Origin of the sequence: Pseudomonas sp. MEJ086 (assembly GCF_030209025.1) — a bacterium.
GTDB lineage: Bacteria > Pseudomonadota > Gammaproteobacteria > Pseudomonadales > Pseudomonadaceae > Aquipseudomonas > Aquipseudomonas fulva_A.
This window is the reverse complement of sequence record NZ_JARVSV010000041.1, coordinates 1-57,671: the sequence shown is the minus strand read 5'-3', so window position 1 is coordinate 57,671 and position 57,671 is coordinate 1. Positions and strand designations below refer to the sequence as shown.

The window sequence follows — 57,671 nt, the reverse complement described above, 5'->3', positions numbered from 1 at the left end:
ATTGATCGCAATACTGGCTGCCGGTCTGTTGCTGACCCAGGCCACGACCGCCCTGGCGGACCAATTGCAGGACATCGAGAAACGCGGCGTGATCCGTATCGCCGTGCCGCAGGATTTTCCACCCTTCGGCTCCGTGGGCACCGATCTGCAGCCCCAGGGCTATGACATCGACATGGCCAAGTACCTGGCCAAGGAGATGAAACTTAAGTTGCAACTGGTTCCCGTCACCAGCGCCAACCGTGTTCCGTATCTGCAGACCGACAAGGTCGATCTGGTCATCTCCAGCCTCGGCAAGAACGCCGAGCGCGAACAGGTGATCGATTTCAGTGCTGCTTATGCGCCGTTCTTTCTCGGTGTATTCGGCGCCAAGGACAAGGCCCTGCAGAACGCCGAGGAGCTCGCAGGCAAATCGATCGGCGTCACCCGTGGCGCCGTCGAAGACATGGTGCTGACCGAGGTGGCGCCGAGCGGTGCACAGGTCAAACGCTACGAGGACAACAACACGACCTTGTCCGCGTATCTGTCCGGGCAGGTCGAGTTCGTTGCCACCGGCAACCTGGTGGTCGCGGCCATCGAGCGGCAGAACGCCGATCGGGCACCCGTCGCCAAGTTCATGCTCAAGGATTCGCCTTGCTACATCGGCCTGCGCAAAGGCGAAGCCGCGCTGAAGGCCAAGGTCGATGCGCTGATCGATCAGGCCAAGGCCGATGGCACGCTCAACGGTCTGTCGGAACAGTGGCTGAAGGCGCCGCTGCCGGCGAACCTGGGCGCATAAGGATTTCGCGATGATGGCGCAGCTGAATTTTTCCGCCCTGTGGCCCTACTGGCCGGAGTTGCTTTCCGGCCTCTGGGTAACCATCCAGCTCACGGTGATGGCGACCGTGGGCGGCGTGGCCCTGGGCATTCTGGGTGCTGCACTGCGCAGCGGCCGCCCGACCATTCTCAGCCGCCTGTGGGGCGTCTATGTCGAACTGATCCGCAACACGCCCTTCGTGGTGCAACTGTTCTTCATCGTTTTCGGCTTGCCGAATCTTGGCTTGAAACTGACGGCGGGAGAGGCTGCGCTGCTGGCCATGCTGATCAATCTGGGGGCCTACAGCACCGAGATCATCCGTGCCGGCATTCAGGTCACGCCGCGGGGGCAATGGGAGGCGGGGCGCGTGCTGGGCCTGAGTCGCACGCAAACCTTCATTCAGGTGGTCTTGCCGCCGTCCCTGAAGCGCATTTATCCGGCGCTGGTCAGCCAGTGCATCATCGTCATGCTCGGCTCGTCGGTGGTTTCCCAGGTGTCCCATGAGGAGCTGACCTTCGCCGCCAACCTGATCCAGTCACGTACCTTTCTGAGCTTCGAGGTCTATCTGGTGACCACGCTGATGTACCTGGCACTGTCCATCGCCATGCGTCAGCTGTTGCTGGCTGCCGGCCGCAAATGGTTTGGAGATCAGCCATGATGACCACCTTCACCGACTGGGACATCCTGCGCAATCTGCTCCTGGCTGCGCGCTGGACCGTTCTGCTGTCTCTCACGGCATTCATCGGCGGCACCCTGGTGGCCATTCCGCTGGTCATGGCGCGCTTGTCCAAGCGGGTCTGGCCACACTGGCTGATTCGCGGCTACACCGAGCTGTTCCAGGGGACGCCACTGCTGATGCAGCTGTTCCTGGCGTTCTTCGGCGTGGCGCTGTTGGGGATAGATGTATCGCCCTGGACGGCTGCCTCGCTGGCGCTGACGTTCTATACCAGTGCGTTCCTGGTGGACATCTGGCACGGCAGCATCCGTGCGCTGCCCAAGGGCCAGTGGGAAGCATGCCGCTGTTTGGGGCTGGATTTCGGTCAGACGCTGTTTCGCGTCATCCTGCCCCAGGCGCTGCGCATCGGTATTGCACCGACCGTTGGCTTCGCCGTGCAGGTCGTGAAGGGCACGGCTCTGGCGTCGATCATCGGTTTCGTCGAGCTGACCAAGGCCGGCACCATTCTCAACAACGTCACCTACGAGCCTTTCAAGGTGTTCGGTCTGGTGGCGCTGGGCTACTTCCTCATGTGTTATCCGCTGTCGCGTTACAGCCAGTATCTGGAGAAGAAATTCAATGCCGCTCATCACCATTGATCAGGTACAGAAGTACTACGGCGACAACCACGTACTCAAAGGGGTCGACCTCGATATCGAGGTCGGTGAGGTGGTGTCGATCATTGGCCGCAGCGGCTCGGGGAAAAGCACCTTGCTGCGCTGCATCAACGGCCTCGAAGGTTATCAGGATGGCAGCATCAAGCTCGGCGGCATGACCGTCACCGACCGTGACTCCCAGGCGCGGGAGATCAGCCGCTCGGTCGGCATGGTGTTCCAGAACTTCAACCTGTTTCCGCACATGACCGCCCGTGAGAACGTCATGCTGGCACCACGTCGGGTGCTGAAGAAGAGCGATGCCGAGTGCCGCGAGCTGGCCGCGCAGATGCTGGAAAAGGTCGGCCTGGGCGATCGCATGGACTATTACCCGGCCAACCTCTCCGGCGGCCAGCAGCAGCGGGTCGCCATCGCCCGTGCGCTGGCCATGTCGCCCAAGGTGCTGCTGTGCGACGAGATCACTTCGGCCCTCGATCCCGAGCTGGTCGGCGAAGTGCTCAAGGTGCTGGAGCAACTGGCGAAGGAAGGCATGACGCTGATTCTGGTCACCCACGAAATGAACTTCGCCCAGGAAGTTGGCGACCGCGTGGTGTTCATGCACCAGGGGCGCGTGTGGGAGCAGGGCCCCAGCCGCGAGCTGTTCGCCAATCCGCAGAGCGCCGAACTCAAGCAATTCATTTCGTCCGTGCGTGGACTGAACTGAGCGTCTTTAGAACGAGAAATCCCAGATGAACACGACTTTCCTGCCAGTGAATCCGCCCCAGCGTCTGTTGATGGGGCCGGGCCCGATCAATGCCGATCCCCGTGTGCTGCGCGCCATGTCCAGCCAACTGATCGGCCAGTACGACCCGGCCATGACCCACTACATGAACGAGGTGATGGCGCTGTACCGCGGCGTCTTTCGTACTGCCAACGCTGCAACCCTGGTGATCGACGGCACCTCGCGGGCCGGCATCGAGGCCATTCTGGTCTCGGCGATTCGCCCTGGCGACAAGGTGCTGGTGCCGGTGTTCGGCCGTTTCGGCCATCTGCTCTGCGAAATCGCCCGGCGTTGCCGTGCCGACGTTCACACCATCGAGGTGCCCTGGGGTGAAGTGTTCACCCCGCAGCAGATCGAGGATGCCATCAGGCAGGTGAAGCCACGGCTGCTGCTGACCGTGCAGGGCGATACGTCGACCACCATGTTGCAGCCACTGGCCGAGCTGGGCGACATCTGCCGGCGCCATGGCGTGCTGTTCTATACCGATGCCACCGCGTCGTTGGGCGGCAACCTGCTGGAAACCGATGCCTGGGGGCTGGATGCGGTGTCCGCCGGTCTGCAGAAGTGCCTGGGTGGGCCATCCGGCACCGCGCCGATCACCCTCAGTGCGAGCATGGTGGCGGTGATTCGTCGCCGCGCCTGCGTGGAGGCCGGCATCCGTACCGCTGCCCATCAGGACGGCGACGACGAGATGATCTACTCCAACTATTTCGACCTTGGCATGATCCTCGATTACTGGGGCCCCGAGCGCCTCAATCATCACACCGAAGCCACGTCGGCGCTGTTCGCTGCCCGCGAGTGCGCACGGGTGATTGGCGAGGAAGGCCTGGACGAGGGGATCGCCCGTCACAAGCTGCATGGCGATGCTCTGCTCAAGGGCATCCAGGGCATGGGTCTGGAAACCTTCGGCAACCTCGAATACAAGATGAACAACGTCCTTGGCGTGGTGATTCCCGAGGCGGTCAATGGCGACCAGGTGCGCAAGCTGATGCTCGAGGACTTCGGTATCGAGATCGGCACGTCGTTCGGGCCGCTGGCTGGCAAGGTCTGGCGTATCGGCACCATGGGCTACAACGCCCGCAAGGACTGCGTGATGCAGACCCTCAGCGCTCTGGAGGCGGTACTCAATCGTCTCGGCCTGCGTACCACTCAGGGCGCCGCGATGCAGGCGGCCTGGGATCACTACAGCGAGCGTTGCTGATGAGCGCCATGGACAAGCTGGCGGCAGGCCGTGCGGGCGCGCGGATCATGGCGCGTTGCGACGAGCTGGCGGCGATCAGCGAGTCTGCCGATGGCCTGACCCGTGTGTACCTGTCGGCAGAACACCTGCGTGCCAATGCGCTGGTGGGCGAGTGGATGCAGGCGGCCGGCATGCGCGTCTGGCAGGACGCCGTTGGCAACATCTGCGGGCGTTACGAAGGCCAGCGTGCTGGCGCGCAGGCGCTGTTGCTCGGCTCGCACCTGGATACCGTGCGCAACGCCGGTCGTTATGACGGCATGCTCGGCGTGGTCGCCGCCATCGAGACCGTGCAGCACTTTCATGACCGCGGCATACGTTTGCCGCTGGCCATCGAGATCGTCGGTTTCGCCGACGAGGAGGGGACCCGCTTCGGCATCACCCTGCTGGGTAGTCGCGGTCTGACCGGTACCTGGCCGCAAGGCTGGGTCGAACAGGCCGATGCCAATGGCGTCAGTGTCGCCCAGGCGATGACCGCTGTCGGCCTGGATGCGGCGCAGGTCCCCAGTGCGGCTCGGAACGCGGATGACTTCGCCGCCTATCTGGAACTGCATATCGAGCAGGGCCCGTGCCTGGAGCGCGAAGAGCTGGCGCTTGGCGTGGTGACGGCCATCAATGGTGCGCGCCGGCTGAATTGCCGCTTCGTCGGTATGGCCGGGCATGCCGGTACCGTGCCGATGAGTCATCGCAAGGACGCCCTGGCTGCTGCGGCGCAGTGGATGGTCTACATCGAAGCGCAGACCGCGCAGCGCGATCCGCAGTTGGTGGCCACGGTGGGCAGCCTGCAGTGCCACCCTGGCGCGGTCAACGTGATTCCCGGTGAGGTCGCCCTGACCCTGGACGTGCGTGGTCCGGAGGATCAGGCATTGGCAGATTTGCTCGACGACCTGCTGAGCCAGGGGCAGGCGATTGCGCGGCAGCGCGGGCTGCAGTTCCATGCCAGCCAGTACTACGGCATACCGGCGACCCGTTGCGATGACGCCATGCAGGCTTCCCTGGCACAGGTGCTGACCCAGGTGCAGGGGCGCAGCCTGTCGCTGCCCAGTGGTGCAGGCCATGACGCGATCGCCATGGCCGAACGCTGGCCGGTCGGCATGCTGTTCGTGCGCTGTGCAGGAGGGGTCAGTCATCACCCGGCCGAGGCCGTCGAGGTGGACGACGTGGCGCTGGCGATTCAGGCCTGCGTGGACTGGGTTCAGGCGTTGGCGATAGAGCCGCCGTTGGCCCAGTCGGTGGAGTGAGCGCGGGGCGTTGAGATAGCCAGCGTACGGCCCGAGTGGGCGTGCGCTGGCTGACCCGGCAGGATCAATCTGCCTTGCTGGTGTGCACCATGTAGTTGACGTCCACGTCGTTGACCAGCTTGTAGTGCTTGGTCAGCGGGTTGTAGGTCAGGCCGATGATGTCCTTGACCTGCAGGCCGGCGTCGCGGCTCCAGGCGCCCAGTTCCGATGGGCGGATGAATTTCTTGAAGTCATGGGTGCCGCGCGGCAGCAGGCGCAAGATGTATTCGGCGCCAATCACCGCGAACAGGTAGGCCTTGGGATTGCGGTTGATGGTGGAGAAGAACACCTGGCCGCCGGGCTTGACCAGCTTGTGGCAGGCGCGAATCACCGACGACGGGTCGGGCACGTGCTCGAGCATTTCCAGGCAGGTGACCACGTCGAACTGGCCGGGCATCTCTTCTGCCATGGCTTCGGCGGTGATCTGCCGGTAATCGACTTCAACGCCCGATTCCAGCTGATGCAAGCGGGCCACAGCCAGCGGCGCTTCGCCCATGTCGATGCCGGTCACCGTGGCACCACGTTGAGCCATGGCTTCACTGAGAATGCCGCCACCGCAGCCAACGTCGAGTACCTTCTTGCCCGCCATCCCGGCGCGTTCGTCAATCCAGTTGACCCGCAGCGGGTTGATCTCGTGCAAGGGCTTGAACTCGCTTTCCTTGTCCCACCAGCGATGGGCGAGGGCTTCGAATTTGGCGATTTCGGCTTGGTCGACGTTGCTCATGGTTTTCCCTGAATAAAGCGAATGCGTATGACATGACGCGCAGTGCGTGCATGTTGCCAGCTTTGCTCGGCGCGCGGCTGGCCTCTGATGTGTGACAGTTTGCCGTAGTTTGCGCTCAATGGGTCGGACGCCCGGCTATCGGACACCCTAAAAATTACCGGCGTTGTCATCACTGCGTTAAAAACGGGCTCGAGCTGACTGCCTCGGCAAGGTTCTTAGCGGTGTCCGATTTTTGCGCCCCACTGTCGCGTGGTCGCGATGATGCGTTCCTCGTCGAGGCGCGTCAGTCTGCGGTCTTCGAGCAGTGGCTTGCCAGCGACCCAGAGGTGCTCGACGCAGTCTCGGGAGGTGGCGTAGATCAACTGCGAAACGGGGTCGTAGACCGGTTGCTGGGCCAGGCCGCGCAAGTCGAAGGCGACGATGTCGGCGGCCTTGCCGAGCTCCAGTGAGCCAATCTCGCCGTCGAGGCCCAGGGCGCGGGCGCCATTGAGGGTCGCCATGCGCAGCGCGCGGTGTGCGTCCAGGGCGCTGGCCGAGCCGGCTACGGCCTTGGCCAGCAGCGCGGCGGTGCGGGTCTCGCCGAGCAGGTCGAGGTCATTGTTGCTGGCGGCACCGTCGGTACCGATGGCGACATTGACGCCGGCCTGCCAGAGTTTCTCGACCGGGCAGAAGCCGCTGGCCAGCTTGAGGTTGGACTCCGGGCAGTGGATCACGCTGCTGTTGGTGGTGACCAGCAGGGCTATATCGTCATCATCGATCTGGGTCATGTGCACGGCCTGGAAGCGCGGGCCGAGCAGGCCGAGGCGGTGCAGGCGGGCCAGCGGGCGTTCGCCATGCTGTTCGAGGCTCTGCTGCACTTCGAAGGCGGTTTCGTGCACGTGCATATGAATGCCGGCGTCCAGCTCTTCGGCGAGGATGCGCAGTTTTTCGAGGTTCGCGTCACCGACGGTGTAGGGCGCGTGAGGGCCGAAGGCGACGCTCAGGCGCGAGTGGTGTCGCATTTCGTCGAACAGCGTCACGCCCTTGCGCAGCGCCTCGTCCGCGTCACGGGCGCCGGGGATGGCGAAATCCAGCACCGGAATGCTGATCTGCGCGCGCATGCCGCTGGCGTGCACCCGCTCGCAGGCCATTTCGGGGAAGAAGTACATGTCGGCGAAACAGCTGATACCGCTCTTTATCTGCTCGGCAATGGCCAGTTCGGTGCCGTCCTGAACGAACCGCTCATCGACCCACTTGGCTTCTGCCGGCCAGATGTGCTTTTCCAGCCAGGTCATCAGTGGCAGGTCGTCGGCCAGACCGCGGAACAGCGTCATTGCCGCGTGACCGTGGGCGTTGATCAGGCCCGGTGTCAGCAGGCGCCCAGGCAGCTCGCGGATCTGCGTGGCGCCGCGCCGCAAGGCATCAGCGCGTGGTGCGATAAGGGCGATCTTGCCATCGCGGATGCCCAGGCCGTGATCGTGCAGCACCACGCCTGCGGGCTCGACCGGCACCAGCCAGGTGGGCAGCAGTAAAAGGTCGAGCGGAGCGTCTGCCATGGGTGGGTTCCGTCGTTGAAAACGCCGAGTCTATAGAGGAATGCCGTGATCTTGAAAGTGCGTAGCGTCGCGCAGCGCCGTGCGCGAGGTGCGGCTGCCGGTTCGCGCGGCGTATACTGGCCGGCTTTCGAGGATGGAGTGGGTAATGCGCGAGCGTTTGCTGGCTGCCGAGCAGGTCGTGGGCTTTGTCTGGCGCGAGGGTGCCCTGCATGTGCTCGATCAACGCCGCCTGCCCGGTGAGCAGGTCTGGCATGCCTGTCATTCGGTGTCTGCCGTTGTGGAAATGCTTGCTGGCGGTGCGCTGCAGGGGGCTGCCGCCAGGGTCATCTGCGGTGCTTACGCCCTGGTGCTCGGGGCGCGCCAGCGTGCCGACGAGGGTGGCGACTGGTATGCCGGGTTGCAGGTGGATGCCAGTCGGCTCGCCGAGGCAGGCCTCCATGCCCTCGAATGCGAGCGTTTGCTGCTGCGGATGCACGAGCGGCTGGCGCGCTCGCGGCCTGGCGCGCAGCCGCTGGAGGTGATGGAGGACGAAGCCCACGGCATTCATCAGCGTGATCGCGAGGCCAGCCTGGTCATGGCACAGCTGGGGGTGGAACTGATTCGCGGTTTTCAGGGCAACTCGCAGAATCTGCTCAGCATCGGCTGCGCCGGAGCGCTGACCAGTGGTGGTTTTGGCACGGCGCTGGCGGTGATCCGCGCTGCTCGGCTCGAGGGGCTGCTGGAGCGCTGCTATCTGGGCGAAAGCCGCCCGTTGCTGCAGGGTGCTCGGCTGGCGGCCTGGGAGCTGCGTGAAGAGGGCATCGCCGTGGCGCTCAGCGCGGATGCTGCGCTGGCTCACCTGATGAAGGACCGTGGCATCACCTGGGCCATCGTCGGCGCCGAGCGAATCGCTGCCAACGGAGACGTGCTTGGCCTGATCGGCACCTATCAGCTGGCGGTCGCCGCCATGCACCATGGCGTACGGCTGATGGTGGTGGCGCCGAGCGCCGTCATCGACCTGCAGGCCGAGAGCGGCGAGGAATGTTTTCACGAGCTCGGTCATGCGCCGTTGGCCTATCCGCAGAGCGAGCGGGTGGCCGGTGTGGACGAGATCGAGCCGCAGTTCGACGTGACACCCGCCGATCTGGTGGATTTTGTGGTCACCGAGAAGGGCGTGATCGAACGCCCGGACGCTGCCAAGATCGCCCAGTTGATGTCGCGCAAGCGGCTGCACTGAGCCCCTGGCTTCATGAGCCTTCAGGGATAGGTGCGGGGCACGCTTTGTGGTAAGCTCCGGCAGTTTTCAGGGGCGCCGTCAGCGGTCGCCATTACTGCTCGAATGCATGGCATAACGTATTGATTTGTCGTGAGTCGTCGCTGGCCTGATGCCATTGCGACGCGCTTCGCCAGGTTCCCAATGAACGCGGCGGAGTTTCACCAGAAAAAAGGAATCAGGCTACTCATGGGCGAACTGGCCAAAGAAATCCTCCCGGTCAACATCGAAGACGAACTGAAACAGTCCTACCTCGACTACGCCATGAGCGTGATCGTCGGGCGTGCCTTGCCGGATGCGCGCGATGGTCTCAAGCCCGTGCACCGTCGGGTGCTGTTCGCCATGAGCGAGCTGGGCAACGACTGGAACAAGGCGTACAAGAAATCCGCCCGTGTGGTCGGTGACGTGATCGGTAAATATCACCCGCACGGTGATACCGCCGTTTACGACACCATCGTGCGTATGGCTCAGCCGTTCTCGCTGCGTTACCTGCTGGTCGATGGCCAGGGCAACTTCGGTTCGGTGGACGGCGACAACGCCGCAGCCATGCGATACACCGAAGTGCGCATGACCAAGCTGGCCCACGAGTTGCTGGCAGACCTGCACAAGGAAACCGTCGACTGGGTACCCAACTACGACGGTACCGAGCAGATCCCGGCGGTCATGCCGACCAAGATCCCCAACCTGCTGGTCAACGGTTCCAGCGGTATCGCCGTGGGCATGGCGACCAACATTCCGCCGCACAATCTGAGCGAAGTCATCGACGGCTGTCTGGCCCTGATCGACAACCCGGAGCTGACGGTCGATGACCTGATGCAGTACATCCCGGGGCCGGATTTCCCGACCGCAGGCATCATCAATGGCCGCGCCGGTATCGTTGAAGCATATCGCACCGGTCGTGGACGGATTTACATCCGTGCCCGCGCCGAGGTCGAAGACATCGACAAGGTTGGCGGTCGCCAGCAGATCGTCGTTACCGAGCTGCCTTACCAACTGAACAAGGCGCGCCTGATCGAGAAGATCGCCGAGCTGGTCAAGGAGAAGAAGCTCGAAGGCATCACCGAGCTGCGCGACGAGTCCGACAAGGACGGTATGCGCGTGGTCATCGAGCTGCGTCGCGGCGAAGTGCCCGAGGTGATCCTCAACAACCTCTATGCCCAGACCCAGATGCAGAGCGTCTTCGGCATCAACGTCGTAGCCCTGATCGACGGTCAGCCGAAGATTCTCAACCTCAAGGACATGCTCGACGCGTTCGTCCTGCACCGTCGTGAGGTGGTGACCCGGCGTACCGTGTTCGAACTGCGCAAGGCCCGTGAGCGCGGTCACATCCTCGAAGGCCAGGCCGTTGCGCTGTCCAACATCGACCCGGTCATCGCCCTGATCAAAGCCTCGCCCACGCCTTCCGAGGCCAAGGAAGCGCTGATCACCACCGCGTGGGAATCCACCGCCGTGGAAGCCATGGTCGAGCGCGCAGGTGCCGATTCGTGCCGCCCTGAGAACCTCGATCCGCAGTTCGGTCTGCGTGATGGCAAGTACTACCTGTCGCCGGAACAGGCCCAGGCGATCCTGGATCTGCGCCTGCACCGCCTGACCGGCCTCGAGCACGAGAAGCTGCTGGCCGAGTACCAGGAAATCCTCACCCAGATCGGCGAGCTGATCCGCATCCTCACCAGCGCCGTGCGCCTGATGGAAGTGATTCGTGAGGAGCTGGAAGCGGTCAAGGCCGAGTTCGGTGACAAGCGCCGTACCGAGATCCTCGATTCCCGTCTGGACCTGACCCTCGGCGACATGATCCCCGAAGAAGAACGCGTAGTGACCATTTCCCATGGTGGCTATGCCAAGACCCAGCCGTTGACCGCGTACCAGGCCCAGCGCCGCGGGGGCAAGGGCAAGTCGGCGACTGGCGTCAAGGATGAGGATTACATCGCTCACCTGCTGGTCGCCAACAGTCACGCCACGCTGCTGCTGTTTTCCAGCAAGGGCAAGGTGTACTGGCTCAAGACCTACGAAATTCCCGAAGCGTCCCGTGCTGCCCGTGGCCGTCCACTGGTCAACCTGCTGCCACTCGACGAGGGTGAGTACATCACCACCATGCTGCAGATCGACCTCGAAGCCCTGCAGCAGCAAGCCGGCGCCGACGACGTGGACGACAGCGACGATGCCGTGCTCGAAGGCGAGATCGTGGACGCCGAAGAAGTGGCTGAAGTCGCCGAGATCGAAGAAGTCGAAGGCGAGACCGCCGAGCTGGTGGCCGAACCGACCGGTGCCTACATCTTCATGGCCACCGCCTCCGGTACCGTGAAGAAAACCCCGCTGGTGCAATTCAGCCGTCCGCGCTCCAACGGCCTGATCGCGTTGAAGCTCAAGGAAGGTGACACCCTGATCGCCGCCGCCATCACCGACGGTGCCAAGGAAGTCATGCTGTTCTCCAGCTCCGGCAAGGTGATTCGTTTCGCTGAAAGCGTGGTGCGTGTCATGGGCCGTGGTGCCCGCGGTATTCGCGGCATGCGTATCAGCAAGGAACAGCGCCTGATCTCCATGCTGATCCCCGAGTCCGGTGCGCAGATTCTCACTGCTTCCGAGCGCGGTTTCGGCAAGCGCACGGCGCTCTCCAAGTTCCCGCGCCGTGGTCGTGGCGGTCAGGGCGTGATCGGCATGATCACCAAAGAGCGTAACGGTGCGCTGATCGGTGCCATCCAGGTGCAGGACGGCGAGGAAATCATGCTGATTTCCGACCAGGGCACCCTGGTGCGTACCCGTGTCGACGAAGTTTCCAGTTCCGGCCGTAACACGCAGGGCGTGACCCTGATCAAGCTGGCCAAGGACGAGAAACTGGTTGGCCTGGAGCGTGTGCAGGAGCCATCCGAAGAGGACATCGAAGAGGCGCTGGACGAAGAGGGCAATCCGATCGTCGTCGCCGACCTCGACGAGGCCGTTGCTGGCGATGAGCCGGCAGCGGAAGGTGACGAGCATGGCGAAGAGCGCGACGCGTAAGCGCGCCGCTTTGTCTGCAGCACCCTGGTGCTGCAGGCAACATTTCGCCAGATAGATGTAGCGCTGTAACCAGACAGTCAAGCGAGAGTGAATTGTGAGCAAGCGAGCCTATAACTTCTGCGCCGGCCCGGCCGCGCTTCCCGAAGCCGTTCTGCAGCGTGCCCAGGCCGAACTTCTAGACTGGCAGGGTAAAGGCCTGTCCGTCATGGAAATGAGCCACCGCAGTGACGAATACACGGCCATCGCTGAAAAGGCCGAGCAGGATCTGCGCGATCTGCTGACCATTCCCTCCGACTACAAGGTGCTGTTCCTGCAAGGTGGGGCCAGCCAGCAATTCGCGGAAATACCGCTCAACCTGCTGCCTGAAGACGGTACTGCCGATTACATCGATACCGGCATCTGGTCGAAGAAGAGCATCGAGGAGGCCCGCCGCTACGGCAACGTCAACGTCGCCGCCAGCGCCAAGGCCTACGACTACTTCGCCATTCCCGGGCAGAACGAGTGGCAGCTGTCCAAGGATGCCGCCTACCTGCATTACGCCAGCAACGAAACCATCGGTGGCCTGCAGTTCGACTGGATCCCCGAGGCTGGCGACGTACCGCTGGTGGTCGACATGTCGTCCGATATCCTCTCGCGTGAAGTGGATATCTCCAAGTTCGGCCTGATCTATGCCGGCGCTCAGAAGAACATCGGCCCCAGCGGGCTGGTGGTCGCGATCATCCGTGAAGACCTGCTCGGCCGCGCGCGCAGCGCCTGCCCGACCATGCTCAATTACAAGATCGCTGCCGACAACGGCTCGATGTACAACACCCCGGCGACCTTCTCCTGGTACCTTTCGGGGCTGGTCTTCGAGTGGCTGAAAGAGCAGGGCGGTGTGGCCGCCATGGAGCAGCGCAACAAGGCCAAGAAGGAACTGCTGTACGGCGTGATCGACGCCAGCGAGTTCTACAGCAACCCGATCGCCAGCAATGCCCGTTCGTGGATGAACGTACCCTTCCGTCTGGCTGACGAGCGTCTCGACAAACCGTTCCTGGCGGGTGCCGATGCCCGTGGCCTGCTCAACCTCAAGGGCCATCGCTCGGTGGGTGGCATGCGTGCGTCCATCTACAACGCAGTGGGCCTGGATGCCGTGCAGGCCCTGGTCGCTTACATGGCGGAGTTCGAGAAGGAGCACGGCTGATGACTGCGGATGCGAACACCGATCAGGCGCTGCAGGCTCTGCGCCTGCGCATCGATAGCCTGGACGAGAAGATTCTCGAACTGATCAGCGACCGTGCACGCTGTGCCGAAGAAGTGGCGCGGGTCAAGATGGCCTCGCTGCCCGCTGGCGAGCAGCCGGTGTTCTACCGTCCCGAGCGTGAGGCTCAGGTGCTCAAACGGGTGATGGAGCGTAATCGCGGCCCGCTTGGCAATGAGGAAATGGCGCGGCTGTTCCGTGAAATCATGTCCTCCTGCCTGGCGCTGGAGAATCCGCTGAAGGTCGCCTATCTGGGCCCGGAAGGTACCTTCTCCCAGGCGGCGGCCATGAAGCATTTCGGTCATGCCGTGATCAGTCAGCCCATGGCGGCTATCGACGAGGTGTTCCGCGAAGTGGTGGCCGGCGCCGTCAACTTCGGTGTAGTGCCCGTGGAGAACTCCACCGAAGGTGCGGTCAACCACACCCTCGACAGCTTCCTCGAGCACGATCTGGTGATCTGCGGCGAAGTGGAACTGCGCATCCACCATCATCTGCTGGTCGGCGACGCCACCAAGACCGACCGGATTACCCGCATCTATTCCCATGCCCAGTCTCTGGCCCAGTGCCGCAAGTGGCTGGACGCCCATTACCCGAACGTCGAGCGCGTGGCGGTTTCCAGCAACGCCGATGCCGCCCGCCGGGTGAAGAGCGAATGGAACTCGGCGGCCATCGCCGGTGACATGGCCGCCAACCTGTACGACCTGACCCGGCTCGCCGAGAAGATCGAGGATCGCCCGGATAACTCCACGCGCTTCCTGATCATCGGCAACCAGGAAGTCCCGCCGACCGGCGACGACAAGACCTCGGTGATCGTCTCCATGCGCAACAAGCCAGGCGCGCTGCACGAGTTGCTGGTGCCGTTCCACCAGAACGGTATCGACCTGACGCGCATCGAAACCCGTCCGTCGCGCAGCGGCAAGTGGACCTACGCCTTCTTCATCGATTTCGTCGGTCACCACCGCGATCCGCTGATCAAGGACGTGCTGGAAAAAATCAATGGGGAAGCCGTGGCGCTCAAGGTGCTGGGCTCCTACCCGAAGGCGGTACTTTAAACAGCAGCTGCAAGCTGCGAGCCACGAGCTGCAAATGAGCGGCGTTATGGCTTCTAGCTTGCGGCGTATAGCTTGAGGCTTGCAGCTATGTCTTGTGATTTCATCGCCCTGGCCCAGCCAGGCGTGCAGAAACTTTCCCCCTACGTGCCAGGCAAGCCGGTCGACGAGTTGGCCCGCGAGCTGAACATGGATCCGGCCAGCATCGTCAAACTGGCCAGTAACGAGAATCCGCTCGGCCCGAGCCCCAAGGCGCTGGCGGCAATTCGTGCCGAGCTCGACGAGCTGACTCGCTACCCCGACGGCAACGGTTTCACCCTGAAAACCCTGCTGGCCGAGCGCTGCGGCGTTTCCACCGCTCAGGTCACCCTGGGCAATGGCTCCAACGACATTCTCGAGCTGGTCGCCCGCGCCTACCTGGCCCCAGGTCTGAATGCGGTGTTCAGCGAGCACGCGTTCGCCGTGTACCCGATCGCTACCCAGGCCGTTGGCGCGCAGGCCAAGGTCGTGCCGGCGGTCAACTTCGGTCACGACTTGCCGGCCATGCTGGCGGCCATCGATGCCGACACCCGTGTGGTATTCATCGCCAACCCCAACAACCCGACCGGCACCTGGTTCGACACCCAGGCACTGCGCGATTTCCTCGCGGGCGTGCCGGAAAACGTGCTGGTGGTGCTGGACGAGGCCTACATCGAATATGCCGACGGCGATGAGCTGCCGGATGGCCTGGACTTCCTCGCTGGGCACGCCAATCTGCTGGTCTCGCGCACCTTCTCCAAAGCCTACGGGTTGGCCTCGCTGCGCGTCGGCTACGGCCTCAGCTCGACTCAGGTCGCCGACGTGCTGAACCGTGTGCGTCAGCCGTTCAACGTCAACAGCTTCGCACTGGCCGCGGCCTGCGCGGCGTTCGACGATGCCGAGTATCTGGCCCGCAGCCGTGAAATCAACGCAGCTGGCATGTTGCAATTGCAGGAAGGTTGCCGCGAGTTGGGCCTGGGCTGGATTCCGTCCAAGGCCAATTTCCTGGCCATCGACTTTGCTCGTGATACCGCTGCGATCAACCAGGGGTTGTTGCGCGAGGGAGTGATCGTACGGCCAGTCGCCGGCTACGGCATGCCCAACCACCTGCGCGTTTCCATCGGCCTGCCGGCCGAGAACGCCCGCTTCCTGGAAGCGCTGCGCAAGGTGCTCAACGCGTGACCGAAGGCATGACACCGATAAACAAGCCTTTGGTCGAACGCCTGGTCGTGGTTGGCCTCGGGCTGATCGGCGGCTCTTTCGCCAAGGGCCTGCGTGCCCGTGGCGTGTGTCGCGAGGTCGTTGGCGTCGATCTGGATCCGCAGGCGCGCCGCATGGCCGTCGAGCTGGGGGTGGTGGACCGCTGCGAGGAGCAGTTGGCTGCCGCCTGTCAGGGCGCGGATGTGATCATGCTGGCGGTCCCTATCCTGGCCATGGAGCGTTTGCTCGGCGAGTTGGCCAGGCTGGATCTGGGCGATGCCGTGCTCACTGATGCGGGTAGCGCGAAAGGCAACGTGGTGCGCGCTGCGGATGCGGTCTTCGGTGGCGTGCCGGCGCGCTTCGTGCCGGGCCACCCGATTGCCGGCTCCGAGCAGAGCGGGGTGGAGGCGGCCAATGGCGAGCTGTTCAAGCGCCACAAGGTGATCCTCACGCCGCTGCCACAGACTGATGCGATTGCGCTGCAGCGCGTCGATCAACTGTGGCGCGAGCTGGGCGCCGACGTCGAGCACATGCAGGTCGAGCACCACGATCAGGTGCTCGCTGCCACCAGTCATTTGCCACATCTGCTGGCCTTTGGTCTGGTCGACTCGCTGGCCAAACGCAACGAGAATCTGGAAATTTTCCGCTATGCCGCTGGCGGCTTCCGCGATTTCACGAGAATCGCCGGCAGTGATCCGGTCATGTGGCACGACATCTTCCTCGCCAACCGCGAGGCGGTGCTGCGCACTCTGGATGTATTTCGCGACGACCTAGACGCCTTGCGCGATGCGGTCGACGCAGGGGACGGGCATCACCTGCTGGGCGTATTCACTCGCGCCCGCGTGGCCCGCGAACATTTCAGCAAAATACTGGCCCGTCGGGCCTATGTGGACGCTATGCACTCGAACGATCTGGTTTTCCTGGCTAATCCTGGTGGCAATGTCCGTGGGCGTATCCGCGTTCCAGGCGACAAGTCCATCTCCCACCGCTCGATCATGCTCGGCTCCCTGGCCGAAGGCACTACCGAGGTCGAAGGTTTTCTCGAGGGCGAAGACGCCCTGGCGACCCTGCAGGCTTTCCGCGACATGGGCGTGGTCATCGAAGGGCCGCACCATGGCCGCGTGACCGTGCATGGCGTTGGCCTGCACGGCCTGAAGCCGCCACCCGGTCCGCTCTACGTAGGCAATTCCGGCACTTCCATGCGCCTGTTGTCCGGCTTGCTGGCTGGCCAGCCCTTCGATGTGACCATGACCGGTGATGCATCGCTGTCCAAGCGCCCGATGAACCGCGTGGCCAATCCGCTGCGCGAAATGGGGGCCGTGGTCGAGACCGGCCCGGACGGTCGCCCACCGCTGACCATCCGTGGTGGCCAGAAGCTCAAGGCACTGACCTACACCTTGCCGATGGCCAGCGCCCAGGTTAAGTCCTGCCTGCTGCTGGCGGGTCTGTACGCCGAAGGCGTGACCACTGTTACCGAGCCGGCGCCGACCCGTGACCACACCGAGCGCATGCTGCGCGGCTTCGGTTATGCCGTCGAGTCCAACGGGCCGGTGGCTTCCCTGCAGGCCGGTGGCAAGTTGACGGCTACCCGCATCGAAGTGCCGGCGGACATTTCCTCGGCAGCGTTCTTTCTGGTGGCGGCTTCCATCGCCGAAGGCTCTGACCTGCTGCTCGAGCATGTCGGCATCAACCCGACGCGTATCGGCGTGATCGAGATTCTGCGCCTGATGGGCGGTGACATCACCCTGGAGAACCCGCGTGAAGTCGGGGGCGAGCCTGTGGCTGACCTGCGCGTGCGCGGCGCCAAGCTCAAGGGGATCGAAATTCCCGAAGCGCTGGTGCCCCTGGCCATCGACGAGTTCCCGGTACTGTTCATCGCTGCGGTCTGCGCCGAAGGTCGCACCGTACTGCGTGGCGCCGAAGAGCTGCGCGTGAAGGAGTCCGACCGTATCCAGGTGATGGCCGACGGCCTGACCAGTCTGGGCGTGAAGGTCGAGCCGACCGAAGACGGCATCATCATCGACGGTGGCCAGGCCATTGGCGGTGGCGAAGTGCACAGCCACGGCGACCACCGCATCGCCATGGCCTTCAGCGTCGCCTCGCTGCGTGCGACGGCGCCAATCCGCATCCATGACTGCGCCAACGTCGCCACCTCGTTTCCCAACTTCCTGGCTCTGGCCGAGCAGGTTGGCATTCGTGTGGCCGTGGAGGGTCAGCAATGAGCGTCAACGCGCCGGTCATTACCATCGACGGGCCGAGTGGCTCGGGCAAGGGCACGGTTGCCGGTCTGCTGGCCAGGCAGCTGGGCTGGAACCTGCTGGATTCCGGCGCGCTGTATCGTCTGCTGGCATTCTCCGCACGCAATCATGGCGTCGACCTGACCAACGAAGAGTCGCTGAAGCTGCTGGCCGCGCACCTCGACGTGCAGTTCCTCGCTGCCGGTGACGGCAAGCCACAGCGCATCATCCTCGAAGGCGAGGAGGTGACCGACGCCATCCGTAACGAGCAGATCGGTGCCGGTGCTTCTCAGGTCGCGGCACTGCCAGCGGTGCGTGATGCGCTGCTGCAGCGCCAACGCGCCTTCAACGAGGCGCCGGGCCTGGTGGCCGATGGTCGTGACATGGGCACCGTGGTGTTTCCAGAGGCCCCACTGAAGGTTTTCCTGACCGCCAGCGCCGAGGAACGTGCCAATCGACGTTACCTGCAGTTGAAGGCGAAGGGCGATGATGTTAATCTCGCGAGTCTTCTTGATGAGATTCGGGCACGCGATGAGCGTGATACCCAGCGTGCGGTGGCTCCGCTCAAGCCGGCAGCCGACGCGATCCAGCTGGATTCCACCGAATTGTCCATCGAGCAGGTGCTGGAAAGAATTCTGAGCGAAGTCGCCAATCGCGACCTCGCCGGTTGAAAAGAGCCATTTTCGGCTCGCAGGGGAGGCATACGGGGATACCAGTCCTAGTCCCGTAGGCCTTCTTTTATATGAATAAACCCGCATTGTCTGGAATGCGGAGCAGGGCGAATCCCCGCCCGATCCAACAGGAATCAACATGAGCGAAAGCTTTGCAGAACTTTTTGAAGAAAGCCTGAAAACCCTGGACATGCAGCCGGGTGCCATCATCACTGGCATCGTGGTCGACATCGACGGCGACTGGGTTACCGTTCACGCTGGCCTGAAGTCCGAGGGCGTCATCCCTCTGGAGCAGTTCTTCAACGAACAAGGCGAGCTGACCATCAAGGTCGGTGACGAAGTCCACGTTGCGCTGGACGCGGTTGAAGATGGCTTTGGTGAAACCAAGCTGTCCCGCGAAAAAGCCAAGCGCGCCGAGTGCTGGATCGTCCTGGAAGCAGCTTTCGCCGCTGAGGAAGTGGTCAAGGGCGTTATCAACGGTAAGGTTAAAGGCGGCTTCACTGTCGACGTTAACGGCATCCGTGCGTTCCTGCCAGGTTCCTTGGTCGATGTCCGTCCGGTGCGTGATACCACTCACCTGGAAGGCAAAGAGCTCGAATTCAAGGTCATCAAGCTCGACCAGAAGCGCAACAACGTTGTCGTTTCCCGTCGTAGCGTCCTGGAAGCCGAAAACTCCGCAGAGCGCGAAGCCCTGCTGGAATCGCTGCAGGAAGGCCAACAGGTCAAAGGTATCGTCAAGAACCTCACCGACTACGGCGCATTCGTGGATCTGGGTGGCGTCGATGGCCTGCTGCACATCACCGACATGGCCTGGAAGCGTATCAAGCACCCGTCCGAGATCGTCAACGTTGGCGACGAGATCGACGTCAAGGTTCTGAAGTACGATCGCGAGCGTAACCGTGTTTCCCTGGGCCTGAAGCAACTGGGCGAAGACCCATGGGTTGCTATCAAGGCGCGTTACCCGGAAAGCACCCGCGTTGTTGCGCGCGTGACCAACCTGACCGACTACGGCTGCTTCGCAGAGCTGGAAGAAGGCGTGGAAGGCCTGGTACACGTTTCCGAAATGGACTGGACCAACAAGAACATCCACCCGTCGAAAGTCGTTCAGGTTGGCGACGAAGTGGAAGTCATGGTTCTGGACATCGACGAAGAGCGTCGTCGTATCTCCCTGGGTATCAAGCAGTGCAAAACCAACCCATGGGAAGATTTCTCCGGTCAGTTCAACAAGGGTGACAAGATCTCCGGCACCATCAAGTCGATCACCGATTTCGGTATCTTCATTGGTCTGGACGGCGGCATCGACGGTCTGGTTCACCTGTCCGACATCTCCTGGAACGAAGTCGGCGAAGAAGCCGTACGTCGCTTCAAGAAGGGCGACGAACTGGAAACCGTCATCCTGTCGGTCGACCCAGAGCGTGAGCGCATCTCCCTGGGCATCAAGCAACTGGAAGAAGATCCGTTCTCCGACTACGTTGCAGTCAACGACAAAGGCACTATCGTTCGCGGTACTGTGAAAGAAGTTGACGCCAAGGGCGCGATCATCACCCTGGCCGACGGCATCGAAGCTACTCTGAAAGCCTCCGAAATCAGCCGTGACCGCGTTGAAGATGCGCGCAACGTTCTGAAAGAAGGCGAAGAAGTCGAGGCCAAGATCATCAGCGTGGATCGCAAGAGCCGCGTGATCAGCCTGTCCGTCAAGTCGAAAGACGTTGAAGACGAAAAAGAAGCAATCAAGGAAATGCGTAAGCAGGAAGTTGAAACTTCCGGTCCGACCACCATCGGTGATCTGATCCGCGCGCAAATGGAAAACCAGAACTAAGTTCGGGTAATCCAGAAAAAGGGCGACTTCGGTCGCCCTTTTTTGTGGGCGTCGTTCAGGTATACAGCTTCGAATCGAGTTTCAGCCGCAGACGGGCGATCACCTCGGCTAAATCGCACAGGGTCCGAAAGCCTGGTCCTCCAAGGTGATTCCGCCCCGGCAGCCGTATCGCAGGGTGGTCACTCCGGATCGAGATTCTTGACCAGATTCAGGCAGCGCTTGAGCAGCGGTGAATCGTCATCCTTGCGGTAACTGATGACGATCGGCGAGGTGGCGCTGACGTCGAGCAGGGGCGTGTAGCCAATATCGTCGCGGTGCAGGCGCTGTACCGAAGCCGGCACCAAAGTGATGCCGATGCCAGCGGCCACCAAGCCAATGGCGGTCTGCAGCTCGTTGGTCATCTGTGCTACGCGAATCTTCAAGCCATTGCGCGCGAACAGCCCGAGCACATGGTCGGCATAGCTGGGCCTTGGCGTGCCTGGATAGAGCACGAACGGTTCCCGTGCCAGGTCTTCCAACGATGCGGGGGCGGCGAGCAGATGATGGCCAGCGGGCAGGGCGGCGACCAGTGGATCTTCACGAATGACCTCCTGCACGATGGCCGGGTCCTCGATATGGATGCGCCCGAAACCGATATCGATGCGGCCGCGTTTGAGGGCTTCCACCTGCTGCAGGGTGATCAGTTCGGACAACCCCAGCTCGATGGCGGCCTCGCTGCGCAGCTGACGGATCAGCTCCGGAAGTGCGCCATACAGTGTGGAAGGAGCGAAGCCGATTCCCAGCCAGCGTCTTTGCCCTTCGGCGATCCGCCGCGTGTCTTCGCTGACGCGGCCAAGCTGCTCAAGCAACTGCACGGAATGCTCATAGAAGAACCGACCAGCCTCGGTCAGGCGCAACGGCCTGCCGCGCTCGATCAGGGCCACGCCCAACTCATCTTCCAATTGCTGGATTTGCCGGCTCAGCGGCGGCTGGGCGATATGCAGGCGTTCTGCTGCGCGGGTGAAATTAAGGGTTTCCGCGAGCACGCGAAAGTAGCGCAGGTGGCGCAGCTCCATGATACCTCCAGGGTATGAAACCAGACCGATTCAATATTGGACTGGCTTATTTGCTGAGGTCAATCTGTGCCGGAACAAAAATAAAACCTGAAGGATATGCTCGTGATGACTCGCATCCTTTGCTCCTCCACCGCGTTCTTGCGCCTGGCTGGCCTTCTGAGCGAGGCGCCGCAGCGCTGCGTCTCGCAGCCTTTTGCCAGTCGTTCTGACCTGCATACGGATCACTTCCAATGAGCGTTCCCCTGATCGAAAGCCTCGAGACCCTGATCGTCGATCTGCCGACCATTCGCCCGCACAAGCTGGCGATGCACACCATGCAGCGGCAGACCCTGGTGATCCTGCGCCTGCGCTGCAGTGACGGTATCGAAGGTGTCGGTGAAGCCACCACCATTGGTGGCCTGGCCTATGCCGGGGAAAGCCCGGAAAGCATCAAGACCAACATCGATACCTACTTCGCACCGCTGCTGATCGGCCAGCCGGCCGGCAACATCAACGCCGCGATGCTGCGCATCGACCGCAACGTGCGCGCCAACACCTTCGCCCGCTCGGCAGTGGAAACCGCCTTGCTCGACGCCCAGGGCAAGCGTCTTGGCCTGCCGGTTGCCGAGCTGCTCGGTGGCCGTGTGCGTAACGGTCTGGAAGTCGCCTGGACGCTGGCCAGTGGCAATACCGCCACAGACATCGAAGAGGCCGAGCGCATGCTCGACCTGCGTCGCCACCGGATTTTCAAGCTGAAGATCGGCAGCCGCGATGCGTCGCTGGATATCGCCCACGTGGCGGCCATCAAGCGCGCATTGGGCGACCGTGCCAGCGTTCGGGTAGACGTCAACCAGGCGTGGAGCGAAGCGGTGGCCATGCGCGCCTGCCAGGCGCTCGGCGATGCCGGCGTCGACCTGATCGAGCAGCCGATTCCTCGCCAGGACGTGCAGGCCCAGGCGCGCGTCAGCGCCCGCAGCCCAGCGCCGATCATGGCCGACGAAGCCATCGAGAGCGTGGAAGACAGTTTCAACCTGGCCCGTGCCGGCGCCGCACCGGTGTTCGCCCTGAAGATCGCCAAGAATGGTGGCCCGCGCGCCGTGCTGCGCAGCGCCCATATCGCCGAAGCCGCGGGTATCGCTCTGTACGGCGGCACCATGCTCGAAGGCAGTGTCGGCACCCTGGCCTCGGCCCATGCCTTCGCCACCCTCAGCAAGCTGGAGTGGCACACCGAGCTGTTCGGGCCGCTGCTGCTGACCGAGGACATCCTCGTCGAGGTGCCGATGTACCGCGATTTCGAACTGAAGATCCCGACCACGCCCGGCCTTGGTGTGACGCTCGATGAAGAGCGTCTGCAGCACTTCCGCCGTCGTTGATGCCTACCGAAAGGACGTTGCCATGCTGTTCCATGTGCGCATGACCGTAAAACTGCCCACCGATATGCCGGCCGAACAGGTCGCCCGCCTGAAGGCCGATGAAAAAGAGCTGGCCCAGCGTCTGCAGGGCGAGGGCACCTGGCGCCATCTATGGCGAATTGCCGGGCTGTACGCCAACGTCAGCGTGTTCGACGTGGCCGACGCCCAGGCTCTGCATGACACTCTGATGCAACTGCCGCTCTACCCCTACATGGAGATCGAGGTCATGGCGCTGTGTCATCACCCGTCCTCGATCCATGATGACGATCGCTGATTCGCCAGCATAATCCGTTCAAGAAAAAAACAAGATGAGGAAAAGACCATGACCGTACGTATCGCCCAGACCGTGGATGTGCAGAAGTTCTTCGAAGAGGCCAGTGGTTTCAGCAATGACCAGGGCAGCGCGCGCATGAAGACGGTGATTCACCGCCTGCTCAACGACACCGCGAAGCTCATCGAGGATCTTCAGATCACCCCGGAAGAATTCTGGAAAGCGGTGCACTACCTCAACGAACTCGGCAGCCGCCAGGAGGCTGGTTTGGTTGTCGCCGGTCTGGGTATCGAGCATTACCTCGACATGCTGATGGACGCCGAGGACGAAGAGGCCGGTCGCACGGGCGGTACCCCACGCACCATCGAGGGGCCGTTGTATGTCGCCGGAGCGCCGCTGAGCAAGGGCGAAGCCCGTCTGGACGATGGTCAGGATGCCGGTACACCGCTGTTCATGCAGGGCCGTGTGTTCGATACCGACGGCAAGCCATTGGCCGGTGCCATCGTCGACGTCTGGCACGCCAACACGGGCGGCACCTATTCCTACTTCGATCCCGCGCAGTCGGAGTTCAACCTGCGTCGCCGCATCGAGACCGATGCCGAGGGCCGCTATCGCTTTCGCAGCATCGTGCCGTCCGGCTACGGCTGCCCGCCCGATGGCCCGACCCAGCAACTGCTCGACCAGCTCGGCCGCCATGGCCAGCGTCCGGCCCACGTGCATTTCTTCATCTCGGCACCCGGCCATCGGCATTTGACTACCCAGATCAATCTGGATGGCGACAAGTACCTGCACGATGACTTCGCCTACGCCACCCGCGATGAGCTGATTGCGAAGATCGATTTCTTCGAGGATGCGGCGCGTGCCAGTGCCCACGGGGTGGCAGGACGCTTCGCCGAAATCGAATTCGATTTCACCTTGCAATCCACCGCTGAGCCCAAGGCCCAGCAACGCCACGAGCGGGTGAGGGCGCTGGAGGCCTGAGGGCTGCTCTGTCAGGCCCGGTTCTGAACCTGGCAAGCCTGGATTACCCCCTGCACAGGGGGTAATTGTGTTTGGCATGTAGGCCCGAAGCTGAGGGCTGTGTGGATACGCCGTGCAGGCCCATGGATGATGCGGCTGGCGGGTGTCGGGCGGGAAGGGAGAGCGGTTCAAGCATTGTTCGATTATCGAACAAATAATCGATTATCGGATTGTTAGCTCGCTATGGGCTGGGTACCTTGTACTCACACGGCGCAATAGCCGCCCCACGGTTTCCAGAGCAATAAGACGAGAACGACCATGGCTGAAATTCTCTCCCTGCGCGAGGCGGTTGAGCGCTTCGTTCACGACGGTGACACCATCGCCCTCGAAGGCTTCACCCATCTGATTCCCACTGCGGCTTCCCATGAACTGATCCGTCAGGGCAAGAAAGACCTGACGCTGGTGCGCATGACACCGGATCTGGTCTATGACCTGCTGATCGGTGCGGGTTGCGCCAAGCGTCTGATTTTCTCCTGGGGTGGCAACCCCGGTGTCGGCTCCCTGCACCGTCTGCGCGACGCGGTCGAGAAGCACTGGCCGCACAAGCTGGAAATCAGCGAGCACAGCCACGCGGCGATGGCCAACGCCTACGTCGCTGGCGCATCCAATCTGCCGTTCGCCGTGCTGCGCGGCTATCAGGGCTCGGACCTGGTCAAGGTCAACCCGGAAATCAAGTTCATCGAATGCCCGTACACCGGCGAGAGCCTGGCTACCGTACCGAGCGTGCGTCCTGACGTCACCGTCATCCACGCGCAGAAGGCCGACCGCAAGGGCAACGTGCTGATTCAGGGCATTCTCGGTGTGCAGAAGGAGGCCGCTCTGGCTGCCAAGCGTTGCATCGTCACCGTCGAGGAAATCGTCGACGACCTGCAAGCACCGATGAACGCCTGCGTACTGCCGACCTGGGCACTGACTGCCGTCTGTGTGGTGCCGGGCGGTGCTCATCCATCCTATGCCCATGGCTATTACGAGCGTGACAACCGCTTCTACCAGGCCTGGGATCCCATCGCCCGCGACCGTGAAACCTTCACTGCCTGGATCGATGAATACATCCGTGGCACCGAGGATTTTGCGCAGTACCAGGCGAAGGTTAACGGGGAGGCCAAGTGATGAGCGAGTTCAACACCAATGAAATGATGACCGTGGCCGCCGCGCGCCGCCTCGGCAATGGCAGCGTCTGCTTCGTCGGCATCGGTTTGCCGTCCAAGGCGGCCAACCTGGCGCGTCTGACCCACGCCCCGGAAGTGGTACTGATCTACGAATCCGGCCCGATCGGCGCCAAGCCCACCGTGCTGCCGCTGTCCATCGGTGATGGTGAGCTGGCCGAGACGGCCGATACCGTGGTGCCGACCGGCGAGATCTTTCGCTACTGGCTGCAGGGCGGTCGTATCGATGTCGGCTTCCTCGGCGCGGCCCAGGTCGACAAGTTCGGCAATATCAACACCACGGTGATCGGTGATTACCATGCGCCGAAAGTGCGTCTGCCGGGTGCCGGTGGCGCGCCGGAAATCGCTGGCAGCGCCAAGAAGGTGCTGATCATCCTCAAGCAGGGTCATCGCACCTTCGTCGACAAGCTGGCGTTCATCACGTCGGTGGGCCATGGCGAGGGTGGCGATCACCGCAAGCGCCTCGGCCTGCCGGGCGACGGCCCGGTCGCGATCATCACCGACCTGTGCATCATGGAGCCGGAAGCGGGCAGCAACGAATTCATCGTTACCTCCCTGCATCCGGGCGTGAGCCGTGAGCAGGTGGTCGAGAACACCGGCTGGCAGATCCGTTTCGCCGACAACGTGACCACCACCGAAGCGCCGAAAGCCGAAGAACTGGCTGCGCTGCGTGATCTGGAAGCACGCACCGCCGCTGCCCATGGGCAGAAGGGGAGTGACGAATGACTCGCGATGTATTCATTTGCGATGCGGTGCGTACGCCGATCGGTCGGCTCAATGGCGGCCTCTCCGCGGTACGCGCCGACGACCTGGCAGCCATTCCGCTGAAGGCACTGATCGAACGTAATCCGCAGGTCGACTGGTCGGCGGTCGATGAAGTGTTCATGGGCTGCGCCAATCAGTCCGGCGAGGACAACCGCAACGTCGCCCGTATGGCGCTGCTGCTCGCTGGCCTGCCGGAGACGGTGCCTGGCGTGACCCTCAACCGCCTCTGCGCCTCGGGCATGGAAGCGGTGGGTGCTGCCTTCCGAGCCATCGCTTCCGGGGAAATGGAGCTGGCCATCGCTGCCGGCGTCGAATCGATGACCCGCGCGCCATACGTGATGGGCAAGGCGGACAGTGCCTTTGGCCGTGGCCAGAAGCTCGAAGACACCACCCTGGGCTGGCGTTTCGTCAATCCGGCGATGAAGGAGCGCTACGGCGTCGACCCGATGCCGGTGACCGGTGACAACGTGGCCGAAGATTACGGCGTCAGCCGTGCCGACCAGGACGCCTTCGGTCTGCGCAGCCAGCAGCGTGCCGCCGTGGCGCAGCAAAGTGGTTACTACGCCGAGGAAATCGTGCCGGTAGTGATCAAGACCAAGAAGGGTGAAAGCATCGTCGATACCGACGAACACCCTCGCGCCGACACCACCGCCGAGGCACTTGCCAAGCTCAAGCCGGTCAACGGCCCGGACAAGACGGTGACTGCAGGCAACGCCTCGGGCCTCAACGACGGGGCGTCGGCGATGATCCTGGCGTCTGCCGAAGCGGTGCAGAAATATGGCCTCAAGGCCCGCGCCAAGGTACTCGGCATGGCCAGCGGTGGCGTGGCCCCTCGGGTCATGGGTGTCGGCCCGGTACCGGCGGTACGCAAGCTGCTGAGCCGCCTGAACCTCGATATCGATGCCTTTGACGTGATCGAACTGAACGAGGCGTTCGCCGCTCAGGGGCTGGCGGTCACCCGTGATCTCGGCCTGGCGGACGACAGCCCCAAGGTCAATCCGAACGGCGGCGCCATCGCCCTCGGCCACCCCTTGGGCATGAGCGGCAACCGCCTGGTGCTGACTGCCGTACACCACCTGGAAAAGACCGGCGGCAAGCTCGGTCTGGCGACCATGTGCGTGGGCGTCGGCCAGGGGCTGGCATTGGCGATCGAGCGCGTCTAGAAACCTGCAGATCGACCATGGGGCGTTACTCATGCGCTGTTTGGTGGGCTGAAGCCCACCCTACGTTACGTCGGGTGCTTGTCTCTTGTAGGGTGGGCTTCAGCCCACCAACATCGACGACCGCCAAGAGTCCGGCGATATGCCCACAGGTCCCAGAGTTTGTTTGCTTCGGTATCGGACAGGGCTCCACGCCGCCGTGTCCGGTACCGGTGCAAGCGATCAGGCGGGGTAATAATGCTCGAATCATTTGGTTACATGTAAGTCGGAGTAGGGAACCGTCCCGTTCCTTACCAGTGAGTATCCATGATGAGTTCCGAAGCCAGCACGGTGTACGAAGCCCCGAACTACAGCCCGGAAGAGCGCCGCAAGCGCATCTTCGCCATCGTCGGCGCTTCCTCGGGCAATCTGGTCGAGTGGTTCGATTTCTACGTGTATGCCTTCTGCGCGATCTACTTCGCGCCAGCTTTCTTTCCGTCCGACGACCCCACCGTCCAGTTGCTCAATACCGCAGGTGTATTCGCTGCCGGGTTTCTGATGCGACCGATTGGCGGCTGGGTATTTGGCCGGGTTGCCGACAAGTACGGACGCAAGGTCTCGATGATGATCTCCGTGCTGATGATGTGCCTGGGGTCGCTGGCCATCGCCTTCATGCCGACCTATGACAGCATCGGCGCCCTGGCACCGCTGCTGCTATTGCTGGCGCGCCTGTTCCAGGGGCTGTCGGTGGGCGGCGAGTACGGCACTACGGCGACCTACATGAGCGAAGTGGCGCTCAAGGGGCAGCGCGGGTTCTTCGCGTCGTTCCAGTACGTCACGCTGATTGGCGGGCAATTGCTGGCCGTGCTGGTGGTCGTGATCCTGCAGCAACTGCTCACCGAAGATGAGCTGCGTGCCTGGGGTTGGCGCATCCCGTTCGTGATCGGTGCCCTGGCTGCCGTGGTGGCCTTCTACCTGCGCCGTTCGCTGGACGAGACCGCCAAGAAGGACCAGATCGGCAACAAGGAGTCGGGCAGCATCGCCTACCTGTTCAAGCACCACAAAGCGGCGTTCTTCACCGTGCTTGGCTATACCGCCGGTGGCTCGCTGATCTTCTATACCTTCACCACCTACATGCAGAAGTACCTGGTCAATTCGGCAGGCATGAGCGCCAAGACCGCCAGCGGCATCATGACCGCTGCGCTGTTTCTGTTCATGATCATGCAGCCGCTGTTCGGCGCCTTGTCCGATCGCATCGGTCGACGCACCTCTATGCTCTGGTTCGGTGCCCTGGGGGCGATCTTCACCTGGCCGATCCTGGCGCTGCTGCAGACCGTGCACAATCCGGTGGTGGCCTTCCTGCTGATCATTGTGGCCCTGGCCATCGTCAGCCTGTATACCTCGATAAGCGGCCTGGTGAAGGCCGAGATGTTCCCGCCGGAAGTCCGCGCCCTGGGCGTCGGCCTGGCTTACGCGGTAGCCAATGCGCTATTCGGCGGGTCTGCCGAATACGTGGCCCTGGGCCTGAAGTCCATTGGCCTGGAGCAAACCTTCTACTGGTACGTGTCGGGCATGATGGTGCTGGCCTTTCTGGTCAGCTTGCGTCTGCCGCGCCAGGCCAGTTACCTACACCATGATCATTGACCACGGAGTTTCAGCAGTATGAGTTCAAGGCCCTGCAGCCAGTTGTTCGATGCCTACTTCACCAGTGCGCCGATGCGTGAGGTGTTCAGCGACCATGGCCGCGTGCAGGGCATGCTCGACTTCGAGGCGGCGCTGGCCAGGGCCGAGGCTGCGGTCGGCGTGATTCCCGCGGCAGTGGTCGCCGATATCGAGGCTGCCTGCCGGGCCGAACTCTATGATTTCGATGCCCTGGCCATCGCCATCGGCAGCGCCGGCAACTCGGCGATTCCGCTGGTCAAGGCGCTGGGCAAACGCATCGCCGCGCAGAGTGAAGAGGCCGAGCGCTACGTGCACCTGGGCGCCACCAGCCAGGACGCCATGGACAGCGGCTTGGTGCTGCAACTGCGCGCCGCCATCGTGCTGCTGGAAAACGACCTCGATGCCTTGAGCCGACTGTTGGCCGAACAGGCCGAGCGCCATGCGGCCACGCCCATGGCCGGGCGCACCTGGCTGCAGCACGCCACGCCGGTAACCTTGGGTATGAAGATCGCTGGGTGGCTGGGGGCGGTCGACCGCCATCGCCAGCGTCTCGCAGAGATCAAACCGCGCCTGCTGTGCCTGCAGTTCGGTGGGGCGTCCGGCAGCCTGGCGGCGCTGGGCGACAAGGCCTGGCCGGTGGCCGAAGCGTTGGCGGCTGAGCTGGATCTGCAACTGCCTGAACAGCCCTGGCACACCCAGCGCGATCGTCTGGTCGAGTTCGCCAGCCTGCTTGGCATGATCGCCGGCAGCCTGGGCAAGCTGGGCCGCGACCTCAGCCTGCTGATGCAGACCGAGGCCGGCGAGTTGTTCGAGCCCTCTGCGCCAGGCAAGGGCGGTTCCTCGACCATGCCGCACAAGCGTAACCCGGTCAGCGCTGCGGTGCTGATCGGCGCCGCGACCCGCGCGCCCGGCCTGGTTGCCACCATGTTCGCGGCCATGCCTCAGGAGCACGAGCGCAGCCTCGGCCTGTGGCATGCCGAATGGGAGACCCTGCCGGAGCTCTGCTGCCTGGTGTCCGGTGCCTTGCAGCAAGCGCTGCTGGTGGTGCCAGGGCTCGAGGTGGATGCCGGGCGCATGGCCCGCAACCTCGACCTGACCCGTGGCCTGGTGCTGGCCGAGGCGGTGAGCATCGCCCTGGCGCAACGCATCGGTCGTGACGCGGCTCACCGCCTGGTCGAGCAGTGCTGCAAACAGGCGGTGAAGGAGGGCGCTCATCTGCGTGAAGTGCTGGGCGCCAATTCCGAGGTCACTGCCCAGCTGTCCGCGGAAGAACTGGATCACCTGCTCGATCCTGCCCATTACCTGGGCCAGGCGCGCCGCTGGGTCGAGCGTGCCGTGGCGCAGAGCCGCGAACTGAATTCGTAGATCATCTAGGAGATTGTCATGCCCGTGGTATCCCTCGCCGATGGCGACCTGAACTACAAACTCGAAGGCCCGGCGGATGCGCCGGTGCTGGTGCTGTCCAATTCCCTGGGCACCAACCTGCACATGTGGGACGCGCAGATGCCGGCGTTCAGCGAGCATTTTCGTGTGCTGCGCTACGACACCCGTGGCCATGGCCAATCGCTGGTCAGCTCCGGCTTCTACAGCATCGAACAGAACGGCCGCGACGTCCTCGCGCTGCTCGACGCGCTGAACATCGACACGGTGCATTTCTGTGGCCTGTCCATGGGCGGTTTGATCGGTCAGTGGTTCGGCCTCAACGCCGGCGAGCGTCTGCAGCGCCTGGTGCTGTGCAACACCGCCGCCAAGATTGGCACCGATGAGATCTGGAGCACCCGCATCGACACCGTGCTCAAGGGGGGCGAGAAGGCCATGCGCGATTTGCGCGATGCCTCCATCGAGCGTTGGTTCACCCCGCCATTCGCTGCCAAGCACCCGGAAAAGGTCGACCCCATCGTTACCATGCTGGCGCAGACCTCGCCCCAGGGCTACGCGGCCAACTGCGCGGCGGTACGCGATGCCGATTACCGTGAGCAGATCGCTGCGATCGAGGCGCCGACCCTGATCGTCTGCGGTACCGGCGATGCGGTGACCACGCCGGAGCATGGCCGCTTCATGCAGGAACGCATCGCCGGTGCCGAGCTGGTCGAGTTCGACGCCGCGCACCTGTCCAACGTGCAGGCAGGCGAGTTGTTCACCCGGCGTGTGCTGGATTTTCTGCGCGCCAAATGACTGAGCGCTCTACCCCATGAAACCGGAGTTACCGATGGACGAGAAACAACGCTACGAAGCCGGCATGCAGGTGCGCCGCGCGGTGCTGGGCGATACCCACGTCGACCGCAGCCTGGAAAAGCTGACGCCGTTCAACGAAGAATTTCAGGAAATGATCACCCGTCATGCCTGGGGTGATATCTGGACGCGTCCGGGATTGCCGCGCCATACCCGCAGCCTGATCACCATCGCCATGCTGATCGGCATGAACCGCGAGGGTGAATTGAAGCTGCACCTCAAGGCTGCCAAGAACAATGGCGTCACCCGTGAGGAACTCAAGGAATTGATCATGCAGAGCGCGATCTATTGCGGCATTCCCGCTGCCAATGCGACCTTCCACCTCGCGGAAGAGCTGTGGGACGAAGTCGGCGTCGAGTCGCTGAACAAGGCGTAGGCACGTTTCGTAGGGTGGAAGACGCTGTTTTCTTCTACCAGGCGATTCGAGCATCGCTCCGCTCGACCCAGGCTACGCGAAAGCCCCGCAGACGCGGGGCTTTCGCTTATCGGCTTACCACTGCGGTGCGAAGTCCGGGCTCACCAGGCGGCGATCCTTGGGCAGGCTGGCGATCAGCGCGCGGTCTTCATCGTCGAGGCGGATGTCCAGAGCGGCCAGGTTGGCCCGCTGGTTTTCCACGCCGCTGGCCTTGGGGATCGCTGCCACGTGGTCCTGAGCAAGCAGCCACTGCAGCACCACCTGACTGGGGAATACGCCGTGCTTGGCGGCAATCTGGCGGATTTCTGGTAGTTGCGCGGCTTCACCACGGGCCAATGGGCAGTAAGCGGTGAACGCCAGATTGTGTTCGCGGGCGTAGTCGAGCATCGGTTGCTGATCGAGCAGCACGTGATATTCCACCTGAATCGCGGCGATCGGGGCTTTGAACTCCTCGATGCTCTGACGCAACAGCGGCAGCGGAAAATTGGCGACGCCGATGTTCAGCGTCGTGCCCTCGTCACGCAGTGCCGCCAGTGTCTCCAGGCGCGGTGCAGGCCATCACCTTTCAGGCTGCCGGCGTTGCCTGGCCAGTGGATCAGGAACAGGTCGACATACTCGGTGCGCAGCGCCTGCAGGCTTTCGGTGAGCGAGGCGCGGATGGCATCGGGCTGCAGCTTGTCCCACCAGACCTTAGTGGTCAGGTGGATCTTCTCGCGCGCCACCTCGGTGGCCGCCAGCGCCTTGCCGACTGCCGCTTCGTTCTCGTAGGCCGTGGCGGTATCGATATGTCGGTAGCCGATCTCCAGGGCTTGATGCACCGCGCGGGTGCATTCGTCGTCGCGCATGGGCCAGGTGCCCAGCCCCAGTTTCGGCATGTTCAGTTGGTAACGATTGCGGATGGCCTGCATGTGAGTACTCCTGATGACAACGGGTGACTATTCGTAGGCGTCGATGCCCGCCGCGTGGCGCGCGGCGAGGTAGCCAAAGGTGAGGGCGGGCCCCAGGTTGATACCGCCGGAGGGGTAGTGGCCGCCGAACACGCTGGCCATGTCCGCGCCAGCGGCGTACAGGCCGCTGATTGGCAGGCCTTCGACATCGAGTACGCGGGCCGATGCGTCGGTCTTCAGGCCGGCGAACGTGCCGAAGCAGCCAGGCTCTACTTTGACTGCATAGAAGGGGCCCTGTTCGATCAGCGCGACGCAGGGGTTGGGTCCCGGATGCAACGGATCGCCCTGTTTCCGGTTGAACGCGGTGCTGCCGCGGCCGAACTCGGGATCGTCGCCCGCCCGCGCGTACTGATTGAAGGTCGCCACCGTGGTCGCCAGGGCAACCGGATCGATACCGCATTGCAGTGCCAGTCGTTCTACGCTGGCAGCGCGCTGCAGGTAGCCACTGCGCAGTGCCGACCACAGCGGCACGGGAGCCGGGCGGGCGAAGCCCAGGCCATAGCGACGCTGGAAGCGATGGTCGCAGATCAGCCAGGAACAGACTTCCTGTCCATCCGGCACCTGCTCGACCATGGCCGAAACGTAGTCGTAGTAACCGTGGGCCTCGTTGACGAAACGCTTGCCGTTGGCCAGTACGCCGATGATGCCCGGCTTGCCACGCTCGATGATATGCGGGAAGTGGCCGCTGCTGCCGTCGCGGCGCGGCACTCTGGAAACCGGCGCCCAGGCGACGGGCGACTTCAGCCGGGTGTCGACCTGAGCGCCTAGCGCCTCACCGAGGCGCAGCCCGTCGCCCGAGCAGGAGGTGGGTGGCAGCGCCAGGTTGTCCCGGCCGCTGGCATCGCGGGGAAACAGTTGCCGGCGACGCAGTGGATCGTTGGGGAAGCCGCCAGCGGCGAGAATCACTGCGCGGGCGCTGATGAAATGCTCGCCATCCTTGTGCCGGATCGTCACGCCGTTGACGTGACCGTCCTGCCGATGCAGGCGAACCACGGGCGCCGATTCGATCATCGTCACGCCCAGATCAGTGGCAGAGCGTACCAGCCGTGCGACCAGCGCCACACCGTTGACCAGATGCATGGCGCGGCCGTAGCGGGCCAGGTGGTAGAGGTGAGTGCTGAAGCGACGAACCACGTGCCACAGGGACTTCGGTGAGCGGGTCATGCTGAGGAAAGCCCCCAGATCAGCTCCGGCCATGATCGGCATGCCCATGAACGAGGTTTCCGCCATGGTCTTGCGCAGGCGCGGCAGCAGGTCGAGCACTTCGTGGGCATCATAGGGGGCGGCGATCACCTGATGGCCACCCGTGGCGGCCCCCGGCGTATCACCATGCATATCCGGGATGGCGTTGCCGTCGGCGAACTGCAAGGCCGTGTGTCGTTCGAAGAACGCCACCATATGCGGGCAGGCTTCGAGAAAGGCCGCGACGCGCTGGCCATCGAAGTGCTCGCCAAGTTCGTGGCGCAGGTAAGTGAGCGGCTGCTCGATGTCTTCCTCAATGCCCGCCCGGCGTGCCAGCGGGTTGCGCGGTAGCCAGGCCCAGCCACCGGACCAGGCGGTGGCGCCGCCGAGAACAGCGTCCTTCTCCACCAGCACCACCTTCTGGCCGTGCCAGGCGGCGGTCACTGCGGCAGCTAGCCCGGCGGCGCCGGAGCCGACCACCAGCAGGTCGGATTGTTGGGGGAGCGGGGTGGGAGGAACGGCGGGCATGAGGGGCTCCTGACGGCTTATGATTATTTTTGGAATCGAGTTCCATATATTAATTTCAACGGCGCGCTGTCGCCAAGAACACTCCCCGCGCTTGATGTTTACCCCGCACGGCCCCATCTGATGGGCTAGAGCCCTTCTGCCATCAGCCTTCGAGCCTGCCATGAACCTGTTTTTGTCTTCCCGCCAGCGCGAGGCCCTGCGCATGTCGTGGGCGTTTATCGCCCCCTATCGTGGGCGCGTGGCCGGTGCGCTGCTGGCGCTGCTGTTTACCGCAGCGATTACCCTGTCCATGGGGCAGGGCATCAAACTGCTGGTGGATCAGGGCCTGGCCACGCAATCGCCGCAAGCGCTGCGCCATTCGATTCTGCTGTTCTTCGTGCTGGTGCTGGCCCTGGCGGTCGGTACCTACACCCGGTTCTATCTGGTGTCCTGGCTTGGTGAGCGGGTGGTGGCGGACATTCGCAAGCGGGTATTCGACCATCTGGTCGGGCTGCACCCGGGCTTCTACGCGCACAATCGCAGCTCGGAGATCCAGTCGCGACTGACCGCCGATACCACGCTGCTGCAGTCGGTGATCGGTTCTTCCCTGTCGATGGCCTTGCGCAACCTGATCATGCTGGTTGGCGGCATGATCCTGCTGGTGGTCACCAACCCCAAGTTGAGCGCCATCGTGCTGGCTGCCTTGCCGCTGGTGGTGGCACCGATCCTGCTGTTCGGCCGCCGCGTACGGGAGCTGTCGCGGCTCAGTCAGGACCGCATCGCCGATGTCGGCAGTTACGTCAGCGAAGTGCTCGGGCAGATCAAGACGGTACAGGCTTACAACCACCAGGCCGAGGACCGTCGCCGCTTCGGCCTGTCCGCCGAGGCTGCGTTCGATACGGCGCGCAAGCGCGTCGCCCAGCGTGCCTGGCTGATTACCGTGGTGATCGTGCTGGTGCTTGGCGCCGTTGGCGTGATGCTCTGGGTCGGCGGCATGGACGTGATCGCCGGGCGCATCAGCGGCGGTGAGCTGGCTGCGTTCGTGTTCTACAGCCTGATCGTCGGCTCCTCGTTCGGCACCCTTAGCGAAGTGATCGGCGAGTTGCAGCGCGCGGCCGGCGCCGCCGAGCGCATCAGCGAATTGCTGCGCGCGCGCAACGAGATCCATGCGCCGCTCGAGGGTGCGCTGCTGCCGACCCCGCCCGTGCAGGGGCGCATCGAGGTTCAGGGGCTGTCGTTCGCCTATCCGACCCGCCCGGAAAGCCTCGCCCTGCAGGGCATCGATCTGACGGTGGTGCCCGGTGAAACCCTGGCCATCGTCGGTCCGTCCGGGGCGGGCAAGTCGACGTTGTTCGACCTGCTGCTGCGCTTCTACGACCCGCAGCAGGGGCGAATCCTCATCGACGGCCTGCCGATCGATCGGCTCGACCCGCACGCCCTTCGCGAGAACTTCGCGCTGGTCTCCCAGCACCCGGCGCTGTTCTTCGGCAGCGTGGAAGACAACATCCGCTACGGGCGCCTGGATGCCAGCAGCGCCGAAGTGGAAGCCGCTGCCCGTGCGGCCCATGCCCATGAGTTCATCGAGCGATTGCCGCAGGGCTATCAGACCCATCTGGGCGATGCCGGGCTGGGCCTTTCAGGTGGCCAGCGTCAGCGCCTGGCCATTGCCCGTGCGTTGCTCGTTGATGCGCCGATCCTGCTGCTGGACGAAGCCACCAGTGCCCTCGATGCCGAGAGCGAACACCTGATCCAGCAGGCGCTGCCCGAACTGATGCGTGGCCGCACCACCCTGGTGATCGCCCACCGCCTGGCGACGGTGAAGAGCGCGGACCGCATCGCCGTGTTCGATCAGGGACAATTGGTTGCCTTGGGCAAGCACACCGAATTGGTCGCCGGCAACCCGCTTTACGCGCGGCTGGCCGAGTTGCAGTTCGTGGAGAAAACCTGAGGCGGGTATCAGGAGCGGCGCGAGTCGGTTTACCGGCGATTGGTGGTCATACCGTAACAGTGCGCAATGACCACCACCGTTTCGCGCCGGGGGCGACGCTCCTACGGAAGCAGCTCTCTCCCCATTCGTAGGAGCCGCGACCCCGCGGCGAATGGTACAGGCGGCGCCGATATCGCGGTGACGCCAGCATCGTTTCGCACCGGGGCGACGTTTCTACAGTAAGCGCTGAGTGCTCGGTTTCAGCTATTGACCAGGCTGAGGAACTCGCTGCGGGTCGCGGCGTTTTCGCGGAACTCGCCGAGCATCACCGAGGTGACCATGGAGGAGTTCTGCTTCTCCACGCCGCGCATCATCATGCACATGTGCTTCGCTTCGATGACCACAGCCACGCCAAGGGCGCCGGTGACCTGCTGGATCGCCTCGGCGATCTGCCGGCTCAGGCTTTCCTGGATCTGCAGGCGACGGGCATACATGTCGACGATGCGCGCCACCTTGGAGAGGCCCAGCACCTTGCCATTGGGGATGTAGGCAACATGGGCCTTGCCGATGAAGGGCAGCAGGTGATGCTCGCAGAGTGAATACAGCTCGATGTTCTTCACCACCACCATCTCGCTGGCGTCGGAGCTGAACAGTGCACCGTTGGTGACTTCTTCCAGAGTCTTCTCATAGCCGTTGCAGAGGTACTGCATGGCCTTGGCGGCGCGCTTGGGCGTGTCGAGCAGGCCTTCGCGGGAGACGTCTTCACCCAGTTGGCCGAGGATCGCGGTGTAATGCTGTTCGAGAGTGTTACGGCTAGAGTCCATGCGGCTTCCAGTGATGTTCGGATGACAATGTACCTGCTGCCTGCCGGCCCGGCTGGCGACGCCGACCAGAGCGGTCTGGCGTCAATGGCCGGCATTGAGGTTCAAGCGGGCGGCAATTGTAATCCGCTCACGGCGATTTACCGAGCGTAATCGGCTTCGATGCCTCGCCGCACTGGTGGGCGGTGACTCATTTGGCTGCGTGAGCCGCCAGGCAGGTGTCGAGCATGCGGTTGGAGAAGCCCCACTCGTTGTCGTACCAGGCCAGTACCTTGACCAGCCGGCCGTTCACCTTGGTGTGGTTGGCGTCGAAGATCGACGACAGTGGATTGTGGTTGAAGTCGCAGGACACCAGCGGCAGTTCGTTGTAACCCAGCACGTTCGATTGCTGGCTGGCGGCGCGCAACAGAGCATTGATCTCCTCGGCGCTGGTGTCGCGCTGCACCTGCACGGTGAGGTCGACCAGCGACACGTTGATCACCGGTACCCGCACCGCCATGCCGGTCAGGCGGCCCGCCAGCTCCGGCAGCACCAGGCCGACGGCTTCGGCTGCACCGGTCTTGGTGGGAATCATCGACTGGGTGGCCGAGCGCGCGCGGAATGGGTCGCTGTGGTAGACGTCGGAGAGGTTCTGGTCGTTGGTGTAGGCATGAATGGTGGTCATCAGCCCGCTCTCGATACCCAGCTCGCGCTGCAGCACCTGGGCGACCGGCGCCAGGCAGTTGGTGGTGCAGGAGGCATTGGAGATGATCTGATGACTGGCGCGCAGGCTGTCGTGGTTGACGCCGTAGACCACCGTGGCGTCAGCGCCCTTGGCGGGGGCGGAGATGATCACCTTGCGAGCGCCTGCAGTCAGGTGTGCAGCAGCCTTGTCGCGGTCGGTGAACAGACCGGTACACTCGAAGACCACGTCGACGGCAAGGTCTTTCCAGGGCAGATCCGCCGGGTTGCGGATGGCGCTGACGGCAATGCGATCGCCATTGATGATCAGGTTCTGGCCGTCGACCTCGACGGACGCATCGAAAATGCCGTGTACGCTGTCGTATTTGAGAAGGTGCGCATTGATTGCACTGTCACCCAGATCGTTGATCGCGACGACTTGCAGGTTTTCGCGGTAGCTCTGGGTATAGAGTGCACGCAGAACGTTACGGCCGATGCGGCCGAAACCATTGATGGCAATTCGCAGTGTCATGAGCGCTGATCCTTATATGTTGTTTTAAAAACAAGATTATTCTCATGAAAGTAGAAATCAAGCGTTTTAGCTGTCAGTATTTTGATAAAAATACAATTCGAATTGCTACCTGTTAGCCTGGAGTACACTATGCATCCCCGCATCCTCGAGGTAACCGACCGCCTGATCGCCCGCAGCCGCGCAACCCGCGAGCGCTACCTGGCGCAGATGGCCGCCGCCGACAGTGACGGTCCGCACCGTGGCGCATTGCAATGCGCCAACTTCGCCCACGGCGTTGCCGGCTGTGGTTCCACTGAAGACAAGCAGCGGTTGCGGCTGATGAACGAGGCCAACGTCGGCATCGTCACCGCCTACAACGACATGCTTTCCGCCCATCAGCCCTACGAACACTATCCCGAACTGATCAAGCAGGCGCTGCGCGCGGTGGGCTCGGTCGGCCAGGTGGCGGGCGGTGTGCCGGCCATGTGCGACGGGGTCACCCAGGGCGAACCGGGCATGGAGCTGAGCCTGGCAAGCCGCGAGGTGATCGCCATGTCCACCGCCGTGGCGCTGTCGCACAACATGTTCGATGCGGCGATGCTGCTGGGCATCTGCGACAAGATCGTCCCGGGGCTGATGATCGGCGCCCTGCGTTTCGGCCACCTGCCGATGATCTTCGTGCCGGGCGGGCCGATGCCCTCGGGCATCCCCAACAAGGAAAAGGCCGAAGTCCGCCAGCTCTACGCCGAAGGCAAGGCGACCCGCGAAGAGCTGCTGGAATCGGAGATGAAGTCCTATCACAGCCCCGGCACCTGCACCTTTTATGGCACCGCCAACACCAATCAGGTGGTGATGGAAATCATGGGCCTGCACCTGCCAGGCTCGTCCTTCGTCAACCCGTACACGCCGCTGCGTGACGCGCTGACCGCCGAGGCCGCGCATCAGGTGGTGCGCCTGACCCGGCAGGGCGGCGAGTACACACCGCTGTGCCGGATCATCGACGAGAAGGCCATCGTCAACTCGGTGGTGGCGCTCAACGCCACCGGTGGCTCGACCAATCACACCCTGCACATTCCAGCCTTCGCCCGTGCCGCCGGCATTCAGTTGACCTGGCAGGACATGGCCGACCTGTCCGCGATCACCCCGACACTGGCCAAGGTCTACCCCAACGGCCAGGCCGACGTGAATCACTTCCACGCCTGCGGCGGTGTGCCCTTCATGGTGCGCACGCTGCTCGATGCCGGGCTGCTGCACGAAGATGTCTACACCGTCGCCGGCCATGGCCTGTCGCGTTACACCCAGGAGCCGTTCCTCGGTGACAACGGCCTGGTCTGGCGGCAGGGCCCGGAGCAGAGTCTGGATCGCAATATTCTGCGTGGCGTGCCGGAAGCGTTCTCGCCGGAAGGCGGGCTGCGCGTGCTCAAGGGTAACCTTGGCAATGGTGTGGCCAAGGTCTCGGCAGTGGCACCGGAACATCAGGTGGTCGAAGCCCCGGCGCGGGTATTCGAGACCCAGGTGGACCTCGCCGAAGCCTTCAAGGCGGGCGAGCTGGAGCGCGATTTCGTCGCGGTGGTGCGCTTCCAGGGCCCCAAGGCCAACGGCATGCCCGAGTTGCACAAGCTCACCCCTTATCTGGGCATCCTTCAGGATCGTGGCTTCAAGGTGGCGCTGGTTACCGACGGGCGCATGTCCGGTGCGTCCGGCAAGGTGCCGGCGGCCATTCATGTCAGCCCGGAAGCCTGGGATGGCGGGCCCTTGGCCCGGGTGCGCGACGGTGACGTGATTCGCGTCGATGGCGTGGAGGGCCGCCTGCAGATTCTGGTCGACGAGATCGAATGGGCGGCCCGCGATTCTGCGCCACGCCCGCAGGGCACGGGCATCGGTTGCGGCCGCGAGCTGTTCGCTTTCATGCGCGCCGCGTTCAGCCCGGCGGAAGAGGGCGCCAGTGCCTTCACCGCAGAACTGGACTCGCTGCGATGAGTCTGGCGCTGGTTGGCGACATTGGCGGCACCAACGCGCGCTTCGCCCTGTGGCGTGACGAACGCCTGGAGTCGGTGCGTGTATCGGCGACTGCCGATCACGCTACCGTCGAGCAGGCTATCCAGGCCTACATGGCGGCCGAGGGCCTGGCGCTCGGTGAGGTGGAGACCATCTGCCTGGCGTGTGCCGGCCCCGTCGAGGTCGACCCCTTTCGCTTCACCAACAACCCGTGGCGCATCGACCGGGCGACGTTTCGTGCCGAACTGCAGGTCCGCGAGCTGCTGCTGATCAACGATTTCTCCGCCATGGCGCTGGGCATGACTCGCCTGCAGGCCGATCAATACATCACCGTCTGCCCAGGCGTGGCGCAGCCGCAGCGTCCGGCCGTGGTGATCGGCGCCGGAACCGGCCTTGGCGTAGGCACGTTGCTGGCGCTGCCGGATGGCAGCTGGCACGCGCTACCGGGCGAGGGCGGGCATGTCGATCTGCCGGTGGGCAGTGCCCGCGAGGCGCTGATCTGGCAGGCGCTGCATCGTCAGCTCGGGCATGTCAGCGCCGAGGCCGGTGCGCTCAGTGGCAATGGGCTGCTGGCGCTGTACCGTGCGGCTTGCGCGGTAGACGGTCAGCCCGCAGCGCTGCTGAGTGCGGCCCAGGTGACTCGCGCCGCGCTGGAGGGGGAGCCGCTGGCGGTCAATGTGCTGGAGCTGTTCTGCTGCCTGCTCGGTCGCGTCGCCGGCAACAACGTGCTGACGCTGGGCGCCCGTGGCGGTGTATTCATCGCTGGCGGCATGGTGCCGCGTTTCGCCGACTTCTTCATGGCCAGCGGTTTCTCCCGCAGCTTTCGAGACAAAGGCTGCATGAGCGATTATTTCGATGGCCTGCCCGTCTGGCTGGTGACTGCCGAATACCCCGGCCTGGTGGGTGCAGGGGTGGCTGCACAACAACACCTTCTACGGAGTTAGCGGACAAATAGCGTGTCCAAGCGTCGCCGATAACAACAATAAGGATTATCGATGTGAGCCCAACTGGAAAATCCATCCTGCTGGTCGACGACGACCAGGATATTCGTGAACTGCTGCAAACCTACCTGGGGCGTGCCGGCCTGCAGGTGAACGCCGTGGCGGATGGCGCCAGCTTTCGCCAGGCGCTGTGCGAAGGCGGCGCGGATCTGGTGATTCTCGACGTCATGCTGCCCGACGAAGACGGCTTCAGTCTGTGCCGCTGGACACGCGGTCATCAGCGTTTCGCCCAGGTGCCGATCATCATGCTGACGGCCAGTTCCGACGAGACCGACCGGGTGATCGGTCTCGAGCTGGGCGCCGACGATTACCTCGGCAAACCCTTCAGCCCCCGTGAACTGCTGGCGCGTATCAAGGCGCTGCTGCGCCGCGTGCACTTTTCTCAGGAGCGTGGCGCGGACGTGCTGGCCTTCGATGAATGGCGCCTGGACATGGTCAGCCATCGGCTGTTCCACCTCGATGGCGAGGAAGTGCTGCTGTCCGGCGCCGACTTCGCACTGCTCAAGCTGTTTCTCGATCACCCGCAGCAGATCCTCGACCGTGACACCATCGGCAACGCCACTCGCGGTCGCGAGATGATGCCGCTGGAGCGCATCGTCGACATGGCCGTGAGCCGCCTGCGCCAGCGCCTGCGTGACACCGACAAACCGCCGCGCCTGATCCGTACCGTGCGCGGTAGCGGTTACCAGTTGGCCGCCGCCGTTACCGCCCAGGCCGGCCATGCGCGTTGACTGGCGTCGGCTGTTGCCGATTCCGCGATCGCTGCTGGGGCGAATGCTGTTGCTGACCCTGCTCTCGGTGCTGGTCGCCCAGGCATTGTCCAGCGCCATCTGGCTGTCGCAGTTGCGCGCCACGCAGCTCGAAGGGCTGGTGACCACGGCACGCAGTCTGGCCCATTCGATGTCGGCCAGCGTGCGTTACTTCCGCTCGCTGCCGGTCGCCTACCGGCCGATGGTCCTCGACCAATTGCGCAGCATGGGCGGCACGCGTTTCGTCGTCAGCCTCAACGATCGACCCCTGTCGATGCATCTGCTGCCGGTCACGCCGCGCAAGCAGGCGGTGATCCAGGCCGTGAGCGAGGTGCTGCGAGAGTCGCTTGGCAACAGCGCGGACATTTCCGTGACCTTCGTCAGCCCGGATGACTTGCGGATCTTCAACGGTGGCCTGAAGCTCGACGAGTTGCCGCGCTCCTGGGCGCATTACGCCCTGACCCTGGAACCGGTCAATCCACCGGTGCTGGTCACGCAGATCCAGCTGGCGCCCGGTGAGTGGTTGTATATCGCGTCGCTGCTGCCCGAACCCTACACCAGCCTGGAGGAGCCGGTACTGCCGACCCAGCAGCTGTGGTTCATCCTGCTCAGCAGCGGCTTTCTGCTCTTGTTCATCGGCATTCTGGTGCATTGGCAGAGTCGGCCGCTCAAGCGTCTGGCACGCGCCGCTCGGCATATGTCCCTGGGCGCCGACGTCGAGCCGGTGCTCGAGGGCGGCGGTCGTGAGGTGGTCGAGGTGGGCCGGGCGTTCAATGCCATGCGCGAGCGCATCAGCCGTTACCTGACCGAGCGCGCCCAACTCTTCAGCGCCATTTCCCATGATCTGCGTACACCGATCACGCGTTTGCGTCTGCGCGTCGAACTGCTCGACGACGAGACGTTGCAGACCAAGTTCGGCCGGGATCTGGACGAGCTGGAGCTGCTGGTCAAGGGTGCACTGCAGTGCGTGAAGGACACCGATATCCACGAAAACATCGAGCCCGTGGACCTCAACCTCCTGCTGCACTGCCTGGTCGAGCCTTGTCTGGCGCCAGCTGGCAACGGTCGGGTGACCTTGCATGGTGAAGCCAAGGCGGTGTATCCGGGCAAGCCCCTGGCCTTGCGGCGCTGCATTGGCAATCTGATCGACAACGCCCTCAAGTACGGCCACAAGGCTCATCTGCACGTCGAGGACGACGAGGGAGCCTACGTGCTGCATGTCGACGATGAAGGGCCCGGCGTTCCCGAGCAGCGCCTGGAGCAGGTCTTCGAGCCGCACTTCCGTCTGGCCGGGCAACAGCAGGGCTACGGCCTGGGGCTGGGTATCGCGCGCAATATCGCCCACAGTCATGGTGGCGAGGTGAGCCTGCAGAATCTGCGTGAGGGCGGGCTGCGGGTGACGCTTCAGCTGCCACGGTCGCCGGATTGAATGTCACGAGATGGTGACGAAGCGACCGGGCTTCGTTACCTGAGGGATGCGCGGCCACCAGTAGACTCTTGCCATGAGCACCCGGGGATTGATGGTTGCCCTGCGGTTCAAGCGTTGATCCTTTGCATGGAATAACAACAATGAAAACACCTGCACTGCCCTCCGACAGCTGGCTGGTCAAGCCAGCCCATCGTGCCTGGCTGAACGCCGAAGGCATGCGCCTGCTGCCGTTCGCCAGCACTTCTGGTGTCGCGCAGGGTTTCGCTGCGCTGGACGGCCAGGGGCGATTGCCCGCGGGAGCCAGCGCCGAGCTGATTCACACCACCCGCATGACCCACTGTTTCGCCCTGGCCCATATCCAGGGTATCCCCGGCTATGCCCATCTGGTCGATCACGGCATCGCCACGCTGCAGAGCGACCTGCGTGACGAGCAGGCTGGCGGCTGGTTCGCGGACGTCGGTCGCAAGGGCGACAAGTCCGCCTACCTGCATGCTTTCGTGGCCCTGGCCGCCAGCTCCGCGCAGGCTGCCGGCAGGCCCGGAGCCGAGGCGCTGCTGGCCGAGGCGATCGGCATCATCGAGCGGCATTTCTGGTGCGAGGAGGAGGGCGCGCTGCGCGAGAGCTTCAGTCGCGACTGGTCGCAGGAAGAAGCCTACCGCGGTGCCAACAGCAACATGCACGCCACCGAGGCGTTTCTCGCCCTCGCGGATGTCACCGGTGATGCCCTCTGGCTGCACCGCGCGCTGCGCATTGTCGAGCGTCTGATCCACCATCACGCGGCCTCCCGGGGCTATGTGGTGGTCGAGCATTTCGACCCGCAGTGGCAGGCCTTGCCCGAATACAACGTCGATAACCGTGCCGACCCGTTCCGACCCTATGGCAGCACGCCGGGGCACAGTTTCGAGTGGGCGCGTCTGCTCTTGCACCTCGAAGCGGCATTGGCCCGGGCCGGCCTAGACGCGCCCGACTGGCTGCTGGAGGATGCCCGCGGGCTGTTCGCCAGTGCCTGTCGCGATGCCTGGCATGCCGATGGCGTACCAGGGTTGGTCTACAGCCTCGACTGGCTGGGGCGCCCGGTGGTACGCGCGCGGCTGCACTGGGTGCAGGCCGAGGCCTGTGCCGCCGCCGCGGCCTTGCTGCGCCGCACGGGGGAGGCCATCTACGAGCAGTGGTATCGACGGTTCTGGGAGTTCGCCTCCAGCCATTTCATCGACCTGCAAAATGGCAGCTGGCACCACGAGCTCGACAGCGACAACCATCCGGCCTCCAGCATCTGGCCTGGTAAGCCCGATCTCTATCACGCCTACCAGGCCGTTCTGCTGCCACGCCTGCCGCTGGCGCCGAGCCTGGCTTCGGCATTGGCAGCCATGTAACGAGGTGGTGACATTCGCGCATCCCTTCGTTACCTGGCTGCCGGCAAAGCCTGATTACACTCCATGCAACGCAAGCGCCACGACTTGCTTCTAACAACAAGAAAGGTACTTCGATGAACGCGATCACCCGTCTCGCCACTGCCGTTTCTCTCGCCTCGCTATTCCCGCTCGCTGCTCTGGCAGCCGACTCCAAAGGTACGGTCGAAGTCGTGCACTGGTGGACCTCCGGCGGCGAGGCTGCGGCCGTGAAGGTTCTGCGTGAGCTGGTCGAGAAAGACGGCTACACCTGGAAGGACAGTGCCGTGGCCGGTGGCGCGGGTTCCGCCGCGATGACCGTGCTCAAGACCCGCGTGGTTTCCGGCAATCCGCCGGGCGCTGCGCAGATCAAGGGGCCGGATCTGCAGGAGTGGGGCGCGCTGGATCTGCTCGCGCCGCTGGACGACGTCGCCAAGGCCAACAACTGGGATGGCCTGCTGTCGAAAACCGTGTCCAATACCATGAAGTACGACGGCCACTATGTCGCCGTGCCGGTGAACATCCACCGCGTCAACTGGCTGTGGATCAACCCGCAAGTGTTCAAGAAGGCCGGCATCGACAAGGCGCCGACCACCCTCGACGAGCTGTATGCCGCTGGCGACAAGCTCAAGGCGGCCGGCTTCGTGCCCCTGGCCCACGGCGGTCAGCCGTGGCAGGACAGCACCGTGTTCGAAGGCCTGGTGCTTGGCATCATGGGTGCCGAGGGCTACCACAAGGCATTCGTCGAGAATGACGAGGCGACCCTCACCAGCCCGCAGATGACCGAAGTGTTCACCGCGCTGAAAAAGCTCTCCACCTACATGGATGACAACCGCGCCGGTCGTGACTGGAACCTGGCGACGGCCGAGCTCATCGACGGCAAGGCCGGGATGCAGATCATGGGTGACTGGGCCAAGAGCGAGTGGACGGCCGCTGGCAAGGTCGCAGGCAAGGACTACCAGTGCGTGCCGATGCCAGGCACTGCCGGCAGCTACACCTACAACATCGACTCCATGGCCATGTTCAAGCTCAAGAACGAGGGTGACATCGCTGCCCAGCACGCCCTGGCGCGCATCGCCCTGGAGCCCGAGTTCCAGTACGTGTTCAACGAGAACAAGGGTTCGATCCCGGTGCGTTCCGACCTCGACATGAGCAAGTTCGACAGCTGCGCCCAGGCTTCCATGAAGGATTTCCAGGCGGCCGACAAGAGCGGCAAGCTGGAGCCGAGCATGGCCCACAGCATGGCCACCAACCTGGCGGTGCAGGGGGCGATCTTCGATGTGGTCACCAACTTCATGAGTGACAAGAACGCCGACCCAAGCAAGGCCGGCGCGCAGATCAACGCGGCGATCAAATCCGCCCAGTAGGTTGATTTGGGCCGGTTAGCCGGCCCATTTCCTTAGAACCTGTTCATGACCTGCTGCGCGTCGGCCCTGCGGCGTTAAAAACAGACTCGGAATGCTCATTTACATCAGTAAAGTCGCCCGCGACTCCGACCGCTTCCTCGCCTGTTTTTGCCTTGCATTGCTCTAGCTCGCTAGATCGTGAACACGTTCTTATCAGCAAAGCCTCCTTCGACCAGGCCCTGGCCCAGTCGCAGGCGGCGTTCGACCCGAATTCATCTCCACACTGGTAATGCCCGATGAGTGTCACGACGGTAATCGGCAAGGCTTCACCCTTCGACGCGCTGCAGCGCTGGCTGCCCAAGCTGGTGCTGGCGCCGAGCATGTTGGTGGTGCTGGTCGGCTTCTACGGCTACATCCTCTGGACGCTGGTGCTGTCGTTCACCAATTCCAGCTTCATGCCCAGCTACAAGTGGGTCGGCCTGCAGCAGTACGTGCGGCTGATGGACAACGACCGCTGGTGGGTGGCAAGCAAGAACCTGATGGTGTTCGGCGGCATGTTCATCGGCATCAGCCTGGTCATCGGCGTGTTGTTGGCCGTGTTGCTCGATCAGCGCATTCGCCGCGAAGGCTTCATCCGCACCATCTACCTGTACCCCATGGCGCTGTCGATGATCGTCACCGGTACCGCCTGGAAATGGCTGCTCAACCCCGGCCTGGGGCTGGACAAGATGTTGCGCGACTGGGGCTGGGAAGGCTTTCGCCTGGACTGGCTGGTGGATCAGGATCGGGTCGTCTACTGCCTGGTGATCGCTGCCGTGTGGCAAGCCTCGGGGTTCGTCATGGCGTTGTTCCTGGCTGGGCTGCGCAGCGTCGATCAATCGATCATCCGTGCCGCTCAGGTGGACGGCGCAAGCCTGCCGACCATCTACCTGCGCATCGTCCTGCCGAGCCTGCGGCCGGTGTTCTTCAGTGCGGTGATGATCCTCGCGCACATCGCCATCAAGAGCTTCGACCTGGTGGCGGCGATGACCGCAGGCGGCCCTGGTTACTCGTCCGATCTGCCGGCGATGTTCATGTACAACTTCACCTTCAGCCGCGGCCAGATGGGCATCGGCTCGGCCAGCGCGATGATGATGCTCGGCGCGATCCTGGCGATTCTGGTGCCCTATCTCTACTCGGAACTGCGGGGCAAACGCCATGACTAGAGCCTTCAGCCCAAGCCGTGTGGCGATCTACGCCACCCTGTTGTTCGCCGCGGCGCTGTACCTGGTGCCGCTGATCGTGATGCTGCTGACCAGCTTCAAGACCCCCGAGGACGTGCGTGCCGGCAACCTGCTGTCCTGGCCCGATGCGTTCACCCTGATCGGTTGGGTCAAGGCCTGGGACGTGGTCGGCGGCTATTTCTGGAACTCGGTGAAGATCGCCGTACCGGCCGTGCTGATTTCCACGGCGGTCGGTGCCCTGAATGGTTACGTGCTGTCGATGTGGCGCTTTCGCGGCTCGCAGCTGTTCTTCGGGCTGCTGCTGTTCGGTTGCTTCCTGCCGTTCCAGACGGTGTTGCTGCCAGCCTCGTTCACCCTCGGCAAGTTCGGCCTGGCCAATACCACCACGGGCCTGGTGCTGATCCACGTGGTGTACGGCATCGCCTTCACCACGCTGTTCTTCCGCAACTTCTACGTCAGCGTGCCGGATGCGCTGGTCAAGGCGGCGCGCCTCGATGGCGCGGGCTTCTTCACCATCTTCGGCCGCATCCTGCTGCCCATGTCGCTGCCGATCATCATGGTCTGCCTGATCTGGCAGTTCACCCAGATCTGGAACGATTTCCTCTTTGGTGTGGTGTTCGCCAGTGGCGATTCCCAGCCGATCACCGTGGCCCTCAACAACCTGGTCAATACCAGCACCGGGGCCAAGGAATACAACGTGGACATGGCCGCGGCGATGATCGCCGGGCTACCGACCCTGCTGGTGTACATCGTGGCGGGCAAATATTTTCTGCGCGGCCTCACGGCCGGCGCGGTGAAGGGTTGAAAGCTGCGCTTTCACAAGTGGAGAAGTAAATGGCAACGCTCGAATTGCGCAACGTCAACAAGTCCTATGGCAGTGGCCTGACAGACACGCTCAAGAGCATCGACCTGAAGATCGATGCCGGGGAGTTCCTGATTCTGGTCGGCCCCTCGGGTTGCGGGAAATCCACCCTGATGAACTGCATCGCCGGGCTGGAGAGCATCAGCAACGGCGCGATCCTGGTCAATGACGCCGACATCAGCGGCATGAGCCCCAAGGATCGTGACATCGCCATGGTGTTCCAGTCCTACGCGCTGTATCCGACCATGAGCGTGCGCGACAACATCGCCTTCGGTCTGAAGATGCGCAAGATGGCCCCGGCGGCCATCGACGAGGAAGTGGCACGGGTCGCCAAGCTGCTGCAGATCGAGCATCTGCTCAAGCGCAAGCCGGGGCAGCTTTCCGGTGGCCAGCAGCAACGTGTGGCCATGGGCCGGGCGCTGGCGCGGCGGCCGAAGATCTACCTGTTCGACGAACCGCTGTCCAACCTCGACGCCAAGCTGCGGGTGGAGATGCGTACCGAAATCAAGCTGATGCACCAGCGCCTGAAGACCACCACGGTCTACGTCACCCACGACCAGATCGAGGCAATGACTCTCGGCGACAAGGTGGCGGTGATGAAGGAGGGCGTGATCCAGCAGTTCGGCACCCCGCAGCAGATCTACAACGACCCGTCCAACCTGTTCGTGGCCAGTTTCATCGGCTCGCCGCCCATGAACTTCGTGCCCGTGCAACTGCAGCGCCGTGCTGGCCAGGTGTGGGCAACGCTGACCTCGTCGGCCGGCAGCTGCGAACTGCCCCTCGGCCACCTGCCCGAGGGCACCGAGCAACGCACGCTGCTGCTCGGTATCCGCCCTGAACAGATTCAGCCGGCCAGTGCGCCCGGTCAGGCTGCGTCACTGCCTGCCGTGGTCGAGGTCACCGAACCCACCGGGCCGGACACCCTGGTCTTCGTCAGCGTGAATGACGCCAAGCTGTGCTGCCGCCTGGCACCGGACCAAGCACCGGAGATCGGCCAAAACATCGAGTTGCAGATCGATGCCTCGCGGGTGCTGCTGTTCGATGCCGACAGCGGCGAGCGCGTACGCCCCGAAGCAGACATCGCTGCGCAGAGCAATGTCACCCAGTTAAAGAATCGTTGAAAAGGAGTCGGTCTCGCGAGTGCCGTCATGGCCTCGGTAGTCCTGATACCGGCAAGCGAAGCGGTAACAACAATAAAAACAGCAGGAGAGGGTATGAAACGATCAACGGGTTTCGGTCTGGCCATGGCGTTGGGTTCCCTGACGCTACCGGTCACGGGAATGGCGCTGGAGTTCACCGGCTACGTGCGCAGCGGTGCCGGTACTGCCGACGGCAACGGCCGACAGTCATGCTTCCAATTGCCGGGCGCGCGCTCCAAGTATCGCCTGGGTAACGAGTGCGAGCACTACGCCGAGCTGGATCTGCGTCAGGATCTGTTCAGCCTGGACGATGGCTCGGTGCTGAGCATCGAGGGCATGGCGCAACTCTTCAACGAGTATGGCCACACCCCTAAATTCACCGGCGATCGTGGCACCGCCCGGATGAACCAGATGTACGCCGAATGGAGCAACATGCCGGCGCTCAATGGCGGTTCGCTGTGGGCAGGGCGCCGCTTCTACAAACGTAACGACATCCACATCTCCGACTTCTACTACTGGAACCAGAGCGCTACCGGTTTCGGTATCGACGAGATGAAGATCGGTGATTACAAGTACAGCTACGTGTTCTCGCGCAAGGACAGCTACGACCAGAAGGAATACATCAACCGCCACGACTTCAACGTCGGCGGTTTCGTGACCAACCCGGGCGGCGAGATCGAGGTGGGGGTCAGCTACGTCGACAAGCCATCTTCCGTCGAGGATGCGAACAGCGGCTGGGCAGTGACCGGGCAGCACGTGCAGAAGAACTTCCTCGGCCTGGGCGGTGACAACAAGCTGGCCCTGCAGTACGGCGAGGGGCCGGGCACCGGCCTTGGCTACACCGGCGATCCGACCCTGGATCGCAGTGCCAAGAGCTGGCGGGTGGTCGAATTCTTCGACTTCCAGGTAACCCCACGCCTGGGCGGACAGGTTCAGGCCGTCTACCAGAAGGATAAGCGTGACGATGGCGCCGATCAGGACTGGTGGTCGGTGGGCGGGCGTACCAGCTATGCCTTCACCCAGCAGTTCAAGCTGGTCGGCGAGATTGGCCATGATCAGGTGGATGCCTCCGGCGGCACCCGCAAACTGAGCAAGTTCACCGTCGCCCCGACCTGGTCGCCTGCCGGGCCCGGCTTCTTCGAACGTCCGGAAATTCGCCTGTACTACACCTACGCCACCTGGAACAAGGCCGCGCAGGAAGCGGCGAATCTGTTGGCGGAAGGCTCGGCACTGTCCGACACCGGCGCCTTCGGCAGCGCCCGCAACGGCTCCAACTTCGGGGTGCAGGTGGAGTACTGGTGGAAGTAAGGCCTCGAGCTGCAAGCGACAAGCCGCAAGTAAAAGCTGACTACGATTTCGCAGTCGCGCAGCGCTAGCTTGCAGGCTCGTGGGGTGGGTAGGCGCTGGTCGTTTTCATCGGGAACGACCAGGTTCTTGTGCGCCGTGGCCCACCATTCGGTATCAGCGTCGACCGCGTGGTGGGTTATGCGGCGCTCTGGACTTGATGTGGGGTGGCGGTCGCGGTTTGGCGCCGCTTCACCCACCCTACGCATGGCGCCGTGCCGCTCAGCCTTGCTCTTCGCTGGCAGGATAACGGCTGGCGTTGAGGCTTTCCTTGATCTTGCGCAGGTGCGGCTGGAAATCCGCACCGCGGCGCAGGGTCATGCCGGTTGCCAGTACGTCGAGCACGGTGAGCTGGATGATCCGCGAGGTCATCGGCATGTAGATGTCGGTGTCTTCGGGCAACGGGATATGCACGCTCAGGCTGCAGGCTTGTGCCAGCGGCGAGCCGGCGGCGGTGAGGCCGAGTACCGACGCGCCATTTTCCCGCGCCAGACGCGCCACCTCGACCAGTTCGCGGGTGCGGCCGGTATAGGAAATGATCACGAACAGATCGCCGGTATGGGCCACCGATGCCAGCATCCGCTGCATCAGCACATCGGCGTGGGCGGACACCGCGAGGTTGAAGCGGAAGAACTTGTGCTGTGCATCCAGCGCGACGGGCGCCGATGCGCCAAGGCCGAAGAAATGGATCTGCCGGGCCTGGATCAACAGGTCGACGGCGCGGCTGATCAGGTTCGGGTCGAGGCTCTGGCAGGCGCTGTCCAGCGAGGCGATGGCGCTGCCGAATATCTTGCGGGTGTAGGCCTCGGGGCCGTCGTCGGCTTCCACGGCGCGGCTGACGTAGGCCGCACCGCTGGCCAGGCTCTGCGCCAGCTGCATTTTCAGCTCGGGATAGCCGTTGACGCCGAACGAGCGGCAGAAGCGGTTCACCGTCGGTTCGCTGACCTGGGCGGCCTGGGCGAGGGCGGCGATGCTCAGGCGGGTGGCCTGCTGCGGATTGAGCAGTATCACTTCGGCGACCTTGCGTTCGGCCTTGTTCAGGCTGTCGAGGCGGCCCTGGATCTGCTCGAGGAGATTGCGCACGCGATCCATTTTTGTCCTTGTCTGATAAAACGCCGGTCAATCGTACGACCGCTGCTGTCTACTGGCTATCGAGATCTGCAGTCTATAAAAATGTTGTTTTTATTACTACATTTCCAGTTGCGAAGTTGGCGGTTAACCGCTATCAATAGGGTAACTTGATAGAAGAACAAAGATCATGTCCGTGATTCCCGTTGAACCTTGTACCTTCGCTCTGTTCGGCGCCCTGGGCGACCTTGCATTGCGCAAGTTGTTTCCTGCCCTCTATCAGCTCGATCGTGCCGGGCTGCTGCATGAGGATACCCATCTGCTTGCCCTGGCGCGCGAGGGCGGCGACCCCGCCACGCACCTGAGCGCCATCGACAGTCATCTGCGCCGCTACCTGCCTGCCAAGGAACTGGACGAGGCAGTGATGCAGCGTTTCCAGGCGCGCCTGCGTTACCTGAGCATGGAATTCCTGCCACCTGATGGGTACCCGCAGCTGGCCGAGGCGGTCGGTAGCGGGCGTCAGCTGATCGCCTATTTCGCCACGCCCGCGTCGGTGTATGGCGGTATCTGCGCCAACCTCGCCGCGGTCGGTCTGGCCGAGGGCACACGGGTCGTGCTGGAGAAACCCATTGGCCACGATCTGGAATCGTCCCGCGCGGTCAACGATGCGGTGGCGGCGTACTTTCCGGAAACCCAGGTTTATCGGATCGACCATTATCTGGGCAAGGAGACGGTGCAGAACCTGATCGCGCTGCGCTTCGCCAACAGTCTGTTCGAGACCCAGTGGAACCAGAACCACATCACCCACGTGGAGATCACCGTGGCGGAGAAGGTCGGTATCGAAGGCCGCTGGGGCTATTTCGACAAGGCCGGGCAACTGCGCGACATGATCCAGAACCATCTGCTGCAGCTGCTCTGCCTGATCGCCATGGATCCGCCTGGCGATCTCTCTGCGGATGCCATCCGTGACGAGAAGGTCAAGGTGCTCAAGGCGCTCGAACCGATGAACGCCGAGCAGCTTTCCCGTCATGTGGTGCGTGGCCAGTACGTGGGCGGGACCAGCGATGGCAAGCCGGTGCCGGGCTATCTGGAGGAAGAGAACTCCAACGCCCATAGCGACACCGAAACCTTCGTTGCCCTGCGTGCCGACATCCGCAATTGGCGCTGGGCCGGGGTGCCGTTCTACCTGCGCACCGGCAAGCGCATGGCGCAGAAGCTGTCGCAGATCGTCATTCACTTCAAGGAGCCGCCGCACTACATCTTCGCTCCCGAGCAGCGGCAGCTGATCGGCAACAAACTGATCATCCGTCTGCAGCCGGACGAGAGCATTTCCCTGCAGGTGATGACCAAGGACCAGGGTCTGGACAAGGGCATGCAGCTGCGCAGCGGTCCATTGCAGCTGAACTTCTCGGCAACCTACGGCAGTTCACGCATTCCCGATGCCTACGAACGGCTGCTGCTGGAGGTCATGCGTGGCAACCAGAATCTGTTCGTGCGCAAGGACGAAATCGAGCATGCCTGGCAGTGGTGCGATCAGTTGATCGCTGGCTGGAAGAAACTCGGTGACCCACCCAAACCGTACGTCGCCGGTAGCTGGGGACCGATGAGCTCCATCGCCCTGATCACTCGCGACGGGAGGGCCTGGTATGGCGATCTCTGACCTCGAATTTCCCGCGGGCGTGGTTGCCCGCAGCCACGACAATTCGCAGCACCTGGCTCAGGCTTTGGCCGATCGCGTGGCCGGCGCGCTGCGCGATGCCATCGACAGCCACGGCACCGCTACGCTGGTGGTGTCTGGCGGGCGTAGCCCGATTGCCTTTTTCAAAGCGTTAGCGCAGCAGCAGTTGCCTTGGAGCAAGGTGCTGGTAAGCCTGGCCGACGAACGCTGGGTGCCGGTCGCCCATGAAGACAGTAACGAGGCACTGGTGCGTCGGCATTTGCTTCAGGGGCCAGCCGCCGAAGCGCGACTGCTCGGCCTGTACCACAGCGCAGGTAGCCTCGAAGAGGCGGCGACGCTCACCGAACAGGCGTTGAGCGACCTGCCTCCCATCGACGTACTGGTACTGGGCATGGGCACCGACGGGCATACCGCCTCGCTGTTCCCCAACAGCCCCAACCTCGATGAAGCGTTGCGGGGCGACGGCGAGCGCCGCTGCTTGCCGATGCTCGCCCCGGCGGTGCCACATCAGCGCTTGACCCTCACGCTGCCGTTGCTCAAGGCAGCTCGACTGCAACTGTTGTCGATCGAAGGAGAAGGGAAGTTGCGCGTGCTGGAGCAGGCGCTAGAACACCGTGATCACAAAAAAATGCCGATCAGCGCGTTTCTTGGCGCGCCTTTAGAAATTTACTGGTGCCCTTAGGCCAAAAGGATCAAACAACATGACACACGCCATCAGCCGCCCAGCCCCAACCATGGCTGAAAAGATCGCCAGCATCGACGCGCTCTGTGAGCGAGCGCGGATCATGCCGGTGATCACCATCGCCCGCGAGGAAGACATTCTGCCGCTGGCCGATGCCCTGGACGCCGGCGGCCTGCAGGTACTGGAAATCACCCTGCGCTCGGTGCACGGCCTGACTGCCATCCGCCGCCTGCGCGAAGAGCGCCCACATCTGTGCGTGGGGGCTGGCACGGTGCTGGATCGCCGCATGCTCGAGTCGGTGGAGGAGGCCGGCGCTCAGTTCATCGTCAGCCCTGGCTCCACCGACGAACTGCTGCGTGCTGCGCTGGACAGCCCGATACCGCTGCTGCCCGGTGTCGCCAGTGCCTCGGAAATCATGGTCGGTTACGCCCTTGGCTACCGTCGCTTCAAGCTGTTCCCCGCGGAAGTCTGTGGCGGCACCGCCGCGCTCAAGGCGCTCAGTGGCCCGTTCGGCGACATCCGCTTCTGCCCGACTGGCGGCGTCAGCCCCGACAACATGCAGCGTTACATGGCCCTGCCCAATGTGATGTGCGTTGGCGGCAGTTGGATGCTGGACAGCTCCGCGGGTTGGGACAAGGTTCGCCAGGCGAGCGCCGACGCCCTGGCGCTGCTGAACCGGGCCAACTGATCTCGTCATAGCCCGCGCCGTGGGGCCGGGCTCCCTCCGTCCAGGAGTTCTCATGTCCCGTCCCTTCGACCCCGCTGCGCTGTTTCCCCGTCTGCACGATATCCCTGAAGCCTACCGCCCCGACGCACCGGTCGAGCAGCGTGAATACCTGGTCGGCGGCGAGTTGCGCCTCTGGCAGGGGCCGCTGGCGCAGGTGCGTAGCCCGATCTATCTCGCCGAGGACGATGGCGAGCGCCAGGTGGTGCTCGGCAGTACGCCGCTGCTCGACGCCGATGCGGCCCTGGCCGCTCTGGACGCTGCCGTCGCCGCCTACGATCACGGCCAGGGGCAGTGGCCCAACCTGCGGGTCGCCGAGCGCATCGCCCATGTCGAAGCTTTTCTGGCCCGCATGCGTGAACAGCGTGCTGCGGTGGTCAAGCTGCTGATGTGGGAGATCGGCAAGAACCTCAAGGACTCCGAAAAGGAGTTCGACCGTACCTGCGATTACATCGTCGATACCATCGGTGCGCTCAAGGAGCTGGATCGTCGTTCCAGCCGTTTCGAACTGGAGCAGGGCACCCTGGGGCAGATTCGCCGTGTGCCACTGGGTGTGGCGCTGTGCATGGGGCCGTACAACTACCCACTCAACGAAACCTTCACCACGCTGATTCCGGCGCTGATCATGGGCAACACCGTGGTCTTCAAACCGGCCAAGTTCGGCGTGCTGCTGATGCGCCCGTTGCTGGAAGCGTTTCGCGACAGCTTCCCACCCGGCGTGATCAACATCATCTACGGTCGCGGCCGCGAAACGGTCAGCGCCCTGATGGAGAGCGGCAAGGTCGACGTATTCGCCTTCATCGGTACCCACAAGGGCGCCAGTGATCTGAAGAAATTGCACCCCAAGCCCCATCGCCTGCGCGCCGCCCTAGGCCTGGACGCCAAGAATCCGGGCATCGTGCTGCCCGAGGTCGACCTGGACAACGCGGTGAGCGAGGCGCTGACCGGTGCCCTGTCGTTCAACGGTCAGCGCTGCACGGCGCTGAAAATCCTTTTCGTTCACGAAGATGTGCTGCAGCCATTCCTCGACAAATTCAGCGCCGGCCTGGCCAAACTCAAGCCTGGCATGCCCTGGGAAGCGGGCGTCGCGCTGACGCCACTGCCCGAGCCGGGCAAGGTGGAGTACCTGAAAGCGGTCATGGCCGATGCCATCGACAAGGGCGCCAGGATCATCAACCCGGGTGGCGGCGAGCACCGCGCGAGTTTCTTCTATCCGGCGTTGCTGTGCCCGGTAACGCCACAGATGCGCCTGTATGGCGAAGAGCAGTTCGGGCCACTGGTGCCAGTGGTGCCATACCGGGATGTCGAGCAGGTGATCGATTACGTACTGCAGTCGGATTTCGGTCAGCAGTTGAGCCTGTTCGGTAACGATGCGCAGCAGATCGGCCGCCTGGTCGACGCTTTCGCCAACCAGGTCGGGCGCATCAACATCAATGCCCAGTGCCAGCGCGGCCCGGATACCTTTCCGTTCAACGGTCGCAAGGATTCCGCCGAGGGCACGCTGTCGGTGCATGATGCCCTGCGTACCTTCTCGATCCGCACCCTGGTGGCGACCCGCTTCACGGACGATAACAAGGCGCTGGTCAGCGAAGTGATCCGTCAGCGTTCATCGAATTTCCTGACCACCGATTACATTTTCTAAGCGCCTGTCCAATGTCTCGCGTGCCGGCAATAACGGCGCGTAGTGGACTTTTGACGGTTGCGAGGTTGTTTGCATGACTCTCAACATCAGCAAGGACACCCGCCTGTGCATGTCGCTTTCCGGGCGGCCGGGGAATTTCGGTACGCGCTTCCAGAACTATCTGTATCAGGAACTGCAGCTCGATTATCTGTACAAGGCGTTCACCACCACCGACCTGCCAGCTGCCATCGGCGGCATCCGCGCACTGGGCGTACGCGGTTGTGCGGTGTCCATGCCCTTCAAGGAAGCGTGCATCAGGCATCTGGACGCCTTGCACGAGTCGGCCGCGACCCTGCAGTCGGTCAATACCATCGTCGCAGACGACGGCCACCTGACGGGTTACAACACCGATTACAGCGCCGTGGTGCATCTGCTCGCGCAACACGGCGTACCCCCGAGCAGCCACTACGCGCTACGCGGCAGTGGTGGCATGGCCAAGGCGGTGGCTTGCGCATTGCGCGACAGCGGCTTCGGCGATGGCCATATCGTCGCCCGTAACGAAGCGGCGGGCAGGGCGCTGGCAGAGCAGTGCGGGGTGAGCTGGTGCGAGACACTGGACGAGAGACCGGCCGATCTGCTGGTCAACGTCACGCCGCTGGGCATGCGTGGCGCGGAGGCCGAGCAATTGGCCTTCGACGAGCGCGGCGTTGCCGCTGCCAAGTGGGTATTCGATGTGGTCGCCGTGCCGGTGGAAACCCCCTTGATTCGCCTGGCCCGCTCGCTGGGCAAACCGGTCATCACCGGTGGTGAGGTGATTGTCCTGCAGGCCGTCGAGCAGTTCGCCCTGTACACCGGCGTGCGCCCCGATGCCGAGCTGATCGGCCGCGCTGCACGCTTCGCCCTGGCCGAATAACCGGTCAGTAGGGCGATACGCTGGTGGCCTTGCTGCTGAATCCGCGTTGACCCGGTGATTCGCCCGCAAGCGGGCTCCTACGGTATTGGGGGGTCTGCAAGATGGATGTTCGACGCCGCGACGGTATTGCCTCAGGTCCTGCAAATATCTGCAGATCCATGCCTGTAGGAGCCCGCTTGCGGGCGATACGATTATGGCCTTGCCGCCGAATCTGCGTTGCCCCGGTGATTCGCCCGCAAGCGGGCTCCTACGGTATTGGCGGTGTCTGCAAGATGGACGTTCGACGCCGCGACGGTGTTGCCTCAGGTCCTGCAAATATCTGCAGATCCAGGCCTGTAGGAGCCCGCTTGCGGGCGATACGATTATGGCCTTGCCGCTGAATCTGCGTTGACCCGACGATTCGCCCGCAAGCGGGCTCCTACGGTATTGGGGGGTCTGCAAGATGGATGTTCGACGCCGCGACGGTGTTGCCTCAGGTCCTGCAAATATCTGCAGATCCATGTCTGTAGGAGCCCGCTTGCGGGCGATACGATTGTGGCCTTGCCGCTGAATCTGCGTTTACCTGACGATTCGCCCGCAAGCAGGCTCCTACGGTATTGGCGGTGTTTGCAAAATGGATGTTCGACGCCGCGACGGTGTTGCCTCAGGTCCTGCAAATATCTGCAGATCCAGGCCTGTAGGAGCCCGCTTGCGGGCGATA

Annotated in this window: 47 protein-coding genes and 1 pseudogene (1 of these 48 running past the window's edge); 40 read left to right on the top strand and 8 right to left on the bottom strand. The window is 63.3% G+C overall.

The genetic code is table 11. The features are described from left to right. The 6 genes in view from QRN22_RS23665 to hpxK are tightly spaced (at most 25 nt apart) and all read left to right on the top strand, a layout consistent with a single transcriptional unit that may run on beyond the window. Positions 1 to 775 carry the 3' portion of a transporter substrate-binding domain-containing protein gene (locus QRN22_RS23665; RefSeq protein WP_373565149.1) on the top strand. The gene continues 20 nt to the left of window position 1, outside the view, so 775 of the gene's 795 nt are visible here — the last part of the coding sequence; the start codon falls outside the window, past its left edge; the stop codon is at positions 773 to 775. Positions 776 to 785: 10 nt separating this feature from the next. Next, positions 786 to 1,451, top strand: coding sequence for an amino acid ABC transporter permease (locus QRN22_RS23660; protein WP_042554057.1), 666 nt, complete (start codon positions 786 to 788; stop codon positions 1,449 to 1,451). Next, positions 1,451 to 2,107 (top strand): amino acid ABC transporter permease, encoded by a 657-nt coding sequence (locus QRN22_RS23655; protein ID WP_042554191.1) that lies wholly within the window; start codon positions 1,451 to 1,453, stop codon positions 2,105 to 2,107. The genes QRN22_RS23660 and QRN22_RS23655 overlap by 1 nt, the downstream gene beginning before the upstream one ends. After that, positions 2,088 to 2,825: an amino acid ABC transporter ATP-binding protein gene (locus tag QRN22_RS23650; RefSeq protein WP_042554058.1), complete on the top strand. Its 738-nt coding sequence runs from the start codon at positions 2,088 to 2,090 to the stop codon at positions 2,823 to 2,825. Before QRN22_RS23655 ends, QRN22_RS23650 begins: the two co-directional genes overlap by 20 nt. Positions 2,826 to 2,850: 25 nt before the next feature. Beyond that, positions 2,851 to 4,083, top strand: a complete 1,233-nt coding sequence (locus QRN22_RS23645) for a pyridoxal-phosphate-dependent aminotransferase family protein (protein WP_042554059.1) — start codon at positions 2,851 to 2,853, stop codon at positions 4,081 to 4,083. Continuing rightward, the gene (hpxK, locus tag QRN22_RS23640) at positions 4,083 to 5,360 is read left to right on the top strand and encodes an allantoate amidohydrolase (RefSeq protein WP_042554060.1); all 1,278 of its coding nucleotides are present in this window, start codon (positions 4,083 to 4,085) and stop codon (positions 5,358 to 5,360) included. The genes QRN22_RS23645 and hpxK overlap by 1 nt, the downstream gene beginning before the upstream one ends. Positions 5,361 to 5,424: 64 nt before the next feature. Here hpxK and ubiG read toward each other — a convergent pair whose 3' ends face one another. Continuing rightward, on the bottom strand, positions 5,425 to 6,123 hold the full coding sequence (gene ubiG, locus QRN22_RS23635; RefSeq protein WP_042554061.1) for a bifunctional 2-polyprenyl-6-hydroxyphenol methylase/3-demethylubiquinol 3-O-methyltransferase UbiG: 699 nt from the start codon (positions 6,121 to 6,123) through the stop codon (positions 5,425 to 5,427). Positions 6,124 to 6,338: 215 nt separating this feature from the next. After that, on the bottom strand, positions 6,339 to 7,658 hold the full coding sequence (locus QRN22_RS23630; RefSeq protein WP_042554062.1) for a TRZ/ATZ family hydrolase: 1,320 nt from the start codon (positions 7,656 to 7,658) through the stop codon (positions 6,339 to 6,341). 145 nt (positions 7,659 to 7,803) lie between these two features. On the opposite strand from QRN22_RS23630, the gene QRN22_RS23625 reads away from it, so the two are divergent. The 8 genes from QRN22_RS23625 (at position 7,804) to rpsA (ending at position 20,135) form a co-directional block, all read left to right on the top strand. Then, positions 7,804 to 8,874 carry a s-methyl-5-thioribose-1-phosphate isomerase gene (locus tag QRN22_RS23625; RefSeq protein ID WP_042554063.1) on the top strand — a complete coding sequence of 357 codons (1,071 nt, stop codon included), beginning with the start codon at positions 7,804 to 7,806 and terminating at the stop codon, positions 8,872 to 8,874. Positions 8,875 to 9,099: 225 nt separating this feature from the next. Further along, on the top strand, positions 9,100 to 11,904 hold the full coding sequence (gene gyrA, locus QRN22_RS23620; protein WP_042554064.1) for a DNA gyrase subunit A: 2,805 nt from the start codon (positions 9,100 to 9,102) through the stop codon (positions 11,902 to 11,904). Between the two features lie 94 nt (positions 11,905 to 11,998). Beyond that, positions 11,999 to 13,084 (top strand): 3-phosphoserine/phosphohydroxythreonine transaminase, encoded by a 1,086-nt coding sequence (gene serC, locus QRN22_RS23615; protein ID WP_042554065.1) that lies wholly within the window; start codon positions 11,999 to 12,001, stop codon positions 13,082 to 13,084. Beyond that, positions 13,084 to 14,193, top strand: a complete 1,110-nt coding sequence (gene pheA, locus QRN22_RS23610; RefSeq protein WP_042554066.1) for a prephenate dehydratase — start codon at positions 13,084 to 13,086, stop codon at positions 14,191 to 14,193. The genes serC and pheA overlap by 1 nt, the downstream gene beginning before the upstream one ends. An 87-nt stretch (positions 14,194 to 14,280) precedes the next feature. After that, complete coding sequence (hisC, locus tag QRN22_RS23605) at positions 14,281 to 15,390, top strand: histidinol-phosphate transaminase (RefSeq protein WP_042554067.1); 1,110 nt, start codon at positions 14,281 to 14,283, stop codon at positions 15,388 to 15,390. Between the two features lie 29 nt (positions 15,391 to 15,419). Beyond that, positions 15,420 to 17,630, top strand: a complete 2,211-nt coding sequence (locus QRN22_RS23600) for a bifunctional prephenate dehydrogenase/3-phosphoshikimate 1-carboxyvinyltransferase (protein WP_082045795.1) — start codon at positions 15,420 to 15,422, stop codon at positions 17,628 to 17,630. Then, the gene (cmk, locus tag QRN22_RS23595) at positions 17,627 to 18,316 is read left to right on the top strand and encodes a (d)CMP kinase (protein WP_042554068.1); all 690 of its coding nucleotides are present in this window, start codon (positions 17,627 to 17,629) and stop codon (positions 18,314 to 18,316) included. The genes QRN22_RS23600 and cmk overlap by 4 nt, the downstream gene beginning before the upstream one ends. A 139-nt stretch (positions 18,317 to 18,455) precedes the next feature. After that, positions 18,456 to 20,135, top strand: coding sequence for a 30S ribosomal protein S1 (rpsA, locus tag QRN22_RS23590; protein ID WP_042554069.1), 1,680 nt, complete (start codon positions 18,456 to 18,458; stop codon positions 20,133 to 20,135). 179 nt (positions 20,136 to 20,314) lie between these two features. Here the strand turns inward: rpsA and QRN22_RS23585 are convergent, their stop codons facing one another. Further along, positions 20,315 to 21,190: a LysR family transcriptional regulator gene (locus QRN22_RS23585; protein WP_042554070.1), complete on the bottom strand. Its 876-nt coding sequence runs from the start codon at positions 21,188 to 21,190 to the stop codon at positions 20,315 to 20,317. Between the two features lie 230 nt (positions 21,191 to 21,420). Between QRN22_RS23585 and QRN22_RS23580 the strand changes: the two genes are divergently transcribed. The 10 genes from QRN22_RS23580 (at position 21,421) to pcaC (ending at position 31,212) form a co-directional block, all read left to right on the top strand. After that, positions 21,421 to 22,542: a muconate cycloisomerase family protein gene (locus QRN22_RS23580; RefSeq protein WP_042554071.1), complete on the top strand. Its 1,122-nt coding sequence runs from the start codon at positions 21,421 to 21,423 to the stop codon at positions 22,540 to 22,542. A gap of 22 nt (positions 22,543 to 22,564) precedes the next feature. Continuing rightward, positions 22,565 to 22,855 carry a muconolactone Delta-isomerase gene (gene catC, locus QRN22_RS23575; protein ID WP_042554072.1) on the top strand — a complete coding sequence of 97 codons (291 nt, stop codon included), beginning with the start codon at positions 22,565 to 22,567 and terminating at the stop codon, positions 22,853 to 22,855. 48 nt (positions 22,856 to 22,903) lie between these two features. Then, entirely contained in the window at positions 22,904 to 23,833 is a 930-nt protein-coding gene (catA, locus tag QRN22_RS23570; RefSeq protein WP_042554073.1) for a catechol 1,2-dioxygenase, read from the top strand. 297 nt (positions 23,834 to 24,130) lie between these two features. Continuing rightward, positions 24,131 to 24,982, top strand: a complete 852-nt coding sequence (locus tag QRN22_RS23565; RefSeq protein ID WP_042554074.1) for a CoA transferase subunit A — start codon at positions 24,131 to 24,133, stop codon at positions 24,980 to 24,982. Continuing rightward, positions 24,982 to 25,764: a CoA-transferase subunit beta gene (locus tag QRN22_RS23560; RefSeq protein ID WP_042554075.1), complete on the top strand. Its 783-nt coding sequence runs from the start codon at positions 24,982 to 24,984 to the stop codon at positions 25,762 to 25,764. The genes QRN22_RS23565 and QRN22_RS23560 overlap by 1 nt, the downstream gene beginning before the upstream one ends. Continuing rightward, positions 25,761 to 26,966: a 3-oxoadipyl-CoA thiolase gene (gene pcaF, locus QRN22_RS23555; protein ID WP_042554076.1), complete on the top strand. Its 1,206-nt coding sequence runs from the start codon at positions 25,761 to 25,763 to the stop codon at positions 26,964 to 26,966. Before QRN22_RS23560 ends, pcaF begins: the two co-directional genes overlap by 4 nt. A 306-nt stretch (positions 26,967 to 27,272) precedes the next feature. Then, positions 27,273 to 28,586 (top strand): MFS family transporter, encoded by a 1,314-nt coding sequence (locus QRN22_RS23550; RefSeq protein ID WP_042554193.1) that lies wholly within the window; start codon positions 27,273 to 27,275, stop codon positions 28,584 to 28,586. Positions 28,587 to 28,604: 18 nt separating this feature from the next. Further along, entirely contained in the window at positions 28,605 to 29,969 is a 1,365-nt protein-coding gene (locus QRN22_RS23545; RefSeq protein WP_042554077.1) for a 3-carboxy-cis,cis-muconate cycloisomerase, read from the top strand. 18 nt (positions 29,970 to 29,987) lie between these two features. Beyond that, complete coding sequence (gene pcaD / locus QRN22_RS23540) at positions 29,988 to 30,779, top strand: 3-oxoadipate enol-lactonase (protein ID WP_042554078.1); 792 nt, start codon at positions 29,988 to 29,990, stop codon at positions 30,777 to 30,779. Between the two features lie 34 nt (positions 30,780 to 30,813). Continuing rightward, positions 30,814 to 31,212, top strand: coding sequence for a 4-carboxymuconolactone decarboxylase (gene pcaC, locus QRN22_RS23535; RefSeq protein WP_042554079.1), 399 nt, complete (start codon positions 30,814 to 30,816; stop codon positions 31,210 to 31,212). Positions 31,213 to 31,326: 114 nt separating this feature from the next. On the opposite strand, the pseudogene QRN22_RS23530 reads toward pcaC, so the two are convergent. Beyond that, positions 31,327 to 32,159: pseudogene (locus QRN22_RS23530) on the bottom strand (aldo/keto reductase). Between the two features lie 27 nt (positions 32,160 to 32,186). After that, a complete protein-coding gene (locus QRN22_RS23525; protein WP_042554080.1) occupies positions 32,187 to 33,908 on the bottom strand; it encodes an FAD-dependent oxidoreductase in 1,722 nt (573 codons plus the stop codon). Positions 33,909 to 34,068: 160 nt separating this feature from the next. Here QRN22_RS23525 and QRN22_RS23520 point away from each other — a divergent pair, with 160 nt between their 5' ends. Then, a complete protein-coding gene (locus tag QRN22_RS23520) occupies positions 34,069 to 35,835 on the top strand; it encodes an ABC transporter transmembrane domain-containing protein (RefSeq protein ID WP_042554081.1) in 1,767 nt (588 codons plus the stop codon). Between the two features lie 239 nt (positions 35,836 to 36,074). On the opposite strand, the gene folE is transcribed toward QRN22_RS23520, so the two are convergent. Beyond that, complete coding sequence (folE, locus tag QRN22_RS23515; RefSeq protein WP_042554082.1) at positions 36,075 to 36,638, bottom strand: GTP cyclohydrolase I FolE; 564 nt, start codon at positions 36,636 to 36,638, stop codon at positions 36,075 to 36,077. A gap of 187 nt (positions 36,639 to 36,825) precedes the next feature. After that, a complete protein-coding gene (gene gap, locus QRN22_RS23510; protein WP_042554083.1) occupies positions 36,826 to 37,827 on the bottom strand; it encodes a type I glyceraldehyde-3-phosphate dehydrogenase in 1,002 nt (333 codons plus the stop codon). A 129-nt stretch (positions 37,828 to 37,956) separates the two neighbouring features. Here gap and edd point away from each other — a divergent pair, with 129 nt between their 5' ends. From edd to QRN22_RS23460, 10 genes are all read left to right on the top strand, one after another. Then, on the top strand, positions 37,957 to 39,786 hold the full coding sequence (edd, locus tag QRN22_RS23505) for a phosphogluconate dehydratase (RefSeq protein ID WP_042554084.1): 1,830 nt from the start codon (positions 37,957 to 37,959) through the stop codon (positions 39,784 to 39,786). Continuing rightward, positions 39,783 to 40,748, top strand: coding sequence for a glucokinase (locus tag QRN22_RS23500; protein ID WP_042554085.1), 966 nt, complete (start codon positions 39,783 to 39,785; stop codon positions 40,746 to 40,748). Before edd ends, QRN22_RS23500 begins: the two co-directional genes overlap by 4 nt. Before the next feature lie 53 nt (positions 40,749 to 40,801). Further along, entirely contained in the window at positions 40,802 to 41,536 is a 735-nt protein-coding gene (locus QRN22_RS23495; RefSeq protein WP_042554086.1) for a response regulator, read from the top strand. Further along, positions 41,526 to 42,983 (top strand): ATP-binding protein, encoded by a 1,458-nt coding sequence (locus tag QRN22_RS23490; RefSeq protein WP_042554087.1) that lies wholly within the window; start codon positions 41,526 to 41,528, stop codon positions 42,981 to 42,983. The genes QRN22_RS23495 and QRN22_RS23490 overlap by 11 nt, the downstream gene beginning before the upstream one ends. 140 nt (positions 42,984 to 43,123) lie before the next feature. Next, a complete protein-coding gene (locus QRN22_RS23485) occupies positions 43,124 to 44,356 on the top strand; it encodes a D-mannose isomerase (protein ID WP_042554088.1) in 1,233 nt (410 codons plus the stop codon). A 113-nt stretch (positions 44,357 to 44,469) separates the two neighbouring features. Beyond that, a complete protein-coding gene (locus tag QRN22_RS23480; RefSeq protein WP_042554089.1) occupies positions 44,470 to 45,738 on the top strand; it encodes an ABC transporter substrate-binding protein in 1,269 nt (422 codons plus the stop codon). 275 nt (positions 45,739 to 46,013) lie between these two features. Next, positions 46,014 to 46,922, top strand: a complete 909-nt coding sequence (locus QRN22_RS23475) for a carbohydrate ABC transporter permease (RefSeq protein WP_042554090.1) — start codon at positions 46,014 to 46,016, stop codon at positions 46,920 to 46,922. Next, entirely contained in the window at positions 46,915 to 47,745 is an 831-nt protein-coding gene (locus QRN22_RS23470; protein ID WP_042554091.1) for a carbohydrate ABC transporter permease, read from the top strand. Before QRN22_RS23475 ends, QRN22_RS23470 begins: the two co-directional genes overlap by 8 nt. Positions 47,746 to 47,774: 29 nt before the next feature. Further along, a complete protein-coding gene (locus QRN22_RS23465; RefSeq protein WP_042554092.1) occupies positions 47,775 to 48,923 on the top strand; it encodes an ABC transporter ATP-binding protein in 1,149 nt (382 codons plus the stop codon). Positions 48,924 to 49,016: 93 nt separating this feature from the next. Further along, positions 49,017 to 50,249, top strand: a complete 1,233-nt coding sequence (locus QRN22_RS23460; RefSeq protein ID WP_042554093.1) for a maltoporin — start codon at positions 49,017 to 49,019, stop codon at positions 50,247 to 50,249. A gap of 258 nt (positions 50,250 to 50,507) precedes the next feature. Here QRN22_RS23460 and QRN22_RS23455 read toward each other — a convergent pair whose 3' ends face one another. Beyond that, positions 50,508 to 51,368, bottom strand: coding sequence for a MurR/RpiR family transcriptional regulator (locus QRN22_RS23455; RefSeq protein WP_179540072.1), 861 nt, complete (start codon positions 51,366 to 51,368; stop codon positions 50,508 to 50,510). 175 nt (positions 51,369 to 51,543) lie between these two features. Here QRN22_RS23455 and zwf point away from each other — a divergent pair, with 175 nt between their 5' ends. From zwf to QRN22_RS23430, 5 genes are all read left to right on the top strand, one after another. After that, the gene (zwf, locus tag QRN22_RS23450) at positions 51,544 to 53,013 is read left to right on the top strand and encodes a glucose-6-phosphate dehydrogenase (protein WP_042554095.1); all 1,470 of its coding nucleotides are present in this window, start codon (positions 51,544 to 51,546) and stop codon (positions 53,011 to 53,013) included. Continuing rightward, positions 53,000 to 53,713, top strand: coding sequence for a 6-phosphogluconolactonase (gene pgl, locus QRN22_RS23445; RefSeq protein WP_042554096.1), 714 nt, complete (start codon positions 53,000 to 53,002; stop codon positions 53,711 to 53,713). The genes zwf and pgl overlap by 14 nt, the downstream gene beginning before the upstream one ends. A gap of 19 nt (positions 53,714 to 53,732) precedes the next feature. Next, positions 53,733 to 54,401 carry a bifunctional 4-hydroxy-2-oxoglutarate aldolase/2-dehydro-3-deoxy-phosphogluconate aldolase gene (locus tag QRN22_RS23440; RefSeq protein WP_042554097.1) on the top strand — a complete coding sequence of 223 codons (669 nt, stop codon included), beginning with the start codon at positions 53,733 to 53,735 and terminating at the stop codon, positions 54,399 to 54,401. A 52-nt stretch (positions 54,402 to 54,453) separates the two neighbouring features. Continuing rightward, on the top strand, positions 54,454 to 56,079 hold the full coding sequence (locus tag QRN22_RS23435) for an NADP-dependent glyceraldehyde-3-phosphate dehydrogenase (RefSeq protein WP_042554098.1): 1,626 nt from the start codon (positions 54,454 to 54,456) through the stop codon (positions 56,077 to 56,079). A gap of 73 nt (positions 56,080 to 56,152) precedes the next feature. Beyond that, positions 56,153 to 56,971, top strand: coding sequence for a shikimate 5-dehydrogenase (locus QRN22_RS23430; RefSeq protein ID WP_042554099.1), 819 nt, complete (start codon positions 56,153 to 56,155; stop codon positions 56,969 to 56,971). Positions 56,972 to 57,671: the final 700 nt, after the last annotated feature.

What these genes read in the sequence shown, in the direction of transcription:
- QRN22_RS23580 (WP_042554071.1), top strand. Translation starts at nt 21,421, where the DNA reads ATGAGCGTTCCCCTGATCGAAAGCCTCGAGACCCTGATCGTCGATCTG.
- ubiG (WP_042554061.1), bottom strand. Translation starts at nt 6,123, where the DNA reads ATGAGCAACGTCGACCAAGCCGAAATCGCCAAATTCGAAGCCCTCGCC.
- QRN22_RS23585 (WP_042554070.1), bottom strand. Translation starts at nt 21,190, where the DNA reads ATGGAGCTGCGCCACCTGCGCTACTTTCGCGTGCTCGCGGAAACCCTT.
- QRN22_RS23565 (WP_042554074.1), top strand. Translation starts at nt 24,131, where the DNA reads ATGGCTGAAATTCTCTCCCTGCGCGAGGCGGTTGAGCGCTTCGTTCAC.
- pheA (WP_042554066.1), top strand. Translation starts at nt 13,084, where the DNA reads ATGACTGCGGATGCGAACACCGATCAGGCGCTGCAGGCTCTGCGCCTG.
- gap (WP_042554083.1), bottom strand. Translation starts at nt 37,827, where the DNA reads ATGACACTGCGAATTGCCATCAATGGTTTCGGCCGCATCGGCCGTAAC.
- edd (WP_042554084.1), top strand. Translation starts at nt 37,957, where the DNA reads ATGCATCCCCGCATCCTCGAGGTAACCGACCGCCTGATCGCCCGCAGC.
- QRN22_RS23485 (WP_042554088.1), top strand. Translation starts at nt 43,124, where the DNA reads ATGAAAACACCTGCACTGCCCTCCGACAGCTGGCTGGTCAAGCCAGCC.
- rpsA (WP_042554069.1), top strand. Translation starts at nt 18,456, where the DNA reads ATGAGCGAAAGCTTTGCAGAACTTTTTGAAGAAAGCCTGAAAACCCTG.
- QRN22_RS23435 (WP_042554098.1), top strand. Translation starts at nt 54,454, where the DNA reads ATGTCCCGTCCCTTCGACCCCGCTGCGCTGTTTCCCCGTCTGCACGAT.
- catA (WP_042554073.1), top strand. Translation starts at nt 22,904, where the DNA reads ATGACCGTACGTATCGCCCAGACCGTGGATGTGCAGAAGTTCTTCGAA.
- pcaD (WP_042554078.1), top strand. Translation starts at nt 29,988, where the DNA reads ATGCCCGTGGTATCCCTCGCCGATGGCGACCTGAACTACAAACTCGAA.
- QRN22_RS23660 (WP_042554057.1), top strand. Translation starts at nt 786, where the DNA reads ATGATGGCGCAGCTGAATTTTTCCGCCCTGTGGCCCTACTGGCCGGAG.
- QRN22_RS23560 (WP_042554075.1), top strand. Translation starts at nt 24,982, where the DNA reads ATGAGCGAGTTCAACACCAATGAAATGATGACCGTGGCCGCCGCGCGC.
- QRN22_RS23475 (WP_042554090.1), top strand. Translation starts at nt 46,014, where the DNA reads ATGAGTGTCACGACGGTAATCGGCAAGGCTTCACCCTTCGACGCGCTG.
- pcaF (WP_042554076.1), top strand. Translation starts at nt 25,761, where the DNA reads ATGACTCGCGATGTATTCATTTGCGATGCGGTGCGTACGCCGATCGGT.
- gyrA (WP_042554064.1), top strand. Translation starts at nt 9,100, where the DNA reads ATGGGCGAACTGGCCAAAGAAATCCTCCCGGTCAACATCGAAGACGAA.
- QRN22_RS23650 (WP_042554058.1), top strand. Translation starts at nt 2,088, where the DNA reads ATGCCGCTCATCACCATTGATCAGGTACAGAAGTACTACGGCGACAAC.
- catC (WP_042554072.1), top strand. Translation starts at nt 22,565, where the DNA reads ATGCTGTTCCATGTGCGCATGACCGTAAAACTGCCCACCGATATGCCG.
- QRN22_RS23440 (WP_042554097.1), top strand. Translation starts at nt 53,733, where the DNA reads ATGACACACGCCATCAGCCGCCCAGCCCCAACCATGGCTGAAAAGATC.
- QRN22_RS23630 (WP_042554062.1), bottom strand. Translation starts at nt 7,658, where the DNA reads ATGGCAGACGCTCCGCTCGACCTTTTACTGCTGCCCACCTGGCTGGTG.
- QRN22_RS23525 (WP_042554080.1), bottom strand. Translation starts at nt 33,908, where the DNA reads ATGCCCGCCGTTCCTCCCACCCCGCTCCCCCAACAATCCGACCTGCTG.
- QRN22_RS23550 (WP_042554193.1), top strand. Translation starts at nt 27,273, where the DNA reads ATGAGTTCCGAAGCCAGCACGGTGTACGAAGCCCCGAACTACAGCCCG.
- QRN22_RS23625 (WP_042554063.1), top strand. Translation starts at nt 7,804, where the DNA reads ATGCGCGAGCGTTTGCTGGCTGCCGAGCAGGTCGTGGGCTTTGTCTGG.
- QRN22_RS23655 (WP_042554191.1), top strand. Translation starts at nt 1,451, where the DNA reads ATGACCACCTTCACCGACTGGGACATCCTGCGCAATCTGCTCCTGGCT.
- folE (WP_042554082.1), bottom strand. Translation starts at nt 36,638, where the DNA reads ATGGACTCTAGCCGTAACACTCTCGAACAGCATTACACCGCGATCCTC.
- hisC (WP_042554067.1), top strand. Translation starts at nt 14,281, where the DNA reads ATGTCTTGTGATTTCATCGCCCTGGCCCAGCCAGGCGTGCAGAAACTT.
- pcaC (WP_042554079.1), top strand. Translation starts at nt 30,814, where the DNA reads ATGGACGAGAAACAACGCTACGAAGCCGGCATGCAGGTGCGCCGCGCG.
- QRN22_RS23480 (WP_042554089.1), top strand. Translation starts at nt 44,470, where the DNA reads ATGAACGCGATCACCCGTCTCGCCACTGCCGTTTCTCTCGCCTCGCTA.
- QRN22_RS23520 (WP_042554081.1), top strand. Translation starts at nt 34,069, where the DNA reads ATGAACCTGTTTTTGTCTTCCCGCCAGCGCGAGGCCCTGCGCATGTCG.
- QRN22_RS23500 (WP_042554085.1), top strand. Translation starts at nt 39,783, where the DNA reads ATGAGTCTGGCGCTGGTTGGCGACATTGGCGGCACCAACGCGCGCTTC.
- QRN22_RS23460 (WP_042554093.1), top strand. Translation starts at nt 49,017, where the DNA reads ATGAAACGATCAACGGGTTTCGGTCTGGCCATGGCGTTGGGTTCCCTG.
- pgl (WP_042554096.1), top strand. Translation starts at nt 53,000, where the DNA reads ATGGCGATCTCTGACCTCGAATTTCCCGCGGGCGTGGTTGCCCGCAGC.
- QRN22_RS23465 (WP_042554092.1), top strand. Translation starts at nt 47,775, where the DNA reads ATGGCAACGCTCGAATTGCGCAACGTCAACAAGTCCTATGGCAGTGGC.
- QRN22_RS23470 (WP_042554091.1), top strand. Translation starts at nt 46,915, where the DNA reads ATGACTAGAGCCTTCAGCCCAAGCCGTGTGGCGATCTACGCCACCCTG.
- QRN22_RS23490 (WP_042554087.1), top strand. Translation starts at nt 41,526, where the DNA reads ATGCGCGTTGACTGGCGTCGGCTGTTGCCGATTCCGCGATCGCTGCTG.
- QRN22_RS23430 (WP_042554099.1), top strand. Translation starts at nt 56,153, where the DNA reads ATGACTCTCAACATCAGCAAGGACACCCGCCTGTGCATGTCGCTTTCC.
- QRN22_RS23545 (WP_042554077.1), top strand. Translation starts at nt 28,605, where the DNA reads ATGAGTTCAAGGCCCTGCAGCCAGTTGTTCGATGCCTACTTCACCAGT.
- QRN22_RS23645 (WP_042554059.1), top strand. Translation starts at nt 2,851, where the DNA reads ATGAACACGACTTTCCTGCCAGTGAATCCGCCCCAGCGTCTGTTGATG.
- hpxK (WP_042554060.1), top strand. Translation starts at nt 4,083, where the DNA reads ATGAGCGCCATGGACAAGCTGGCGGCAGGCCGTGCGGGCGCGCGGATC.
- zwf (WP_042554095.1), top strand. Translation starts at nt 51,544, where the DNA reads ATGTCCGTGATTCCCGTTGAACCTTGTACCTTCGCTCTGTTCGGCGCC.
- cmk (WP_042554068.1), top strand. Translation starts at nt 17,627, where the DNA reads ATGAGCGTCAACGCGCCGGTCATTACCATCGACGGGCCGAGTGGCTCG.